At 70.9% G+C, this 47,744-nt stretch carries 35 protein-coding genes, 1 rRNA gene and 3 pseudogenes; 20 read left to right on the top strand and 19 right to left on the bottom strand.

Features of this window, described 5'->3' with window-relative positions:
• Positions 1 to 294 (bottom strand): annotated as a pseudogene (locus ACZ561_RS05675) (hypothetical protein); the annotation flags it as partial.
• Positions 295 to 772: 478 nt separating this feature from the next.
• On the opposite strand from ACZ561_RS05675, the gene ACZ561_RS05670 reads away from it, so the two are divergent.
• The gene (locus tag ACZ561_RS05670) at positions 773 to 1,027 is read left to right on the top strand and encodes a ribbon-helix-helix domain-containing protein (RefSeq protein ID WP_470990173.1); all 255 of its coding nucleotides are present in this window, start codon (positions 773 to 775) and stop codon (positions 1,025 to 1,027) included.
• On the top strand, positions 1,024 to 1,467 hold the full coding sequence (locus ACZ561_RS05665; protein WP_470990171.1) for a PIN domain-containing protein: 444 nt from the start codon (positions 1,024 to 1,026) through the stop codon (positions 1,465 to 1,467). Before ACZ561_RS05670 ends, ACZ561_RS05665 begins: the two co-directional genes overlap by 4 nt.
• 74 nt (positions 1,468 to 1,541) lie before the next feature.
• Here the strand turns inward: ACZ561_RS05665 and prfB are convergent, their stop codons facing one another.
• The 3 genes from prfB to ACZ561_RS05650 form a co-directional block, all read right to left on the bottom strand.
• A complete protein-coding gene (prfB, locus tag ACZ561_RS05660) occupies positions 1,542 to 2,648 on the bottom strand; it encodes a peptide chain release factor 2 (protein WP_470990169.1) in 1,107 nt (368 codons plus the stop codon).
• 73 nt (positions 2,649 to 2,721) lie between these two features.
• Entirely contained in the window at positions 2,722 to 3,999 is a 1,278-nt protein-coding gene (locus ACZ561_RS05655; protein WP_470990167.1) for a serine/threonine-protein kinase, read from the bottom strand.
• A 107-nt stretch (positions 4,000 to 4,106) separates the two neighbouring features.
• The gene (locus tag ACZ561_RS05650; protein WP_470990165.1) at positions 4,107 to 5,801 is read right to left on the bottom strand and encodes a serine/threonine-protein kinase; all 1,695 of its coding nucleotides are present in this window, start codon (positions 5,799 to 5,801) and stop codon (positions 4,107 to 4,109) included.
• 441 nt (positions 5,802 to 6,242) lie between these two features.
• Here ACZ561_RS05650 and ACZ561_RS05645 point away from each other — a divergent pair, with 441 nt between their 5' ends.
• The 4 genes from ACZ561_RS05645 (at position 6,243) to ACZ561_RS05630 (ending at position 13,718) form a co-directional block, all read left to right on the top strand.
• Complete coding sequence (locus ACZ561_RS05645) at positions 6,243 to 9,959, top strand: FHA domain-containing protein (RefSeq protein ID WP_470990163.1); 3,717 nt, start codon at positions 6,243 to 6,245, stop codon at positions 9,957 to 9,959.
• Positions 9,960 to 10,082: 123 nt separating this feature from the next.
• Positions 10,083 to 11,456, top strand: a complete 1,374-nt coding sequence (locus ACZ561_RS05640) for an ABC transporter substrate-binding protein (protein WP_470990161.1) — start codon at positions 10,083 to 10,085, stop codon at positions 11,454 to 11,456.
• A 4-nt stretch (positions 11,457 to 11,460) separates the two neighbouring features.
• A complete protein-coding gene (locus ACZ561_RS05635; RefSeq protein WP_470990159.1) occupies positions 11,461 to 12,762 on the top strand; it encodes a carbohydrate ABC transporter permease in 1,302 nt (433 codons plus the stop codon).
• A 152-nt stretch (positions 12,763 to 12,914) separates the two neighbouring features.
• Complete coding sequence (locus ACZ561_RS05630) at positions 12,915 to 13,718, top strand: carbohydrate ABC transporter permease (protein ID WP_470990156.1); 804 nt, start codon at positions 12,915 to 12,917, stop codon at positions 13,716 to 13,718.
• 125 nt (positions 13,719 to 13,843) lie between these two features.
• On the opposite strand, the gene ACZ561_RS05625 is transcribed toward ACZ561_RS05630, so the two are convergent.
• Positions 13,844 to 14,449, bottom strand: coding sequence for a TetR/AcrR family transcriptional regulator (locus ACZ561_RS05625; protein ID WP_376440445.1), 606 nt, complete (start codon positions 14,447 to 14,449; stop codon positions 13,844 to 13,846).
• A gap of 115 nt (positions 14,450 to 14,564) precedes the next feature.
• Here ACZ561_RS05625 and ACZ561_RS05620 point away from each other — a divergent pair, with 115 nt between their 5' ends.
• The 3 genes from ACZ561_RS05620 to ACZ561_RS05610 all read left to right on the top strand — a co-directional run bounded on the left by ACZ561_RS05620 (position 14,565) and on the right by ACZ561_RS05610 (position 17,720).
• Positions 14,565 to 15,503 carry an ABC transporter permease gene (locus ACZ561_RS05620; RefSeq protein ID WP_376440442.1) on the top strand — a complete coding sequence of 313 codons (939 nt, stop codon included), beginning with the start codon at positions 14,565 to 14,567 and terminating at the stop codon, positions 15,501 to 15,503.
• Between the two features lie 124 nt (positions 15,504 to 15,627).
• On the top strand, positions 15,628 to 16,353 hold the full coding sequence (locus tag ACZ561_RS05615; protein ID WP_470991287.1) for an ABC transporter ATP-binding protein: 726 nt from the start codon (positions 15,628 to 15,630) through the stop codon (positions 16,351 to 16,353).
• A gap of 44 nt (positions 16,354 to 16,397) precedes the next feature.
• A complete protein-coding gene (locus ACZ561_RS05610; RefSeq protein WP_470990153.1) occupies positions 16,398 to 17,720 on the top strand; it encodes a glycosyltransferase family 87 protein in 1,323 nt (440 codons plus the stop codon).
• A 52-nt stretch (positions 17,721 to 17,772) separates the two neighbouring features.
• On the opposite strand, the gene ACZ561_RS05605 is transcribed toward ACZ561_RS05610, so the two are convergent.
• Positions 17,773 to 22,731 carry an NAD-glutamate dehydrogenase gene (locus ACZ561_RS05605; protein WP_470990150.1) on the bottom strand — a complete coding sequence of 1,653 codons (4,959 nt, stop codon included), beginning with the start codon at positions 22,729 to 22,731 and terminating at the stop codon, positions 17,773 to 17,775.
• Positions 22,732 to 23,137: 406 nt separating this feature from the next.
• On the opposite strand from ACZ561_RS05605, the gene ACZ561_RS05600 reads away from it, so the two are divergent.
• Positions 23,138 to 23,695: a DJ-1/PfpI family protein gene (locus tag ACZ561_RS05600; protein WP_470991285.1), complete on the top strand. Its 558-nt coding sequence runs from the start codon at positions 23,138 to 23,140 to the stop codon at positions 23,693 to 23,695.
• A 343-nt stretch (positions 23,696 to 24,038) separates the two neighbouring features.
• Here ACZ561_RS05600 and ACZ561_RS05595 read toward each other — a convergent pair whose 3' ends face one another.
• Together ACZ561_RS05595 and ACZ561_RS05590 are read right to left on the bottom strand one after the other, a co-directional pair.
• Positions 24,039 to 24,698: an HAD family hydrolase gene (locus ACZ561_RS05595; protein WP_470990147.1), complete on the bottom strand. Its 660-nt coding sequence runs from the start codon at positions 24,696 to 24,698 to the stop codon at positions 24,039 to 24,041.
• Between the two features lie 85 nt (positions 24,699 to 24,783).
• Positions 24,784 to 25,290 (bottom strand): DUF6912 family protein, encoded by a 507-nt coding sequence (locus tag ACZ561_RS05590; protein ID WP_470990144.1) that lies wholly within the window; start codon positions 25,288 to 25,290, stop codon positions 24,784 to 24,786.
• A gap of 278 nt (positions 25,291 to 25,568) precedes the next feature.
• On the opposite strand from ACZ561_RS05590, the pseudogene ACZ561_RS05585 reads away from it, so the two are divergent.
• Positions 25,569 to 26,084: pseudogene (locus ACZ561_RS05585) on the top strand (Rv3235 family protein); the annotation flags it as partial.
• Positions 26,085 to 26,263: 179 nt separating this feature from the next.
• Here the strand turns inward: ACZ561_RS05585 and secA are convergent.
• A complete protein-coding gene (secA, locus tag ACZ561_RS05580) occupies positions 26,264 to 29,071 on the bottom strand; it encodes a preprotein translocase subunit SecA (protein WP_470990141.1) in 2,808 nt (935 codons plus the stop codon).
• Positions 29,072 to 29,310: 239 nt separating this feature from the next.
• On the opposite strand from secA, the gene ACZ561_RS05575 reads away from it, so the two are divergent.
• Entirely contained in the window at positions 29,311 to 29,895 is a 585-nt protein-coding gene (locus tag ACZ561_RS05575; RefSeq protein ID WP_376440423.1) for a GNAT family N-acetyltransferase, read from the top strand.
• Positions 29,896 to 29,925: 30 nt separating this feature from the next.
• The gene (locus tag ACZ561_RS05570; protein ID WP_470990138.1) at positions 29,926 to 31,089 is read left to right on the top strand and encodes a winged helix-turn-helix domain-containing protein; all 1,164 of its coding nucleotides are present in this window, start codon (positions 29,926 to 29,928) and stop codon (positions 31,087 to 31,089) included.
• 83 nt (positions 31,090 to 31,172) lie between these two features.
• On the opposite strand, the gene ACZ561_RS05565 is transcribed toward ACZ561_RS05570, so the two are convergent.
• The 6 genes from ACZ561_RS05565 to mtrA form a co-directional block, all read right to left on the bottom strand.
• Positions 31,173 to 31,928 (bottom strand): response regulator, encoded by a 756-nt coding sequence (locus tag ACZ561_RS05565; protein WP_376440418.1) that lies wholly within the window; start codon positions 31,926 to 31,928, stop codon positions 31,173 to 31,175.
• 218 nt (positions 31,929 to 32,146) lie between these two features.
• Positions 32,147 to 32,827 carry a ribosome hibernation-promoting factor, HPF/YfiA family gene (gene hpf, locus ACZ561_RS05560; protein WP_376440415.1) on the bottom strand — a complete coding sequence of 227 codons (681 nt, stop codon included), beginning with the start codon at positions 32,825 to 32,827 and terminating at the stop codon, positions 32,147 to 32,149.
• Between the two features lie 330 nt (positions 32,828 to 33,157).
• A complete protein-coding gene (locus tag ACZ561_RS05555) occupies positions 33,158 to 33,928 on the bottom strand; it encodes a ComF family protein (protein ID WP_470990135.1) in 771 nt (256 codons plus the stop codon).
• Positions 33,929 to 34,053: 125 nt separating this feature from the next.
• Positions 34,054 to 35,922: an LpqB family beta-propeller domain-containing protein gene (locus ACZ561_RS05550; protein ID WP_470990132.1), complete on the bottom strand. Its 1,869-nt coding sequence runs from the start codon at positions 35,920 to 35,922 to the stop codon at positions 34,054 to 34,056.
• Positions 35,912 to 37,933: an MtrAB system histidine kinase MtrB gene (gene mtrB, locus ACZ561_RS05545; RefSeq protein WP_470990129.1), complete on the bottom strand. Its 2,022-nt coding sequence runs from the start codon at positions 37,931 to 37,933 to the stop codon at positions 35,912 to 35,914. The genes ACZ561_RS05550 and mtrB overlap by 11 nt, the downstream gene beginning before the upstream one ends.
• Before the next feature lies 1 nt (position 37,934).
• Positions 37,935 to 38,612 carry a two-component system response regulator MtrA gene (gene mtrA / locus ACZ561_RS05540; RefSeq protein WP_009333493.1) on the bottom strand — a complete coding sequence of 226 codons (678 nt, stop codon included), beginning with the start codon at positions 38,610 to 38,612 and terminating at the stop codon, positions 37,935 to 37,937.
• 319 nt (positions 38,613 to 38,931) lie between these two features.
• On the opposite strand from mtrA, the pseudogene ACZ561_RS05535 reads away from it, so the two are divergent.
• A pseudogene (locus ACZ561_RS05535) lies at positions 38,932 to 39,188 on the top strand (trehalase-like domain-containing protein); the annotation flags it as partial.
• A 607-nt stretch (positions 39,189 to 39,795) separates the two neighbouring features.
• Positions 39,796 to 40,128 carry a hypothetical protein gene (locus tag ACZ561_RS05530; RefSeq protein WP_470990126.1) on the top strand — a complete coding sequence of 111 codons (333 nt, stop codon included), beginning with the start codon at positions 39,796 to 39,798 and terminating at the stop codon, positions 40,126 to 40,128.
• Here ACZ561_RS05530 and ACZ561_RS05525 read toward each other — a convergent pair.
• The 3 genes from ACZ561_RS05525 to ACZ561_RS05515 are packed head-to-tail and all read right to left on the bottom strand — an operon-like array spanning position 40,103 to position 41,504.
• The gene (locus tag ACZ561_RS05525) at positions 40,103 to 40,408 is read right to left on the bottom strand and encodes a hypothetical protein (protein ID WP_470990123.1); all 306 of its coding nucleotides are present in this window, start codon (positions 40,406 to 40,408) and stop codon (positions 40,103 to 40,105) included. The genes ACZ561_RS05530 and ACZ561_RS05525 overlap by 26 nt on opposite strands.
• A 46-nt stretch (positions 40,409 to 40,454) precedes the next feature.
• Positions 40,455 to 40,817, bottom strand: coding sequence for a hypothetical protein (locus ACZ561_RS05520; RefSeq protein WP_470990120.1), 363 nt, complete (start codon positions 40,815 to 40,817; stop codon positions 40,455 to 40,457).
• Positions 40,818 to 41,504 (bottom strand): hypothetical protein, encoded by a 687-nt coding sequence (locus tag ACZ561_RS05515; RefSeq protein WP_470990117.1) that lies wholly within the window; start codon positions 41,502 to 41,504, stop codon positions 40,818 to 40,820. It lies immediately after the preceding gene.
• 412 nt (positions 41,505 to 41,916) lie between these two features.
• Here ACZ561_RS05515 and ACZ561_RS05510 point away from each other — a divergent pair, with 412 nt between their 5' ends.
• Genes ACZ561_RS05510 through ACZ561_RS05490 form a run of 5 tightly spaced genes read left to right on the top strand, consistent with a single transcriptional unit; the run spans position 41,917 to position 47,345 of the window.
• Positions 41,917 to 43,143, top strand: a complete 1,227-nt coding sequence (locus tag ACZ561_RS05510; RefSeq protein WP_470990114.1) for a DUF7847 domain-containing protein — start codon at positions 41,917 to 41,919, stop codon at positions 43,141 to 43,143.
• A gap of 22 nt (positions 43,144 to 43,165) precedes the next feature.
• The gene (locus tag ACZ561_RS05505; RefSeq protein WP_470991283.1) at positions 43,166 to 43,837 is read left to right on the top strand and encodes a DUF4129 domain-containing protein; all 672 of its coding nucleotides are present in this window, start codon (positions 43,166 to 43,168) and stop codon (positions 43,835 to 43,837) included.
• Entirely contained in the window at positions 43,834 to 45,045 is a 1,212-nt protein-coding gene (locus tag ACZ561_RS05500; protein ID WP_470990111.1) for a DUF4350 domain-containing protein, read from the top strand. The genes ACZ561_RS05505 and ACZ561_RS05500 overlap by 4 nt, the downstream gene beginning before the upstream one ends.
• The gene (locus tag ACZ561_RS05495) at positions 45,042 to 46,022 is read left to right on the top strand and encodes an AAA family ATPase (protein ID WP_470990108.1); all 981 of its coding nucleotides are present in this window, start codon (positions 45,042 to 45,044) and stop codon (positions 46,020 to 46,022) included. The genes ACZ561_RS05500 and ACZ561_RS05495 overlap by 4 nt, the downstream gene beginning before the upstream one ends.
• A gap of 12 nt (positions 46,023 to 46,034) precedes the next feature.
• Positions 46,035 to 47,345, top strand: a complete 1,311-nt coding sequence (locus tag ACZ561_RS05490) for a DUF58 domain-containing protein (RefSeq protein WP_470990105.1) — start codon at positions 46,035 to 46,037, stop codon at positions 47,343 to 47,345.
• Between the two features lie 103 nt (positions 47,346 to 47,448).
• On the opposite strand, the gene rrf is transcribed toward ACZ561_RS05490, so the two are convergent.
• Positions 47,449 to 47,565, bottom strand: a 5S ribosomal RNA gene (gene rrf, locus ACZ561_RS05485).
• Positions 47,566 to 47,744 lie beyond the last annotated feature (179 nt).

Raw genomic sequence — 47,744 nt, 5'->3', positions numbered from 1 at the left:
GCCGGTCGTCGGGTTGCCACCGTCCTGACCGCCGGTCGTCGGGTTGCCACCGTCCTGGCCACCGGTCGTCGGGTTGCCACCGTCCTGGCCACCGTCGACTCCACCGAGAGGGTCGGTGCCGCCGTCGTCGCCGGTGGTGACATCGGCCTGGATCTCGACGGTGCCGTCGTTCACCTCGGCACCGAAGGACACGCCCACGGCCGAAGCGGCACCCGCCGCAGTGAGCGACGCACCGGCGGCGATCACCGCGCCGGCCGCTATGCGCGCTACGCGGATCCGCGTCTTCTTCGTCATCTGGCTGCTACCCCCAGTAGCTCATCTCGTCATTGGAGCAGCGCTCGGGGGCCTCGGGCAGCGGGAGTTGGTGTAGCACTCAACCGGCCCCCGTTCACACACGCCCCAGAGATACGCATGCCATCGGTCACCCTCCCGAGTTTCCGCATACGCGTCAAGGACGTTGCGCGTGCGATGCCCGAAAGATCACCAGTTGCCCGCCATGCAGGGATACAACTGTGACGTAAACGCTGAACTTCGGGCCCCGCCGCGCCAGTTCCCTTGTCGACAAATCGTCAGGAGGGTCAACTTTCCCCTTGCGCCCGCGAATCCTTCCACCGGCCGTCCTACGCCAAAACGCGGGGCCGCTCGCCACGATCCACCACGCCATCTCGCTCCAGCGAGCCGGTCGAACCCGTCCCGTCGCATCTGTGCGCTGGGAGACCGCCGACACGAAACATTGCATACACGAACCCGGCACATGGACTACCTTTGGTACATGTCCATGAAGCGAACCAACGTCTATGCCGACCCGGAAGACCTCGCCATCATCAAGGAAGCGGCCAAGCGTCGCGGCATAAGCGAGGCCGAGATCATCCGGCAGGGCATCCACCTCGCCGCCATGGCCAACCGCGTCTGGGACGAGCCCCTCTTCTCGCGGACATTCGAGGGCTCCGGTCGCACCCCGTCCGGGGAGGACGTCCGTGATGCGGTCGCGGACGCGGTTCGACGGGAGACGGGCAGCGCCGCGTGATCATCGTCGTGGCCGACACCTCTGGTCTGATCGCCGCCCTCGATTCCGCCCACCCCGAACATCACGCCGCGAACGAAGCGATCATGGCTGCGGGACTGCTCATCATGTCCCCACTTCTGCTGGCCGAGATCGACCACGTCGCCACCCGCGAACTCGGGCGTGAGGCGGCAGTCAGCGCCGTGGACGACCTCCGGCACTGGATGCGGCGTGGCCGGATCTCCGTCCCGGAGATCACCGAGACCCACCTGGGCGCTGCCCAGTCCGTACGGGCGCGCCACTCGGGGCTCGACCTCCACCTCGCCGACGCGGTCAACGTGGCGCTTGCCGCCGATTACGACACCGACGCGATCCTCACCCTGGACCGTCGCGACTTCCGCGCCGTGCGTCCTCTCGGACGTCACAAAGCGTTCCGGGTCCTCCCGGACGATCTTCCCCTGTGACAAGAACACCGGGCCCCTCGCACGTGTACGTACGAAGAACCCGGCGTCGTAGACCGTGAACGAACGGGAGTCCGTTACTTCTCCTGCTGCTTCCGCCAGCGGATGCCCGCCTCCAGGAAGCCGTCGATCTCGCCGTCCAGGACCGACTGGGGGTTTCCGACCTCGAAGTCCGTCCGGAGGTCCTTGACCATCTGGTACGGGTGGAGGACGTACGAGCGCATCTGGTTGCCCCAGGAGCTGCCGCCGTCGCCCTTCAGGGCGTCCATCTTGGCGCGCTCCTCCTGGCGCTGGCGCTCGAGGAGCTTGGCCTGGAGGACGTTCATGGCGCTCGCCTTGTTCTGGATCTGCGAGCGCTCGTTCTGGCAGGAGACCACGATGCCGGTCGGGATGTGCGTGATGCGCACCGCCGAGTCGGTCGTGTTGACGCCCTGGCCTCCCGGGCCCGACGCGCGGTAGACGTCCACGCGCAGCTCGGACTCGTCGATCTCCACGTGGTCGGACGACTCCACGACCGGGAGGATCTCGACGCCCGCGAACGAGGTCTGGCGGCGGCCCTGGTTGTCGAAGGGCGAGATGCGGACCAGACGGTGCGTGCCCTGCTCGACCGAGAGCGTGCCGTAGGCGTACGGCGCCTTGACCACGAAGGTGGTCGACTTGATGCCGGCCTCTTCCGCGTACGAGGTCTCGTAGATCTCCGTGCCGTAGCCGTGGCGCTCGGCCCAGCGCAGGTACATGCGCTGGAGCTGCTCGGCGAAGTCGGCGGCGTCGACACCGCCCGCCTCGGCGCGGATGTTGACCAGCGCCTCGCGCTCGTCGTACTCGCCGGAGAGCAGGGTGCGGACTTCCATCTCGTCCAGCGCCTTGCGGACGGAGACGAGCTCCGTCTCCGCCTCGACGCGGGTGTCCGGGTCGTCCATCTCCTCGGCGAGCTCGAAGAGCACCGCCAGGTCGTCGATCCGGCCGCGCAGGGCCTCGGCCTTGCGGACCTCGGCCTGGAGGTGCGAAAGCTTGCTGGTGATCTTCTGCGCCGCCTCCGGGTCGTCCCAGAGGGACGGGGCCGCGGCCTGCTCTTCGAGCACGGCGATGTCGGCCCTCAGCGTTTCGAGGTCCAGGACGGCCTCGATCGACCCCATGGTCGAGGAGAGGGACTTCAGCTCTTCGGATACATCGACGACTGCCACGCGTCCAGCGTAACGGCTCGTGGCAAGCGACCGGACCCGCCCGCCCGCGCCCTGACGCTGAGGGGAGGTCGCCCTACGGCTGCGTGGACGTCTTGGAGTCCTGCGGCGGTACGTCGGAGTCCTCGGCGGTCGCCAGGTAGCCGCCCGCCCCCACGGCGCCCAGGAGCACGACCGCCACGATCGAGAGCGTGATGCGGCGCTTGCGGACCGCCTCTGCCTTGTGGCGGGCCGAGCCGGGTCTCCTGGCCCCGGACGGGCGGGGGGCCCGAGCGGTGCCCAGGGGGCCGCCGGCCAGCTCGTCGGGTGCGGGGACGCGCATGGAGGTGTGGGTGTCCCGGTTGGAGTCGGGCGAGGCGCCGGGGACCAGTGGGACGGCGGCCCGGCGCGGCGCGCCGTCGCCCGAAGCCGAGCCGGAGCCGCGCCCGGAGCCGGCGCCCTGGCCGGAACGGGTCGCGTAGGACTCGTCCTCGTACCCCTCCGCCGGCTGTTCGGCGTCGTCCGGCTCGTCGACGTCGAGCGGCGGCAGCCCGGCGAGGAGCGGCAGGCACTCCCGGAGCCGGCTGGCCAGCTCCGAGGCGCGCAGCCGCGAGGCCGGGGCCTTGGCCAGGCACTGGACGATCAGCTGCCACAGCTCCTCGGGGATGCCCGGCAGCGGGACGACCGTCTCCGTGACGTGGCGGCGCAGCACGGCGCCCGGGTGGCCGCCGCCGAAGGGCGTGAAGCCGGCCAGGAGCTCGTACAGGACGGTCGCGAGGGCGTAGATGTCGACGGCCGCTCGCGGCGGCAGGCCCTCGACGATCTCGGGGGCCAGGTAGTCCGGAGTGCCGATGATCCGGGTCGCCTTGGTGCGGCCCGGGGTGTCGATGAGCTTGGCGACACCGAAGTCGGTGAGGAGCGCCGGGTGGGCCCCGCCGGGGCCGAGCGGGCCCTCCATGTCGAGCAGGATGTTCTCCGGCTTGACGTCGCGGTGGACGACTCCGGCGGCGTGCGCGGCGGCGAGCCCGTCCGCGACGTCGGCGATGATCGCGACGGCCGCCTCGGGGGCGAGCCTGCGCTCCCGGTCGAGGCGGGTGCGCAGGTCGGTGCCGCGGACCAGGTCCATGACGAGCGCGAGGTCGTTGCCGTCGACGACGAGGTCGCGGACGGCGACCACCCGGGGGTGGTCGAGACCGAGCAGGGCGGTGCGCTCCTGGACGAAGCGTCCGACGAGCTCCTGGTCCGAGGCCAGGTCCTCGCGCAGCAGCTTGATGGCGACGGGGCCCTCGGGGCCCTCGCCGAGCCACACCGTGCCGGCGCTGCCCCGACCGAGGATCTGGTGGGCCGTGTAGCGGCTGCCGATATTCCGTGCCAAGACTGCTCCCTCAGCGGCTGGCGGTCGCGACAAAGTTACGCGTCCACAGCCGCTGGTCGTCACTTCCGAGGGGAAATCACCCCTCGGAAGTCGATAAATCGGCAGTACTACTGCCCCGTACCGCCGGTAGTAGTACCACTCTCGGTGCCGCCGAGCTCGGAGACCCATGTGGAGACGGACGAGATCATGTCGCCGATGGCCTCCCAGTAGCCCTTGCCCTGGGCCACCCAGTCCTGGAGCGGGGTCAGCTCCCAGATGAGCCAGCCCGCGACGACGAAGAGCACGATCGTGAAGAGGCAGCCCTTCAGACAGCCCAGACCCGGGATCCGCATCGGGTTGGAGCTGCGCTGACGCGGCGGACGCGGCTCACGCGGGGCCGGAGGCTGGGACTGGGGCGGCGGCTGCGGGGGCGCGTACTGCTGCTGCTGGGGCTGCGGCGCGTACTGCTGCTGCGGCTGCGGGGCGTACTGCTGGCGCTGCGGGGGCCGCGGGGGCTGCTGCTGGTACGGCTGCGGCTGCTGCCCGTAAGGCTGCTGAGGCTGCTGCCCGTACGGCCGCTGGTCCTGCGGCTGGTGCTGCGGCGGCTGCGGCTGGCGCTGCGGACGGCGGCGCAGCGGGTCCTGGCTCGGGTCCAGGTACTGCACCTGCGTCTGCTCGTTGCGGTCGCGGGCCGCGCGCAGCTGGTTCTGCCAGGGGTGCGCGTCCTCGGGGCCGCCCTGCGGAGGCTGCGACGGTACGGGAGGCATGACCGAGGTCGGGTCGGCGCCGCCGCCCGGGCCACTGGTCGGCATGACGCTGGTCGCCGCGGCGGGGTCGAAACGGTCACCCGCTCCGCTGGGCAGCACCTGGGTCGGATCGGCGGCCCCGGGGGTCTCCGGGACCGGCGCCGGCGCCGGGTCGGGGGCGAGCAGCGCCCCGACGCCGTCGGCCGCCTCGATCTGGGCGGGGGTGGAGTGCACGCCGATGCCCGCGGCGACCGCGCGCAGTCCGCGGGCCAGGTTCTCGGCGCTGGGCCGGAAGTCCGGGTTCTTGCTGAGGCAGCGCTCTATGACCGTCCACAGCGGGCCGGGCACGGTCGAGGGACGGCGCGGCTCCTCGCTGAGGTGCCGGTGCAGGACCTCCAGAGCCGAGCCGCCGGCGAAAGGCGGCCGGCCGGTGACCAGCTCGTAGAGCAGGATGCCCGCGCCGTAGATGTCGACCGCGGAGGTCTGGGGGCGGCCTTCGGCGGACTCCGGCGCGACGTACGCGGGCGTGCCGACGAATTCGTGCGTACGGGTCAGGCCCGGGGAGTCCGCGAGGCGCGCGATGCCGAAGTCCGTGAGCATCGGGTGCATCTGGCCACCCTGCTCGGCGAGCAGGACGTTGGCGGGCTTGAGGTCCCGGTGGACGACGCCGTCGGCGTGGCTGGCGGCGAGCGCGTCGGCGATCTGCGCGGTGAGCAGAGCTGCGGCGACCGGGGTGAGCGGGCCGTTGTCCCGGATGTAGCGGTGCAGGTCCGGGCCCTCGACGAGGTCCATGACCAGGGCGAGGACATCACCCTCGACGACCAGGTCGCGGGTGCGCACGATGTTCGGGTGGGTGAGCCGGAGGAGCACGGACCGCTCGCGCAGGAAGCGCATCACGATGTCCGCGTCGTTGGCCAGCTCCTCCTTGAGGACCTTGATAGCCACGGTCTCGCCGGGCTGGCCCTGTACGGCCGCCTCGGCGCCCGCCGCCTCACGCTGGCGGGCTCGCCAGACGGTGCCCGTGGCGCCGCGTCCGAGCGGCTCCTCGAGCAGGTACTTGCTGCCGATTGGCCGCACGTCACGCGCTCCCTGCTGATCGTGGTCCTGGGGCCCCGGGGTCCCTGTCATCCGTTGTGACATCTGTTGTGACCCGTCCGGGTGTCCGACCCACTTTAGTGCCGCCGAACGAGTCGACGGTCGAACGCGAGGCGGCTGATTCCGGGTGCCGACTTGTCCGAAAAGAAGACGCGTTTGTCGCACCGGTGGTTGCCGGGGCCGTCGTAAGGCGTACCCAACCAGGCACTTTTACGTCCACAGCCGACCATTCAAGATCACTTGGAGGCGACCCGCGGGCGGGTTGTCAGTGGCAGGTGCGAGGATGCACACAGCACGTCGCATCGAGGGGTCGGGAGCCCCCGCGCCGTGCCGACCTGTACCGGACGACGCGTCCGTGCCGGGTGGGGGGAGACACAGGGCGTTCCCCTGCCGGGCATCACGCGGAAGGGACCGCTGACGGCGATGCAGATCCGGCTGACCGTCCTCGCGCCGCACGCCGGCCACGGCGCGGGGCGCGCGTGCGACGTGCTCGTCACGGCCCCGGCGGGGACGGCGCTGGCAGCCGTGGCCTCCGGTCTGGCCGCGGCCGTCTCCGGCCCGGACACCTCCACCTCGGGCACGACCGTGCTCTACGCGGGCGGCGAGCGGCTCGACACGCGGCGCTGTGCGCTCGGCGAGCCCCCGCTCGTCGACGGCGCGGTCCTCACACTCCAGGTCCCCGGCGAGGACGACCGCCTCGGCGAGGGCGCCCCGGCCCGGCTCCACGTGGTCGCGGGGCCGGACGCGGGCGGGGTGCATCTGCTGCACGGCGGCCCGATCAGGATCGGCCGCTCCCTGGACGCGGACGTCCCGCTCGACGACCCGGACGTCTCCCGGGTGCACTGCACGGTGACCGTCGGGGCCGACGGCCGGGTCACGGTCGCGGACCTCGGCTCCACGAACGGCACGACGCTGGACGGCACGACGGTCGGCGACCGCCCCGTCCGCCTGCTGCCCGGGGCCCTGCTGCGCCTCGGCGAGTCCGCCCTGCGGCTCGCGGGACCGGGCGGCTCCGGCACGGACTCCCTGCCGACGACCCCGGACGGCGAGGGGCACCTCCGAGTGGACCCGTACGGCGCGGGACGGGACGGGACGGGGGCGGAACCGGGCACGGACGGCGATGCCGCCCTCGGCGGATCCGGGCTGCCCGGCGCGGGCCAGGGGGGCGGCGCTCACGGGCACCCGCAGGCGCGTGACACCTGGTCGCACGCCTCCGTGTCCCAGGACGCGACCCATGGCGGCGCCCCGTCCTCCCCCACGCACGCGCGCGCCGAAGAGCCCCGGGACGACGAGGGCTCCGGCGAGGGGCACAGCAGGACCCGGCAGACCCCGCGCCCGGCGTCGCCGTCGCGTGGCAAGCGCGGTATCGGGGCCTGGGCCCGACGGCTCACCGGCCCCCGCGAGGACCTGCCGGTCCCCGGGGCCGAGGCCGGCACGAAGGACGGTGCCCCGTCCGGTGCTGACCGGGCCGGGGATCACCCGCAGGCCGCCGAGACCTGGCCCGACCCGGCCGCCGTGCTGCTCACCGCGCTCGGGCCCGGCCCGCGGCTCTGGGAGCGGGGCCCGGATCATCCGGAGTCCCTCGTCGTCCGACTCGGCACGACCGACCGGGCCGAGCTGTCCGGGGTGCCCGTCACCGTCGGGCTCCGCGAGGCCGGATCGCTCGGGCTCGCCGGGCCCGGCAAGCGGCTGGCCGGGCTCGCCCGCTCCGTGGTGGCCCAGCTGACCGCCCTGCACTCCCCCTCCGACCTCGAGATCGTGCTGATCAGCGCGGACCGGAACCGCCCCCTGGAGGAGCGGCGCCGCGCCTGGGGCTGGCTCGGCTGGCTCCCGCATCTGCGCCCGGCGCACGGCCAGGACTGCCGGCTCCTCCTCGCGTACGACCGCGATCAGGCTCATGCCCGTACCGCCGAACTCACCCGCAGGCTGGACGACGGACCTCTCGGGCCCGGCTGGCCGAGCGCCGACCGGGCGACCGTCGCCGAGGCCGCGGCCCGTTACGAAGGTCCGGCCACGGTCGTGATCGTGGACGGCGACCCCGGTTCGGCGGCGCTGCGCGAGACCACGGCCCGGCTCGCCGGCGCGGGGGCGGCGGCGGGGATCCATCTGCTCTGCCTGGCCGAGGCGCCGGCCGCCTCGCCAGTCTCCCCGGTCGCCGCGACCTACGAGACCGCCTGCGCGGCCTCGCTCGCCTTCCGCGAGTGCGGGGCCGTGGCGCTGCTGAGCGGCGATGTGGCGACGGCCCTGCGGCTGCTGCGTACGGCGGGAGGCCGGGCCGCGGGCCACGGGACCGTCGGCGTGGTGGACGCGGTCTCGGTCGCCTGGGCCGAACGCTTCGGGCGTGCGGTGGCACCCCTGCGCACCGACGCCCCCGCCGCACACGGGCGGACGGCGGCGGCCGCGCTGCCCCGGTCCGCCCGGCTGCTCGACGAGCTCGGTCTCGCCCGGGCCACGCCCGCCTCGCTCATGGCCCGCTGGGCCGCCGCCGGGGAGGGGACCGCCGTCCTGGGCGCCGGGCCGCGCGGGCCGGTGTCGGTGGACCTGACCGAGGAAGGCCCACACCTGCTGATCGAGGGGCCCGCGGGCAGCGGACGCACGGAGCTGCTGCGCTCCATCGCCGCCTCGCTGGCGGCCGGCGGACGGCCCGACCGGCTGGGCCTGCTGCTCGTCGACGGCGCGGGAGGCGAGCGCGGCGAGGGCCTGGCGGCGTGTACGGAGCTGCCGCACGTCACCGAGCATCTGGTCGCCTCGGACCCGGTCCGGATGCGGGAGTTCGCCCAGGCGCTGGGCGCCGAGCTGAAGCGCCGCGCGGAGATCCTCGGCGACGGTCACTTCTCCGACCGCCGGGCGACGGGGCGCCTGATCGGCCAGCGCTCCCCGAGTGCGGCGGAATCGGTGTCCCCGGCCGCCCGGGCCACGGCCCGCGTGGAGGACGCACCGAGCGGCCGCACACTCCGTACAGGAGAAGGCCCCGTAGGCGCCCGGCCCGGCCCGGGCGCGAACGACCTCACGTACCACCCGAGCGGTCGGACAGCCCGCACCGGCGACGGCACGCTCGGCGACCGGCCCAGCGGGCGGACGCCGCGCAGCGGTGACCACCCCGGCGTGCCCGAACCGCGCACCGGTGGCGACGATTTGGGTGACCGTCCGAGCGGCAGGCTGCCGCGCCGCGGCGACGGCGACATCTCCGACCGTCCCAGCGGACGGGTTTCTCGGCCCGGCGCCGAGGACCTGACGTACCGGCCCAGCGGCCGAACCGCCCACCCGGGCGCGGACGACCTCCAGGCCCGCCCCAGCGGACGCACCGCCCGCTCGGGCGCCGACGACCTCACGTACCACCCCGGCAACCGCACCACCCGGACCGGCGACGGCACACTCGGTGACCGGCCCAGCGGCCGTATCAGCCGCCCCGCCGACGCCGACCTCGTGGACCGGGGGTCGGCCCGCGTCCCGCGGCCCGGCGGGGAGCCGGACCCGTACGGCGGCGCGGATTCGCGTGTGCGGGCCGAAGCGGCCGGGAGCACCGCCCATCGGGCCGAAGCGGCCGGAAGCACCGGCCCCCGGCCCGAGGCCGCCGGCGCGGTCGGCCACACGGTCGGCACCATCCACCTCCCCCGCCTCGTCGTCCTCGTCGACGACTTCGACGCGCTCGTCGCGCCCGCGCTCGGGTCGCCCGGGCGGCCTGCCGCCGGGTCCGTCGTGCGGGCCCTCGAGGCCGTGGCGCGGTCCGGGGAGCGGCTCGGCGTGCATCTGGTCGTGACCTCGGCACGGCCGGACCGTACGGCGGACACCGAACTGGCCCACGGCGCCCGGCTGCGAGTCGTGCTCGACCCGGCCCCCGTCGCCACCGGCCCCGACGAGCCCGCGCCCGGCCGGGGGCGGCTCGGGCACCCGGGCGGCCGAGTGACCCCGTTCCAGTCCGGGCGGGTCACCGGCCGCATCCCCCGCACGGCGACCCTCCGGCCGACCGTCGTCCCGCTGGAGTGGGAGCGGATGGGCGACCCGCCCACCCGCCGACCGGTCCGTGAGCTGGGCAACGGCCCCACCGATCTGGCGCTTCTCGCGAGCGCGCTCGACCGCGCCGCCCGCTCGGTCGACGCCTCGCCCGTACCGCCCCTCACGCCCGCGACGCGCACCTGACAAGACGTCACGAGCCCATCACGATCCCCCGGTTGACACGCAAGGCGGTATTGCGGGCCCCGAGCCCCCGGCGTAGACCTGAGCGCACGGGACGAGCACGCGCACAGGAGAGACGGGGCATTCATGCGCACAACTCTTCGTACACGCAGGGCCGCAAGGACCGTCGCCACGGTCACCGCACTCACCCTCGGGCTCGCCCTCGCCGGCTGCGGCGACGGTGACAGCGGCGGTGGCGGCAAGAAGGACCCCGGCCAACCGGCCCCCTCCGGCAGCTCCGTGACCCTGCCCTCCCTCAAGGGCGAGAAGATCGAGGTCGCGGCCGTCTGGACCGGCCCCGAGCAGGAGAACTTCACCAAGGTCCTGAAGGAGTTCGAGAAGCGCACCGGCGCCACCGTCACCTTCGTGCCCGCGCAGGACCCGATCGTGAACTTCCTCGGCACGAAGATCGCCGGCGGTTCCCCGCCCGACGTGGCGATGCTCCCGCAGGTCGGCGCGATCCAGCAGGCCGCCGCCCAGAAGTGGCTCAAGCCGGTCGGCCCCGAGACCGAGGCGCAGCTCGTCAAGAACTACTCGCAGGGCTGGCGGGATCTCGGCGCCGTCGACGGCACGCAGTACGGCGTGTACTTCAAGGCCGCCAACAAGTCCCTGATCTGGTACAACAACGCCGCCTTCGAGAACGCGGGCGCCACCGAGCCCAAGACCTGGAAGGAGTTCCTGGCCACCGCCGAGACCATCTCGGCCTCCGGCGTCACCCCGGTCTCCGTCGGCGGCGCGGACGGCTGGACCCTGACCGACTGGTTCGAGAACATCTACCTCTCCCAGGCGGGCCCGACCAAGTACGACCAGCTGGCCAAGCACGAGATCAAGTGGACGGACCCGTCCGTCAAGCAGGCGCTCACGACCCTCGCCGAGCTGTTCGGCAAGCCGAATCTGATCGCCGGCGGCGCGGACGGCGCGCTGCAGACGGAGTTCCCCGTCTCGGTCACCCAGACCTTCACGGGCGGCGATCAGCCCAAGGGCGCGATGGTCTTCGAGGGCGACTTCGCCGCCGTCAACATCGCGCAGACCAGCGCGAAGATCGGTACGGACGCCAAGGTCTTCCCGTTCCCCGCGGTGGGCGCGACCTCCCCGGTGGTCACCGGCGGCGACGCGGCGGTGGCCCTGAAGGACACGAAGGGCGCCCAGGCGCTGCTGACCTTCCTCGCCTCCCCTGACGCGGCCGCGATCTGGGCGGGCGCCGGCGGCTTCCTCTCCCCCAACAAGAACCTGAACCTGTCTGCGTACCCCAACGACGTCCAGCGCGAGATCGCCAAGGCGATGCTGGAGGCCGGCGACGACTTCCGCTTCGACATGTCGGACCAGATGCCGCAGTCCTTCGGCGGCACGCCCGGCAAGGGCGAGTGGAAGGCGCTCCAGGACTTCCTGAAGAACCCGAAGGACATCGCGGGGACCCAGGCGAGGCTGGAGGCCGACGCGGCGAAGGCGTACAAGGGCTGACGCCATGGCGTCCGCCTCCAAGGTCACCGGCACGCGCGGGTCCGTCGCGGTGGGGTTCCTCCTCCCCGCTCTGGTCCTGCTCGGTGCGCTCGTGGTCTACCCGATCGGGTACTCCGTCTACCGCTCCTTCTTCGACTCGTCCGGGGACTCCTTCGCCGGACTCGACAACTACGTCGAGCTCTTCACCGACGACACGATCCTCACCGCCGTCAAGAACAACGCGATCTGGGTGGTCCTCGCCCCGACCGTCGCCACCGCGCTCGGCCTGATCTTCGCGGTGCTGACCGAACGGATCCGGTGGGGCACGGCGTTCAAGCTGATCGTCTTCATGCCGATGGCGATCTCGATGCTGGCCGCCGGGATCATCTTCCGGCTCGTCTACGAGCAGGATCCGGACCGCGGGGTCGCGAACGCCGTCTGGGTCGGCGTCCACGACACGTTCGCCGAGTCGTCCGTCTTCCCGCGGGCGCGCCCGCTGCCCGTCCATCCGCTCGAGGCGGCGGGTGGCGGCGCGTACATCACCAAGAGCCCGGTCCGTACGGGTGAGATCGCGCGGCTTCCGCTGATCGGAGTCGCGCCGGCCCAGATGCCGAAGGACGCCCGTCCGGCGCTCGAACCGACCCCGCGGGACGGCCGGATCACCGGCACCGCCTGGCTGGACTTCACCCGGGGTGGCGGCGGGAAGCCGAACGTCGTCGACGCGAAGGAGCTCGGTCTGAAGGGGCTGCGCGTGGAGGCGGTGAAGGACGGGAAGGTCGTCGCGTCCACGACGGTCGCCGCCGACGGCACGTTCGGCCTCCCGGCCGCCGCCGACGGATCCCTGCTGCGGCTGCCCGCGAGCAACTTCCGCGAGCAGTACAACGGGGTGGAGTGGCTGGGCCCCTCGCTCGTCACACCCGCCGTCATCGGCAGCTATGTGTGGATGTGGGCCGGGTTCGCGATGGTCCTGATCGCGGCCGGTCTGGCGAGCGTGCCCCGTGAGCTCCTGGAAGCGGCCCGGGTCGACGGTGCGAACGAATGGCAGGTGTTCCGCCGGATCACCGTCCCGCTCCTCGCTCCGGTCCTGGCCGTCGTTCTGGTCACGCTGATGATCAACGTGCTGAAGGTCTTCGACCTTGTCTTCATCATCGCGCCGGGTTCGGCCCAGGACGACGCGAACGTGCTGGCGCTCCAGCTGTACCGGTCGTCCTTCGGTACGGACGCGGATCTCGGGGTCGGCTCGGCCATCGCCGTCCTGCTGCTGCTTCTGGTGATCCCGGTGATGGCGTTCAACATCCGCCGGATGCGAAGGGAGGCCCGCCGATGAGCAGTCCCGCCGCACGGAAGAGTCCGGCCGCACAGAAGGTTCCGGCTGCGCGGAAGGGTACGGCCGCGGGGAAGGGTACGGCCGCGGGGGGAGGTCCCACTGCCCGGAGGAGTCCGGCCGCGCGGCTCGCCGCGCGTGCCGCCGGCGGGGGAATGCGGATCTTCCTCGTCCTCGTCGGCCTGTTCTGGCTGATGCCGGCGGTCGGGCTGCTGCTGTCCTCGCTCCGCTCGCCCTCCGACATCAGCGAGAGCGGCTGGTGGCAGGTCTTCGCCTCCCCCGCCCAGCTGACGGTGGAGAACTACTCCGCGCTCCTGGCCAACGACACGATCACGGGTTCGCTCGTGTCCACGGTCCTGATCACCGTCCCGGCGACCGTCCTGGTCGTCGTCATCGGTTCGCTCGCCGGTTACGCCTTCGCCTGGCTGGACTTCCCCGGCCGCGACTGGTGGTTCCTGGTGGTCGTGGGGCTTCTGGTGGTCCCGGTGCAGGTGGCGCTCGTCCCCGTGTCGAAGCTCTTCGGCACGATCGGCATCTTCGAGACGACGCTCGGGGTCGTCCTCTTCCACACGGCCTTCGGACTGCCCTTCGCGATCTTCCTGCTGCGGAACTTCTTCGCCGAGATCCCCAGGGAGCTGTTGGAGGCGGCGCGCCTCGACGGGGCCGGCGAGATCCGGCTCTTCACCCGGGTCGTCATGCCGCTGGGCGGCCCGGCGATCGCCTCGCTCGGCATCTTCCAGTTCCTGTGGGTCTGGAACGACATGCTGGTCGCGCTGATCTTCGCGGACTCCGAGTCCCCGCCGATCACCGTGGCGCTGCAGCAGCAGGTCCGGCAGTTCGGGAACAACATCGACGTACTGGCGCCGGGCGCGTTCGTGTCGATGGTGATTCCGCTGGCCGTGTTCTTCGCGTTCCAGCGGCAGTTCGTCTCGGGCGTGATGGCGGGCGCGGTGAAGTAGTCCCGGACCGGACGTCGGTGAAGCAGTCCATGACCGGGCTTTACGGGTACGAGGGCCGGCCCCCGCCCTCGTACCCGTAACGCCCTGCACCCTCCGCCTTCACGTCGGGCGCGCACCGTCCGCGCTCATGCCTTGAGCGCCGCCACCGCCGAGCGGGCGAGGTCGTCCAGGTACCCCTTCGGCAGTTCGCCTCGGACCACCACGAGCCGCCAGTAGAGCGGCCCCACGACCACGTCGAGGGCGCGGTCCGGGTCCGCCCCCTCGGGCAGTTCGCCGCGCCCCACTGCCTCGCGCACGATCTGCGCGACGACCCCTTGCTGGCTGTCGAGCAGGGCCGCTTTGATCGCCTGGGCGATCTCCGGCTGCCGGGCGGCCTCCACCAGAAGGTCCGGGATGACCTGCGAGGCCACGGGGTGGCGCAGGGCGTGCGAGGCGACTTCGAGGAGCGCGCGCACGTCACCGATGAGCGAGCCGGTCGACGGCGCCGGAAGCCCCTGCGTGGCGAAGGCGCCGACGAGGTCCAGGACGAGGGAGAGCTTCGACTTCCAGCGGCGGTAGACGGCGGTCTTGCCGACGCCCGCGCGCCGTGCGATGCCCTCGATGGACATGCGGGCGAATCCGACGGCGGCCAGCTCCTCGAAGACGGCCATGCGAATGGCCTCCGTGACGTCCTCACGGAGCACGGCGGCTCCCGCGGGGGCGCGGCGAGGGGTTCCGGAGGGAGTCGTCATGAACGGGATCCTAACCAACGGCGAACGACCACGTCACGACGATACGGTTGCGTTGCGACGCCATGGCGGCCTACTCTCCCCGTAGCGACGATACGGACCCGTTCCATCGCCAGCGATGCCCTGCACCCGCGTCGAAAGCGAGCTCGTGACCACCGGGACGCTCACGAAACCCAGCCCCCACGCCCCACAGGACCTGCGCGCGCTGGCCCTGCGCCACGGCCTGTCCGTCAGCGGAGCCCGCCCCACCCTTCCCGCGTACGTCCGGCAGCTCTGGTCGCGGCGCGATTTCATCGGGGCGTTCGCGACCGCCCGGCTCACCGCGCAGTACAGCCAGGCGAAGCTCGGCCAGGTCTGGCAGGTGGTGACCCCGCTGCTCAACGCGGCGGTGTACTACCTGATCTTCGGCGTCCTGATGAACGTCCAGCAGGGCATCCCGGACTACGTCCCGTTCCTGATCACGGGCATCTTCGTCTGGACCTTCACCTCGCAGTCGATCATGACCGGCACCCGGGCGATCAGCGGGAACCTCGGCCTCGTCCGCGCCCTGCACTTCCCCCGCGCGAGCCTCCCGCTCGCCCTCGCGCTCCAGCAGCTGCAGCAGCTGCTCCTCTCGCTCGGCGTGCTGGTCGCGATCCTGTTCTGCTTCGGCGAGTTCCCCCGCTGGAGCTGGCTCCTGGCCGTCCCCGCCCTGCTCCTCCAGGCGCTCTTCAACTCCGGGGTCGCGCTCGTCATGGCCCGACTGGCCGCCCGTACCCCTGACATCGCCCAGCTGATGCCGTTCCTGCTGCGGACATGGATGTACGTCTCCGGCGCCATGTGGTCCATCCAGCACCTGGCGGCGAGCGGCCGCCTCCCGGACGCGGCGATCGCGGTCCTCCAGGGCAATCCGGCGGCGGTCTACATCGACCTGATGCGCTTCGCGCTCATCGAGAGCTTCACCGCCGACCAGCTGCCACCGCACGTATGGGCGCTCGCCGCCGGCTGGGCACTGGTGGCCTTCGCCGGTGGATTCATCTACTTCTGGAAGGCAGAGGAGACCTACGGCCGTGGCTGAGCAGACCCTGACGCAGACCCCGACACCAACCCCCGCCCCGACACCGACCCCCGTCCCGGCCCCGACCCCCGAAGCCGCCCCGGCCCCGGAGCGCACCCCCACCGTCGTCGCCGACGGCGTCCACATCACCTACACCGTCAACGGCGCCCGTACCGGCAAGGGAAGCGCGACCGCCGCCCTCAGCCGGATCTTCTCCAGGCGCGCCACTCCGGGCGCCCGCAAGGTGCACGCGGTCAAGGGCGTCAGCTTCGTCGCGTACCGGGGCGAGGCAATTGGCCTGATCGGTTCGAACGGATCGGGCAAATCCACCCTCCTCAAGGCCGTGGCCGGTCTGCTGCCCGTCAACGAGGGCAGGATCTACACCCGCGGCCAGCCCTCCCTCCTCGGCGTCAACGCGGCCCTCATGAACGATCTGACCGGCGAGCGCAACGTGACCCTCGGCGGACTCGCGATGGGCATGACCCGCGCGGAGGTCGACGCCCGCTACGACGACATCGTGGACTTCTCCGGGATCAACGAGAAGGGCGACTTCATCTCGCTGCCCATGCGGACGTACTCCTCCGGCATGGGCGCCCGCCTCCGCTTCTCCATCGCGGCGGCGAAGAGCCATGACGTGCTGCTCATCGACGAGGCGCTCTCCACCGGCGACGCGAGGTTCCGCCGCCGCAGCCAGCAGCGCATCGACGAGCTGCGCGCCGAGGCGGGCACCGTCTTCCTCGTCTCCCACTCCAATTCCACGATCACCGAGACGTGCGACCGCGCGCTGTGGCTGGAGGCGGGCACCCTGCGGATGGACGGACCGGCCGAGGAGGTCGTGGCGGCGTACGAGGCGTTCACCAAGAAGGGCTGATAAAACACGGGCAAACCACCCAAACCCCAATAGAGTTCGGTTCGATGACGACGGACCGTAACCTCACTCCCGAGCCGGACCCCGAACGGGGCGACACACACACCTGTGCCGCCGCGCCGCCCGGCCTCACCGGCTCGCCCTTCGACTCGGACACCTTCACCTCGGCCACGTTCGTCAACGTCGGCCGGGGCTCCGTCCTCGCCCTCGCCGTCGTCTGGGTCGTCACCCGCGCCGGCATGGCGCTGCTCCTGCTGCGCGACACCCTGGGCGTGGGCGGTGTCGGCCGCGAGGTGCACGTCCTCTACCAGCACTGGTACCGGGAGTTCGCCCACGGCACCTTCCCGGTGAACGACATCACCTGGCAGTACCCGCCCGGCGCGGGTCTGGTGATCATGTCCCCCGGGGTGCTGCCCTGGCTCACGTACTTCCAGGCCTTCGTCGCCCTCACCCTCCTCGCCGACGCCGCGATCACCCTCGCCCTCGCCCGGGCCGACAGCGCCCGGGTCACGCACGGCTCCTGGATCTGGGTCGGCGGCCTCCCGCTGCTCCTGCACATCCCGCTGGCCCGGTACGACGTCCAGGTCACCGCCCTCGCCGTCCTCGCCCTGCTCGCGCTGAAGTCCCGACGGACCGTCGCGCACCGGTTCGGCGGAGCGCTCGCCGCGCTCGGCACGCTGGTGAAGGTGTGGCCGGTTCTCACTCTGATCGGAACGCCCCGGGGCCGTACCACCCGCGACGCCTGGACCGCCGCCGCCACCACCGCCGTGGCCCTCCTCGCCACCCTGGCCCTCCTCTTCTCGAACTCGCTCGGCTTCCTGCGCCCGCAAGGCAACCGTGGCGTCCAGATCGAGTCGCTGGGCGGCAGCGCGCTCGCGCTGGCCAGGGTGACGGGCGTGTGGCCGGGCACCGTCCGGTACCGCTACGGCGCCTTCGAGTACGTCGGCCCGTACGTCTCCAGCGTGGGCCGGCTCGCGCTGCTGCTGACGGTCCTCGCCTTCGTCTGGCTGGTGCTCTGGCGGCTCTGCGCCCGCGGCTGGACCGAGGCGACCCCGCTCGACGCGGCGCTCGCCGCCGTACTGCTCTTCACCGTCACCAGCCGGGTGATCAGCCCGCAGTACATGATCTGGCTGCTCGGTCTGAGCGCCGTCTGTCTGACCTCGCGGCGGACCGTGATGCGACCGGTGGCGCTGCTGCTCCTGCCGGCGGCCGCGCTCAGCTCCCTCGCGTACCCGGTGCTGTACGAGGACGTGCTGGCCGGCTCCTGGCCGGGCGTGGCCGTCCTGGGGGTCCGCAACGGGCTGCTGCTCGCGGCGGCCGTGCTGGCCGCGCGGCGCCTGTGGACCTCGACCGTCGACGTCCCCGTATGACGAGGGGCCCCGCCGGTACGGATACCGGCGGGGCCCCTTTCACACGTACCGACTAGCTGTGCGCGCGCAGCAGCTGGCGCATGGTCCGCATCGCCACCGACAGGTTCGCCAGGTCGAAGGTCTCCGAGCCCTGGATCTCCTCCAGCGTCGTGCGCGCCCGGCCGAGGATCGCCGCGTTCTTCTGCTCCCAGGCCTTGAACCGCTCCTCCGGCGTCGAGGTGCCGTTGCCCGCCGAGAGCACGTCCGCGGTGAGGGCGGCGTGCGCGGCGAACAGGTCCTCGCGGATGGAGGCGCGAGCCATCGACTGCCACCGGTCGGCGCGCGGCAGTTCGATGATCCGGTCCATGAGCTGGGTGATCCGCAGCCGGTCGGCCAGGTCGTAGTAGACCTCGGCGACCGCCATCGGGTCCTTGGCGGTGCGGTCCGCGATCGCGACGATGTCGAGCGTCGGGAAGGCGGAGGAGAAGCCGGCGACCCGCAGGGCGAGCTCCTCCGGCACGCCGACCTCGGTCAGCTCCTCCAGGATCGACTGGTACCACTCCAGGTCCGCACCGCGCAGCAGCTGCGGCAGCTCGGCCCAGACCTGCTCCACGCGCTCACCGAAGAAGTCGATCGTCTCGACGAGCTGGAGCGGCTGCGGCCGGTTGCCGAGCAGCCAGCGCGTACCGCGCTCGACCAGACGACGGGAGTGCAGCCGCATCCGTGTCTGGACGTCGGCCGGGACCCGGTTGTCGAGCGCCTCGACGGCGTCCCAGACCTCGCCGAGCCGGAAGATGGCGCGGGCGGCGGTCTGCGCGCGGACGATCTCCTCGATCGACGCGCCGGTCTCCTCGCGGAGGCGGTGCAGGAAGGTCGAGCCACCGGTGTTGACGGTGTCGTTGACCAGGACCGTGGTGACGATCTCCCGGCGCAGCGGATGGGTGTCGACCGCGTCGGCGAACTTCTCGCGCAGCTGCGTCGGGAAGTACGCGTGGAGCAGACCGCGCAGGTACGGGTCGTCCGGCAGCTCGGTGCCGATCAGCTCGTCGGCCACCGTGATCTTGGTGTACGCGAGGAGGACGGCGAGCTCCGGCTGGCTCAGGCCCTTGGCGTTGTTGAGCAGCTCGCGGACCTGCCGGTCCTGCGGCAGGAACTCCAGCGAGCGGTCGAGCGCTCCGTCCCGGCCCAGGCGGCGCATGAACCGCTGGTGGGCGTGGAGGAGGGACGGCGACTGCGCCACCGCGTTGGCCAGGGCGACGTTCTGCGCGTAGTTGTTGCGCAGGACGAGCGAGCCGACCTCGTCGGTCATCTCGGCGAGGATCTTGTTGCGCTGCTTCACGGTCATGTCGCCTTCGGTGACGAGCCCGTTGAGCAGGATCTTGATGTTGACCTCGTGGTCGGAGGTGTCCACGCCGGCGCTGTTGTCGATGGCGTCGGTGTTGACCTTGCCGCCCTCGCCGTCGGGGCCGCCCTTGCGGGCGAACTCGATACGGCCGAGCTGGGTCAGACCGAGGTTGCCGCCCTCGCCGACGACCTTGACCCGCAGGGCCTCGCCGTTGACGCGGATGGCGTCGTTCGCCTTGTCGCCGACGTCCGCGTTCGACTCGGCGGACGACTTGACGTACGTACCGATGCCGCCGTTCCACAGCAGGTCGACGGGCGAGTGGAGGATCGTCTGCATCAGCTCGGCCGGGGTCATCTTGGTGACACCGGCCTCGATGCCGAGGGCCGCCCGCATCTGCGCGTTGACCGGGATCGACTTGGCGGTACGGGGGTGGATGCCACCGCCCGCGGAGAGGAGCTCGGTGTTGTAGTCGGCCCAGGAGCTGCGGGGCAGCTCGAAGAGACGGCGCCGCTCGGCGTACGAGACGGCCGCGTCCGGGGTCGGGTCGATGAAGATGTGGCGGTGGTCGAAGGCCGCGACCAGGCGGATGTGCTCGGAGAGCAGCATTCCGTTGCCGAATACGTCGCCGGACATGTCGCCGACGCCGACGACGGTGAAGTCCTCGGTCTGGGTGTCGTGACCGAGCTCCCGGAAGTGCCGCTTCACGGACTCCCAGGCGCCGCGGGCGGTGATGCCCATGCCCTTGTGGTCGTAGCCGGCCGAGCCGCCCGAGGCGAACGCGTCGCCGAGCCAGAAGCCGTACGAGACGGCGACCTCGTTGGCGATGTCGGAGAAGGTCGCGGTGCCCTTGTCGGCGGCGACGACGAGGTACGTGTCGTCCTCGTCGTGGCGGACCACGTCGACCGGGGGCACGACCTCGCCGGCGACCAGGTTGTCGGTGATGTCGAGGAGCGCCGAGATGAAGGTCTTGTAGCTCGCGACACCCTCGGCCAGCCACGCGTCGCGGTCCACGGACGGGTCCGGGAGCTGCTTGGCGACGAAGCCGCCCTTGGCGCCGACGGGCACGATGACGGTGTTCTTCACCATCTGCGCCTTGACCAGGCCGAGGATCTCGGTCCGGAAGTCCTCACGCCGGTCGGACCAGCGCAGACCGCCTCGGGCGACCTTGCCGAAGCGCAGGTGGACGCCCTCGACGCGCGGCGAATACACCCAGATCTCGAACGCCGGGCGGGGCGCGGGGAGGTCGGGGATGGCCTGCGGGTCGAACTTCATCGACACGTAGGAGTGCGGGACGCCGTCCGTCGAGTTCTGGAAGAAGTTCGTCCGCAGGGTCGCCTTGATGACGGTGAGGAAGGAGCGCAGGATGCGGTCCTCGTCCAGGCTCGCGACCTGGTCGAGGGCGGCGTCCAGCTCCTCGAGCAGCGCGTCGATCAGCTCGATGCCGGCACGCTGGCGCTCCGGGGACATCCGGGCCTCGAAGAGCGAGACGAGCAGCCGGGTGGTGTGGACGTTGTTGCGGAGGGTGTCCTCCATGTAGTCCTGGCTGAACGTCGAACCGGCCTGGCGCAGGTACTTCGCGTAGGCGCGCAGCACCATCGCCTGGCGCCAGTTCAGCCCGGCGCTCAGGACCAGCGAGTTGAAGCCGTCGTTCTCGGCCTGGCCGGTCCAGGTGGCGGCGAACGCCTCCTGGAACCGCTCACGGGCGTCGTCGCTGAAGGAGGCGCCGTTGGCGGTCGGGGTGGGCATCCGCAGACCGAAGTCGTAGACCCAGGCGTGCGTACGGTCGGCGCAGCGCAGCTCGTACGGACGCTCGTCGATGACCTCGACACCAAGCCGGTTGAGCACCGGGAGAACGGCGGAGAGGGAGATCTGGTCGCCGGCCTTGTAGATCTTGAAGCGGCGCTCGCCGGGACGGGCACCGACCGGCTCGTACAGCGAGAGCGCGAACTCCTTGCCGGTGAGGGTCAGCTGCTCCAGGTGGACCAGGTCGGCCACGGCGGAGCGCGGCGAGTGGTCGGCCTTGTAGCCCTCCGGGAAGGCGTTGCCGTAACGGCGCAGCAGCTCGGCGGCGCGCTCCTCGCCGCACTCGGCGTTGAGGGCCTCGGCGAAGCCGTCGGCCCAGGAGCGGGCGGCCTCGACGAGACGCGCCTCGATGCGGTCCTTGTCGGCGTCGGAGAGCTGGGGCAGCTCGGTGCCGGGCTCCACACGGACGACGAAGTGGAGCCGGGAGAGGATCGACTCGGTGTTCCACGCGGTGAAGTCGACGTTGGTGCCGTCGAGCTCCTCCATGAGGATGCCGGTCAGGCGCTCACGGACCGTGGTGTTGAAGCGGTCGCGCGGCAGGTAGACGAGGGCGGAGTAGTAGCGCCCGTACTCGTCCTGGCGCAGGTAGAGCCGCAGCCGGCGGCGTTCCTGCAGGTAGAGGACGGAGGTGACGATGGAGCGCAGCTCGTCGACCGGGGTCTGGAAGAGCTCGTCGCGCGGGTACGTCTCCAGGATCTGGAGCAGGTCGCGGCCGTCGTGGCTGTTGGGCGAGAAGCCCGCGCCCTCCAGGACCTCCTGGACCTTGCGCTTGATGACCGGGACGCGCCGGACGGACTCGGTGTACGCGGCGGAGGAGAACAGGCCCAGGAAGCGGCGCTCCCCGATGACGTTGCCCTCGGCGTCGAACTTCTTGACGCCCACGTAGTCGAGGTACGAGGGCCGGTGCACCGTGGAGCGGCTGTTGGCCTTGGTCAGGATCAGCAGCTTGTGCTCGCGTGCCTTGGCGCGGGCGTCGGCCGGCAGCCGGCTGAAGGACGGCGAGACGGGGTGGGAGTGGTGGTCGTCCTCGCCGGTGTGGTGCGGGTCGGAGCGCAGGATGCCGAGGCCGGTGCCGGGGACGGCAGCCAGCGCGTCTCCGTTGACCAGCTCGTACTCGCGGTAGCCGAGGAAGGTGAAGTGGTCGTCCGAGAGCCAGCGCAGCAGCTCGCGGGCCTCTTCGACCTCGGTGGGGCGCAGATCGTCGGCGGTGGGCTCGTCGGGCAGGTTCTCGGCGATGCGCAGCGCGGTGTCGCGCATCTTCTCCCAGTCCTCGACGGTCTCGCGGACGTCGGACAGGACACGCAGCAGGTCGGTGGTGATCTGCTTGAGGTCGGCGCGGTCGGTCTCGCGGTCGATCTCGACGTGGATCCAGGACTCGGTGAGCACGTCGTGGGTCTGCTCGCCCTCGGGCCCGGCGGCGAGGACCTCGATGAGCTTGCCGGTCAGGTCGCGGCGGACGCGGACCTGCGGGTGGATCACGACGTGGATGCCGCGGCCCTGGCGGGAGAGCTCGTTGGTGACCGAGTCGACGAGGAAGGGCATGTCGTCGGTGACGACCTCGACGACGGAGTGGCTGCAGGTCCAGCCGTTCTCCTCGACCGTCGGGGTGTGGACGCGGACGTTCGCGGTGCCCTGGGGGCGGTTCTCCGCGAGTCGGTAGTGCGAGAGAGCGGCGCCGAAGACGTCCACCGGGTCTCGGTCGGTGAGGTCCTCGGGCGCGGTGTGCAGGTAGTAGCGCTGGAGGTAGTCGAGCAGGGTGTCCCTGTCCGGGCGCTTCCCCTTCTCGGGCCCCGTCGGAAGTTGCCCCCCGACCGGACCGGTCTCAGCTACCCGTGCAGCCCGTGCGAGCAGCTCGGCCTTGGCTTCGTCCAGCTTGGTCTGCATGTCCTCTGGCTCCTGTCGCGCGCCGTTGCGTGACGTAGGTGGAAGAAATGACACAACGCCACGACGCGGGGTTACCGGTCGAGGTCGACGCTATGTCGTGATGAGAGATGCCCGAGCCGATATCGGCCAATGTCGGCGGGAGGCCCGGACGGAAGGGATCAGCGAACGCCATGTCGGCCCGGCCGCGGTAGCGGACCGGGCGAGAGCCGGGGGCTTCGCTGCCCCCTCGGCGTATCGCGCTGATCACGGGAAAAGCCTATCGCTCTCCACCCCGGAGTCGTCATGGTCCGTATGTGTACAAAAGAGGGGGTGGAAGTTTGACGTTATGGACAGCGACACATGTCCTCTTGGCAAAGCGGGGCGCCGCGGGCAACGTGGACGCGGGGTACCCACCGATCTGGGAGTCATCATGGCGAAGATCTTGATCGTGACCGGGGACGCGGCGGAATCGCTGGAGGTCATGTACCCGTACCAGCGCCTGCTCGAAGAGGGGTACGAGGTCCACATGGCCGCTCCGGCGCGCAAGCAGCTGCGGTTCGTGGTGCACGACTTCGAGCCGGGCTACGACACATACACCGAGAAGCCGGGCTACAGCTGGCCCGCCGACCTGGCGTTCTCGGAGGTGGATCCGGGCGACTACATCGCGGTCGTGATCCCGGGCGGCCGGGCTCCGGAGTACCTCCGCAACGACCCGGAGCTCCGCAAGATCCTCAAGTCGTTCTTCGACGCGGACAAGCCGGTGGCCCAGATCTGCCACGGCCCGCTCCTGACGGCGGCGATCGGCGGTCTGGAGGGCCGCAGGGTCACGGCGTACCCGGCCCTGGAACTCGACATGCAGGCAGCGGGCGCCAGCTTCCAGGACACGGAGGCGGTGGTGGACGGCACCCTGGTCTCCTCGAGGGCCTGGCCGGACCACCCGACGTGGATGCGGGAATTCTTGAAACTGCTGCGGGCGACGGGCTGAGGGCCCTTGCGCGCGTCTTCGGACGCCCGCCAGGGGCGTGCGGGCGCGACTGAGACCCGTGGGGGCGTGCGGGCGCGACCTGAGACCCGTGGGGGCATGCGGGCGCGGCCGCGACCCGTGGGGCGTCTGCCGACGCCCGCAGGGTGTGCGGGCTCGGCTCGCGGCCGCCGCCGACGGCGCTCGAACGCCATTGGGCGACCCGCACCTCCGTGTTCTCCGTTGCACGGGTGGTGCGGGTGGGAACGAGTGGTGCGGGTGGGAACGGGGGGAACCCCAGCCCGGCCGAAGGCCGGGCGCACCTCACCGGGCCGCTCCCCCACCGTCCACCGGGCGGCCTCGGGTCCTAGACCAGGTCCTCCGCCACGGCGACCGCCTCCGCGAGCGAGTCGACGACGGGCACCCCGACCGCCTCCAGTGACACCCGGCTGTGCGATCCACCGGTGTACAGGACGGCCCGCGCCCCCACATACGCCGCCGCCCGCGCGTCGTCCGCGGCATCGCCGATCACCACGATCCGCTCCGCAGGCACGCCTCCCAGCGCCTGAAGATGCCGGACCATGTGCCCCGACTTCCCCTCGGTGGACGCCCCCACCCGCCCGTCCACCCGCACGAAGCGCTCCTCGATCCCGTGCCTCCGGACCAGCGGTACCAGCTCGGCGTGGGGCGCCAGCGAGAGCAGCGACTGCGTGAAACCGGACTCCTGCCGCGCGGCCAGCAGCTCCGCCGCCCCGGCCGTCAGACCACAGTTCTCGGCTCGCTGCCAGTAGTGCCGATGGAACGCGCCGTCCATGAGCTCCCACTCCGTGTCCGTGGGCAGCCGCCCCATCAGCCGTTCGTAGAACTTCGGCACCGGCACCATGTACAGGTCCCGGTAGCGCGCGAGCGTGATCGGCTCGAGGCCCAGCTCGGCGAAGGCCGCGTTCGTCGCCCCGATGACCGCGTCGATGTCGTCGAGCAGCGTGCCGTTCCAGTCCCAGACCAGGTGCTTTCCGTGCTTCCCCATGCGAAGACGGTACCGGCACCCACCGACACGGCGACGTCGTTCGGCCCGGAGACCGGTCGGCCCGGGGATCGGCGGCGGACGTCCGTCAGCCCAGCAGCCCCGGAATCTCCTGCACCCCGAACCACAGCAGCTCGTGGTCCTCCGCCCCGTCCACCGTGAACTGCGCGTCGTCGTCACCCTGGTCCGCCGCCCCCAGCGCGTCCGCCGCCGCCGAGACGTCCGTCTCGGCGTCGTCCGCGTCGGCGTGCACGGCCGCCGCCTTGGCCAGCGGTACGGCTCCGGCGATACGGACCTCGCCCAGCGAGGAGGCGTCCAGGCCGCGGTCGGGGTCGACCACCGCCTCCTTGTCCGGCACGTCGACCGCGACGACGATCCGGCGGCGCGCCGCCGAGGGGTTGCCGGCCAGCAGCCGCAGGGACGCGGACGCGGCCCGGTTGAGAGCCGCGTACTCGAGCTCCTCGATGTCGTCCGAGACGTACCACTCGCGCAGGGCGGGGGTCACGGCGTACGCGGTCAGCGGACCGGGGCCCAGCTCGCCCGCCTTGTGCGCCTGTGCGAGACCGGGAAGGGTCAGGGGGACGTACACGCGCATTGGCTGGCCGCTTTCGTAGTCGGAAACGCCCTCAGGATACGTGCGGAGTCCCCCTTCGGGGTCCCCAGGCCGCCGTCTCGCGGGTCCACCCGAGGCATCCCCCACCCTTGTGCCGGCAGACCGGGAAGACTGTCCCGTCACTCTGATAGGTGAAGCGCGCGAACGGCCACGCGGGCGGCCACGGAGCCTTGCGAGGGCGCCGAGCACCCCCGTACAAGATCCCCAACAGAAGTTACCGCCCGGTAGACCGCCGAGGCCGTACGGAACGGGGACCGCCCATGGACGCCATCACCACGACGCCCACCACCACGCCGCCGCCCGCGTCCGAGCCCGCCGCCCCTCCCGTCGCAACCACGCGTCCGCGCACCCCTCGCCCCCGCACCGCTCCCCGCGGCCCCGCCGGCACCGGCCCCCGCGGCTCCGCCGGGCCCCGCCCCGGATCCCTCCCGGGAGCCCCCTCACGTGTCCGTACGCCACCTCGCGCACTCCCGCCGCACGCTCTCTTCGCCGAGCGCCTCCTCGCCGTCCTCAGCGGCGAGCGGCCCGTCCACTGGATGCTCGGCATGACCGTCGGGGAGGCGTACGAACAGCTCGTCCAGCTCGCCCCGGACACCCCCTTCAGGTCCCTCGGCGCCCGCCCCGTGCTCCGTACCTGCCGCTTCCACCCGCCCAGGACGGATGCCGTCGAGGTCTGCGCGACCGTCGCCACCGGCGAACGGATCCGGGCCATGGCCTTCCGCCTGGAACGCGGCGCCGACCGCCGCTGGCGCTGCGCCGCCGTCGAGCTGGACGGCCTCCACGCGCGCGTGGAGGCCGTGCCGCCCTTGCCCACCGAGCCCCGCGTACCGGTCCGGCCCCGAGTGCTCACCGAGCCCCGCGTAACGGTCCAGCCCCGCGTACCCGCCCAGTCCCGGACATGACGAAGGGGCCGACCACCTCACCAGGTGCCCGGCCCCTCCCACCCCATCAGGGGTTACTTCTTGCGGCGACGCCCGCCGCTGCTCTTCTGCGCCTTGCGACGCTCCGCCCGCGTCAGACCGTCGCCGCCTGCCCCGGCGTCCTCGCTCACGAAGTCGCCCTCGACGACGCTGCCGTCACCGTCCACCTTCGGCGCGGTGAAGTGCAGCCGGTCCGGCCGCTGCGGGGCCTCGAGGCCCTTGGCGCGGATCTCCGGACGCGCGGGCGCCGGCACGGCGTCCTCCTTGGTGAGGGAGGGAGCCGCGTCCTTCACCGGGACCTCCTCGACCTGCTGCTCGACCTGGACCTCCAGGTTGAACAGGTAGCCGACGGACTCCTCCTTGATGCCCTCCATCATGGCGGTGAACATGTCGAAGCCCTCGCGCTGGTACTCGACCAGCGGGTCCTTCTGCGCCATGGCGCGCAGGCCGATGCCCTCCTGGAGGTAGTCCATCTCGTAGAGGTGCTCGCGCCACTTGCGGTCGAGCACGGAGAGGACCACGCGGCGCTCCAGCTCACGCATGATGTCCGAGCCGAGCGACTTCTCACGGGCGTCGTACTGGTCGTGGATGTCGTCCTTGACGGACTCGGCGATGAACTCGGCGGTGATGCCCGCACGGTCGCCGGCCGCCTCCTCCAGCTCGTCCACGGTCGCCTTCACCGGGTAGAGCTGCTTGAACGCGGTCCACAGCCGGTCGAGGTCCCACTCCTCCGCGAAGCCCTCGGCGGTCTCCTGGCGGATGTAGTCGTCGATCGTGTCGTCCATGAAGTGCCGGATCTGCTCGTGCAGGTCCTCGCCCTCCAGGACACGGCGGCGCTCGCCGTAGATGACCTCACGCTGCCGGTTGAGGACCTCGTCGTACTTCAGGACGTTCTTACGCGTCTCGAAGTTCTGGGTCTCGACCTGGGACTGCGCGGAGGCGATGGCGCGGGTGACCATCTTGTTCTCGATCGGCACGTCGTCCGGCACGTTGGCCATGGCCATGACGCGCTCGACCATCTGGGCCTTGAACAGGCGCATCAGGTCGTCGCCGAGGGAGAGGTAGAAGCGGGACTCGCCCGGGTCGCCCTGGCGGCCGGAACGACCGCGCAGCTGGTTGTCGATCCGGCGGGACTCGTGGCGCTCGGTGCCCAGCACGTACAGCCCGCCGAGCTCCTTGACCTCCTCGAACTCCGCCTTCACGGCCGCCTCGGCACGCTCCAGGGCGGCCGGGAGGGCCGCGGCCCACTCCTCGACGTGCTCGACCGGGTCCAGGCCCGCCTGGCGCAGCTCGGCCTCGGCCAGGTCGTCCGGGTTGCCGCCGAGCTTGATGTCGGTGCCTCGGCCGGCCATGTTCGTGGCGACGGTGACGGCGCCCTTGCGGCCGGCCTGGGCGACGATCGTCGCCTCACGGTCGTGCTGCTTGGCGTTGAGCACCTCGTGCTGGATGCCGCGCTTGGAGAGCTGCTGGGAGAGGTACTCGGACTTCTCGACCGACGTCGTACCGACGAGGATCGGCTGGCCCTTCTCGTGCTTCTCCGCGATGTCGTCGACGACGGCGGCGAACTTGGCGACCTCGGTCCGGTAGATCAGGTCCGACTGGTCCTTACGGACCATGGGCTTGTTCGTCGGGATCGGGACGACGCCCAGCTTGTAGATCTGGTGGAACTCGGCCGCCTCGGTCATGGCCGTACCGGTCATGCCGGAGAGCTTGTCGTAGAGGCGGAAGAAGTTCTGCAGGGTGATCGTGGCGAGGGTCTGGTTCTCGTCCTTGATGTCCACCCCTTCCTTCGCCTCGATCGCCTGGTGCATGCCCTCGTTGTAGCGGCGGCCGGCGAGGATACGGCCGGTGTGCTCGTCGACGATCATGACTTCGCCGTCGATGACGACGTAGTCCTTGTCCTTCTTGAAGAGTTCCTTGGCCTTGATGGCGTTGTTCAGGTACCCGACGAGCGGGGTGTTCACCGACTCGTAGAGGTTGTCGATGCCCAGCCAGTCCTCGACCTTGGCGACGCCGGACTCGTGGATGCCGACGGTGCGCTTCTTCTCGTCGACCTCGTAGTCACCGGTCTCCTCGATGCCCTTGAGCGGGACGCCGGCCTCACCCTTGGTGAGGCGGGTGACCAGCTTGGCGAAGTCGCCGTACCACTTGGTGGCCTGATCCGCCGGGCCGGAGATGATCAGCGGCGTACGGGCCTCGTCGACGAGGATGGAGTCGACCTCGTCGACACAGGCGAAGTTGTGGCCGCGCTGGACGAGCTCGTCCTTGGACCACGCCATGTTGTCGCGCAGGTAGTCGAAGCCGAACTCGTTGTTCGTGCCGTACGTGATGTCGCAGGCGTACTGCTCGCGACGCTGGGCCGGCGTCATGTTGGCGAGGATGCAGCCGACCTCGAGGCCCAGGAACTTGTGGACGCGGCCCATCATCTCGGAGTCGCGCTCGGCCAGGTAGTCGTTCACCGTGATCAGGTGGACGCCCTTGCCGGACAGCGCGTTCAGGTACGCCGGGAGCGTGCCGACGAGGGTCTTGCCCTCACCGGTCTTCATCTCGGCCACGTAGCCGAGGTGCAGGGCGGCGCCGCCCATCAGCTGGACGTCGTAGTGGCGCTGGCCGAGGACGCGCTTGGCGGCCTCGCGGACGGTCGCGAAGGCCTCGGGGAGCAGGTCGTCGAGGCTCTCACCGTCGGCGTACCGCTGCTTGTACTCCTCGGTGAGCCCCCGCAACTCGGCGTCGGAGAGGTTGACGAAGTCCTCTTCGATGGAGTTGACCTGGTCCGCGATGCGGTGCAGTTTGCGCAGGATCTTGCCTTCGCCTGCACGCATGAGCTTGTTGAAGACGGACACTGAGGCTGGTCTCCTTGCCGGTCGGGCCTGGCACTGGGTCTTGTGATGGACTCGGGCGCGGGCACGGCAGGTGGTCCCCACCGCAACGGCCATCGTAAGCGAGACCGCCGCCGCGCCGGGAGGCCCGAAGGACCGGAGCGTCACCGCTGCCCGGAATGAGAACGCTCGAGACGCGCGGAAGGTGCCGCAGGGTCCGAAAAGTGTTCGCTTCGCGGCGGTCCGCTCACCAGAATTCCGTCATGGAGCCGAAGACACTGATCACGGAACGTCTGACCCTCGGCAGGTTCACACCGGAGGACGCCGACGAGGTCCACGCGATCTGCCAGGACCCCGAGATCCAGCGCTGGACGACCGTCCCCTCGCCCTACGGGCGTCAGGACGCCGAGTTCTTCCTGAACCGTGTCGTGCCCGACGGCTGGCGCGACGACACCGAGTACAGCTTCGCCGTACGGCCCCGGGAGGGCGGCCCGATCCTCGCCGCCGTCGCGCTGCACCACCCGCGCTCGGGCACTTGGGAGGTCGGCTTCTGGACCGCCAAGGAGCACCGCGGCCGCGGTTATATGACGGAAGCCGTCCTCGCGCTGGCCGGCTGGGCCTTCACGGAGCTCCGCTGCACGCGCCTGGAGTGGCGCGCCGAGGTCGGGAACGCGGGCTCGCGGGCGACCGCCGAGAAGGCCGGTTTCGCGGTCGAGGGCGTACTGCGTGCCGCGCTGCCGAACAAGGGAGTGCTGCGGGACTCCTGGGTCGGCGCGCTGCTGCCGTCCGACCTCGGCCTGCCGGGCGCCCTGCCGTATCCGGCGGCGACTTCCCAGACCCTGGGATGACTGTCAGTGCCAGCCCCTAGGCTGCGGATCATGACGACTGCGCCGCCGCCTGTTGCCGAACTGTCCGCGGACGAGGCCCGCCGGATCGCCCTGCGCGCCCAGGGATTCCTGGGCGCGCCAGACCGCCGCGCGGGGGTGCGGGGCGTGCTGCGCCATCTGGGGCAGGTGCAGCTCGACACGATCTCCGTCCTGGCCCGCTCGCACGAGCTGATCCCGTACGCACGGCTGGGCGCGGTGGGCCGTACGACGGTCGAGGACGCGTACTGGACCGAGGGGCACGCCTTCGAGTACTGGTCGCATGCGGCCTGCATCCTGCCGGTCGAGGAGTGGCCGCTCTTCGCCTTCCGCCGCCGTGCCTACCGCTCCCGTCCGCAGTGGCACCACGATCTGCCCGACGGCGCGTACGACGCCGTGATCAAGCAACTGCGTACGGAGGGCCCGCAGACCGCGACGGAGCTCGGCGGCGCGAAGAACAAGGGCGAGTGGTGGGACTGGTCCGAGTCGAAGATCGCCGTGGAGCGGGCGCTGATGTACGGCGAGGTGGTGTGCACCGAGCGGCGCGGCTGGAAGCGGGTCTACGACCTGGCCGAGCGGGCGATTCCGGACGCCCTGCTCCAGGTCGACCTGGACGACTCCGAGTGCCTGCGGAGGCTGGTGCGGCAGGCGGGCGAGGCGCTGGGCGTGGGCACGCGCGCGGACATCGCCGACTACCACCGGATCAAGGGCGAGGCGTTCGACGCCGTGGTGGAGGCCTCCGGGCTCGTGCCGGTGACGGTGGCGGGCTGGGCCAAGCCGGCCTGGGCCGATCCTGCGGCGCTGGCGACGGAGCCGCGCGGTCGGCACCGCACGACGCTGCTGTCGCCGTTCGACTCCCTGATCTGGGAGCGGCCGCGCACGGAGCGGATCTTCGGCTTCACCCACCGCCTGGAGGCGTACGTGCCGAAGCAGAAGCGCGTGCACGGCTACTTCGCCATGCCGCTGCTGGCGGGCGGGAAACTGCTGGGCCGCGTCGACCCGGCGCGCGAGGGCAGGACGCTGGTCGCCCGGCAGGTGTCGCTCGACTCCGCCAAGGCGGTCGGTCCGATGGCGCAGGCGCTGCGTGAGGCGGCCGGATGGGTGGGGTGCGACTCGGTGCGAATCGAGCGGGCGGACCGACCGGAGCTGATCGCCCCGCTTACGGCTGCCCTCGGCTGACGACCGCCGTCACCTGATCCAGGGACCCCCGGGACCTGTGGACGCCCCGGGCAGCCCCGGCTGCCCGGGGCTGCTCTCCGGCCTCAGCGGATCTCGAGGATCTTCTCCCGCATCGCGTAGACCACGGCTTCCATCCTGGAATGCAGCTGGAGCTTCTCCAGGATGTTGCGCACGTGGTTCTTCACCGTGTTCTCGGAGATGAACAACTCCTTGGCGATGTCCCGGTTGTTCATCCCGGTCGCGACGAGCTTGAGGACTTCCAGCTCGCGGTCGGTCAGCCGGGGCGCCGGCACCAGCCGGCGCTCGTCCGTGCGCTGGATCATCGACTTGAACTCGGTGAGGAGCTTGGACGCCATCGACGGGCTGATCTGCGACTGGCCGTCGGCCACCGCTCGAATCGCGGTGGCGACCTCGTCGGTGGAAATCTCCTTCAGGAGATAGCCGGTCGCGCCCGCCTTGATCGCGTCGTAGAGATCGGCCTCCTCGTCGCTGATCGTCAGCATGATGATCTTCGCGCTGGGGGCCACCTCCTTGATGGAGGTGCAGGCCTCGATGCCGCCGCGCTTGGGCATCCGGACATCCATCAGCACGATGTCGGGCAGCAGGTCGGCGGCTTTGTCGACGGCCTCCGCCCCGTCGCCCGCCTCGCCGACGACCTGGATGTCCTCCTCCTGGGCGAGGACGATCTCCAGGCCGCGACGGAACAGGGCATGGTCGTCCACCACGAGGACTCGGATCGGCTCCTTGCGGGACTCCCCGCTGTCCGAATCCGATCCCTCGGGGGTGGCCGCGCCATCAGGCTCTCGCCCGCTGTGCACCGGCCCGAAGCTGTCCGCCATCGTTCCTCCCCCTGAAGGCCGTGGCCTGAATTCGTGTTCGGTCCTCCAACCGCTGCTCTCAAAGCAGAGGTTGGCGTGCACGCCATGATTTCATGCCCGGACGACAGTGCGGTGATCCCGTGGCCACCATGGGGTCGCACGGGGGTGCCCCTGGGGGCGCAAGGGGCGCTCCAGGGGCACCGTGACGGACAGAGCAGAGGTGGCGCTGGGGCTGCGGGTCAGCCGCCGAGGGCACCACCGGCGCCGCCACCCTCGGCGAGCGGGTCGCTCTCCAGATGGATGACGCCGTAGTCGTATGCATGCCGCCGGTAGACGACACTCGGCTGCTTGGTGTCGGAGTCGACGAACAGATAGAAGTCGTGACCGACGAGCTCCATCTCGTAGAGCGCCTGGTCGAGGGTCATCGGGGCGGCCCGGTGTGTCTTCTCGCGGACCACCAGCGGGCCTTCGCCCTGCACTTCGATCGAGCCCATCATCGTGGTGGGCACCCCGGCGGACTCCTGACCCACCAGCTCGCCGCTTCCGTTGAGCTGTGCGACGCCCGGCACCACATCGGCGACCTCGGCTGCCGACAGCCTGCCGTTGCCACGGCGGGTGTACCGCTTGTCGTGCTGCTTGCGCAGTCGCGCGTCCAGCTTGTCGCTGGCGAGGTCCAGCGCTGCGTACGGGTCGCCTGCCGCCGCTTCCGCCCGGATCACCGGGCCTCGGGAGTGGAGGGTGATCTCTACACGGTCGGACCTGTCGGCCTGCCGCGGGTTGTGCTCCTTGGACACCTCGACGTCGAGGCTGATCACCTTGCCGTCGAGCTTCTGGATTCTCTCCAGCTTCAGCTTCTCGGCCACGTGCTTGCGGAACCGCTCGGGCACCTCGGTCTTGCGGCCCTTGACGACGATGTCCACGCAGAACTCCGTTCCCGGATCGCTCAGAACGGCTCCTCGGCCGTCGAGCATCTCCCTTTGCACCAGACTCCGGTGAATGCCGGAGCCTCGGACTTGGCGACTTTCACCTCCTCCTCCCCAGCCGGCAAGATCCCCACCCCACCGACCCGAGGTTAATTCGCCCTGAACTCCTGTCCTGTAGGCGCACCCGTGCATTCGCTGAGGCGTAGCATTCGCCATTCCTCACAACCGAACATAGCTCGTTCGGACGGGTGTCGGCACCCGCTACCGCCACATACCTCCGTTCGGGTGTTCTCACCTCTCACCACCTGCAACGATGCAAGTTCTCCGTCAGTTCCGGTTTATTTCGAACGACGACGGAGAACATGCGACTACCGCCGCCGCGGCCCGTGCGAATCCCCTTTCCGGCGTGCCGTTTTCCGCCGTGCCTTCACTCCGTGCCCGAATGAACGGCAGGTGTACGGCACTCAGTGCCCGCGCCGCCTCCGTCAACGAGGCGCCCGTGGTCATCAGATCGTCGACCAGCACCACCCGCCCGCCCTCCAGGAGCCGCGCGCCACCTGCCACGACCTCCAGCGCCCCGGCCAGATTGGCGAACCGTCCGCGGGCACCGAGCCCGGACTGGTCCGCCACGGCGCGGCGCTGTCGCAGCACCGGAATCACCCGAGCGGCCCGCCCCCGACTGCGCAACCGGCCCGCCGCAGCGAGCGCGATACGCCGAGTCGGATCGTGGCCACGCGCCCGCACCGAGCTCCGTGACGAGGGCACCGGTACCAGGAGAAGGGGATGGGTCCCCGAGGCGTCACAGCGCCCGGCAGCAGCCTCCACGGCGTCCGCGAGCGCCGACCCGAGGGGTCCGGCGAGGGAGAGCGCGCCGCGCTCCTTGTGGGCGAGAAGCACCGACCGTACGGCGTCGGCATACGGCGCCGAGGCATGGACGACCGGCAGCCCGGCCGGCTCGGGAACGGGCCGCACCCGGCGCGGGCCGGGGCCTGCCAGCTCCTCCCGGCACCGCGGGCACAACTCCGTTCGGGGCCTGCCGCAGCCTCCGCAGGCGACCGGCAGCACCAGTCCGGCGATCTCGCGCCACCACCCCCGCATGGCTCCACTGTCCTCCTGCCCGACCCGGGCGGCCACCCCTGTGGACAACGGGGCGACGGAGGCGGGCAGGGGCCGGGGAGACTCCCGTCGGCCGAGCACGTGATCGGGGAGGGGCCCTTCGGCAACTAGCCCGGATAGACCGGCGCGGAGCCCGCGACCTTGACCATCCGCTGCCAGTTCGCGCCCGGCATGAGACGCACGATGCCGTCGTTACCCGAGTCGGCGACCACCGGAGCGCGCTCGTCGTTCGGCGCGGCGACGGCCGTCACCCCGTTCAGGCCCGGCAGCACGGAGGCCGTCGAGGTCGCGCCGTCCGTCTGGATGTAGCGGATCTGCTGGACTCCGCCCGCCTCCTTGCCGACCACGACAAGCCTGCTGGGACCGGCCCAGGACACGGCGGTGACGTTCTCCATCCGCGGCGCGACGGGCTGCAGATCCACGACCGACACGGTCTGCTGCGTCCCGCTCCCCTCCCGCTCCACCCGGCCGATCTTCAGGGTGGTGCGGCCTTCCTTCTCCTTGAGCAGCAGAGCGATCCGCACGCCGTCCGCGGAGACCCGCAGCGACTCGACCCGGGCTCCGTCCGCGAGCCAGGGTGCCCGGACCTCGACGGGCTCCCCGTCACCACCCGGAACCATCCACAGGCGCGGCTTCACCGGGTCGCGGTCCGCCACCCACAGGTCACCCCGACCGTCCCAGCTCGGCGCGGACAACCGGTCCTCGGGCCGGACCGCACCGCTCGACACCAGGGCGGGAGGCAGCTCGTCGTCGGAGAGGATCGACGCCACGCGCAGCTCCCGCCCGTCCTTGCCGACCCCGGCCGCCCGGCTCTCCTCACGGTCCACCGCGACCGACCGCAGCGGCATCGCGCCCTTGCCGAAGGGCCCGAGCGTCGCGTCCGCCTCCGCGTCCTCCTGGCCGCCGACCGGCAGCGTCTTCACCATGCCGTGCTCATCGACGAAGAACGGGTTCTCCGCCCTGCCCGAGTCGTGCACCGGGGCGAACTCCTCCGCCTGCGCCTTCGACAGCACACACAGCCGCCCGCCGTCGGATCCCCGCTGCAGCTCCACCTGCTCGACCCGTACGGACGTCAGATCGCCGAGCGTGAACAGCAACTGAGCCGCCATCCGCCGACACACTTCCCCGCCCACCCGGTCGGCCTTGGCGTTGAGCGGCACCTTCAGCGTGGACTGGTCGTCCGTCGTCAGCGAGGTGACGCCCTCCTTCAGCTCCGTACCGGAGGGAAAGCGCGAATCCACCGCCGGCTTCAGCCAGTTCGTCGGGCCCTCGAGCAGCGCCTTGACGGTCTGGGTCACCGGATCCATCCGGGTCACCGGGTCCTGCCGCTGCCGGATGTACACCGGGTCGGCGACGACCCACTCCTGCCCCGAGGCGAAGTAGTACTTGTTGACGGAGCGGTAGTTGCGCTGGAAGTCGGCCTCGCTGAGCACAAGACCCGGCGGCAGGTGGTCGATGCGCCACTCCTTGCCCTTGCCGTCCGCGGAGGGCTGCTGCACCACGTGGATGAAGTCCTTGTACTCGGCAGGGCTCATCGGCTGGTACGCGTGCCGCGCGTCCACCGTGGCGATCTGCCGGCCGCGGATCGGATACGACCGCCCCTGGCTCTCCGGGTCCGCGATCCGGTCGGCCTGCTCACGGTCCGGCGCCGTGGTGAGCACGGTGATGCTCTGCCCAGGCTTCCAGGTCCGCGCGGCCTCCTTCGTCAGATACTTCCGGGCCGTGGCGAAACCGGGATCGTCGCTGGTCATGGCCTCAAGGAAGCCGTCGACGATCTCGTCGGGCTCCGCGTTCTCCCTCGGCTGCACGGCGTACACCCGGACCTGCGAGTCGCCCGGATTGGACGCCTTCACACTCCGTACGTCCCCGCTGTCGGGCATCGTCGCGCAGCCGGTCGCCAGCATGCCGCCGCAGGCGAACAGCACGCCTGCCCGCACGGCACCGGACGACCGCTGCCCTCGAGAGTCAGCGCTCACCTGTTCGGTCCTCCCCCTCGGCGTTCGCCGACGCCATCGCCTCACCGCTGTCGGCCTCGGACGCCGTCCGTGCGACCACCCTCGCACCATTGCCCGGCAGAGCCGTCGGATCCACCGTGGCCCGCGGCACCGTCGGCAGCCGCGGTGGCACCGGCAGCGCCGGACGGTCTCTCGCGGGCTGTACCGGCAGGTTCACCCGGCGCGCCCCGCTCTCCTGCCCCCGCCCGGCGGCCGCCTCGGCCGCCGCCTGCTCACGATTGCGCCGCGAGTCCTCAGGCTCCAGCGGGATCGGGGATCCGCGCAGGGGCTCGTCCGCCGTCCTCGGCAGGGTGAGCCGGAACTGCGAGCCGCCACCGGGCTCGCCCCACGCCTGGAGCCAGCCGCCGTGCAGCCGCGCGTCCTCCACCGCGATCGACAGGCCCAGGCCCGTACCACCGGTGGTACGCGCGCGTGCCGGGTCCGCTCGCCAGAACCGGTTGAAGACGCGGGTCGCCTCGCCCGGCTTCAGACCCACGCCGTAGTCCCGTACGGCCACGGCGACGGCGCCGCCCGCGGCGGCCAGCCGGACGATCACGTCCCGGCCCTCGCCGTGCTCGACGGCGTTGACGACCAGATTGCGCAGCACCCGCTCGACCCGGCGGGCGTCCGCCTCGGCCACGACCGGCTGCTCGTCGCCGACGACCACGATCCGGCCGCCCTTGCGCTCGGCGAGCGGCTCCGCGCCGCCGATGACCCGCCGGACGACCTGGCGCAGGTCTATCGGCTCGGCCTCCAGCGCCGCCGCTCCCGCGTCGAAACGGCTGATCTCCAGCAGATCGGCGAGCAGCGACTCGAAACGGTCGAGCTGGTCGCCGAGGAGCTCGGCGGAGCGCGCGGTGACGGGGTCGAAGTCGACCCGCGCCTCGTGGATGACGTCCGCCGCCATCCGTACCGTCGTCAGCGGGGTACGCAGCTCGTGCGACACGTCCGAGACGAACCGCCGCTGCATCCGCGAGAGCTCCTCCAGCTGCTGGATCTTCAGCTGAAGGCTCTGCGCCATCTTGTTGAAGGCCTCACCGAGCCGGGCGATGTCGTCCTCGCCGGTGACCTTCATCCGCTCCTGGAGACGGCCGGCGGAGAGCCGCTCGGCGATCCCCGCGGCCATCCGCACCGGCGTGACGACCTGGCGCACCACCAGCCAGGCGATGGCGCCGAGCAGCACGACCACGAACAGCCCGGCGGTCGCCAGCGTGCCCTTCACCAGGGCGAGGGAGTCCTCCTCGTGCGTCAGCGGGAAGAGGTAGTACAGCTCGTACTGGGTGCCCTCGGCGTCGTTGAGCCGCTTGCCGATGACGAGCCCGGCCTCGGAGTCCTTGCCGTTGGTGTAGTGGATCCGGGTGTACGTCTGGAAGGTTCCCGCGCCCTTGCCCACGGAGAGCCGCAGTTCGTCGGGGATGCTCGTGGCCGGGTCGACCTCGCCGGAGGCACGGGCGCCCCGGCTCGCGGGCCCGTCCGAGTCCTCGAGCGACAGCGCGACCACGTTGAACGCGCTCTGGCCACCACTGGCGAGCTGCTCGACCAGCGTGGAGCGCCAGGTCAGCGAGGCACCGGCCCGGCCGCCGTCCTGCCCACCGGGCACGTACGGCGTCGTCGCGGCCTTGTCCTGGGCGGCCGAGAAACCACCGGCGGCCTGACTCTGGGCGGCCTGCTCCTTGGCGTCGCGCAGTCCGTTGCGGACCTGGCCTATGACGACCAGGCCGAGCAGCAGTACCACACCGAGTGACATCAGCAGGGTGCCCGCGACGACCCGCAGCTGGATATTGCGCCGCCACAGCCGCACTGCGGGCAGCAACGGACGGCGTACCCAGCGTGCGAAGAGCCGGAGAACCGGTCCACCCGGTGCGCCGTCCTGGAGCAGGCGTCCGCCATGGAACAGACGGCCGAATCGCGAGCCCCCCCGCCTCGGTCCGGCAGTCCGCCCCGACCGGACTCCCGGTTCCCCGGGCTTCGGAGCAGTACTGCCTATGCTCATGTCAGCTCGGCCCCGCCTTGTAACCGACACCCCGAACGGTGACCACGATCTCCGGGCGCTCCGGGTCCTTCTCGACCTTCGAGCGCAACCGCTGGACATGCACGTTCACCAGCCGAGTGTCGGCCGCGTGCCGGTAGCCCCAGACCTGCTCGAGCAGGACCTCACGGGTGAACACCTGCCACGGCTTACGGGCCAGCGCGACGAGCAGATCGAACTCGAGCGGCGTCAGGGCGATGGACTGCCCGTCCCGCTTCACCGAGTGACCGGCCACGTCGATGACCAGATCGCCGATGGCGAGCTGCTCGGGCGCGGGCTCCTCCGACCTCCGCAGCCGCGCCCGGATACGGGCGACGAGCTCCTTCGGCTTGAACGGCTTGACGATGTAGTCGTCGGCCCCGGACTCGAGACCCACCACCACGTCGACGGTGTCGCTCTTGGCCGTGAGCATGACGATGGGCACACCGGACTCGGCCCTGATGAGCCGGCACACCTCGATGCCGTCCCTGCCGGGCAGCATGAGGTCCAGCAACACCAGGTCCGGCTTGGCCTCCCGAAATGCGGCAAGCGCCTTGTCGCCGTCCGCTACGAACGACGGCTCGAACCCTTCACCCCGCAGCACGATGCCGAGCATCTCGGCCAGTGCGGTGTCGTCGTCGACGACAAGAACGCGTCCCTTCATATCGACATCATCCCATTTCCGTATCAGTCTCTAGGCGGCTGGTGAGATACCTCACTGACCAGCGGTGACGTCCGTGATTGCGCGCCGTTAGCCGCCGGTGTCTGTGGGTGTTGATGTCAGACATGGATGTCACGCCCGTGGCCCCCGATGTGGTCGCCCAAAACCGTACCTTGCGCGGTGGACTCCAGCCCATGCCCCAGGACGAGAAGAAGTGAGCAGCTCACTCTCTGCGGCCTCCCCCGCTCCAAGATGCGGTGAACCGGGGACGGCGGTGAGCATGGAAGGCGGCCCACCCTGGCCTCTCCCGGCGGGAGAGGCCATGAACGACTACCCTCCGATCGCGGATCATGGACTGGTGGGCGACCTGCAGACTGCGGCGCTGGTGGCCTCCGACGGGACGGTGGACCGGTGGTGCACGCCGCGGTCGACTCGCCCAGCCTGTTCGCGTCGCTGCTCGACAGCGATCGGGGTGGCCACTGCCGTCTCGCCGCTGATCTCGGGGAACGGACCACGGTGCGCCGGCTGTACCTGCCCGACACGCCCGTTCTCATCACCCGCTTCATGGCCCCGCAAGGTCGGAGAAGTCATCGGCGCCGAGTCGCACCATCACCGACCCCCTACCGCCCGATCCCGACCGCCACCTCGACGTCCGAGGCGCCGTCCTGTCCGCCGGCGGGCTGGTCCTGGTCGTCATGGGCATCCTCGCCGCCGACAACAACCTGGACCTGATGCTCGGCCTGCCGGCGCCGGTCTCCTCGTACTGGCGTGGTTCGTGCACTGGATCCGCAGCGAAGAGCGCGCCGGAAGAGAACCGCTGCTGTCCACCAGCCTCTTCCGAGACCGCACATCCAACCTCGGACTGGTCACCCAGAACGCCGAGTGGCTGCTGCTCGTGGGCACCTCGTTCACCGTCGCCGCCTACTTCCAGGTCGTACGTGGCTACGACGCCATCGAGACAGGCGTCGTCTTCACCGCGGCCACCCTCAGAGTGCCGCCTCCTCACTCGCCGCGGAACCCTCGCCAAACGCGTCCCGCAGCGCACCCTGATCATCACCGGGTTCGCCCTCGCCATCGTCGGCATCGCCGTCCTGCTCGCCCTGGTCGCCGGCACACCGAACCCATGGGCTCGCCCCCGGCCTGCTGCTGAAACGGCCTGGGGCTCGGCGTCATGCTCACCCTGTCCGTGAACGAAGTCCGATCCGCCTTCCCCGAAGATCAGCAAGGCGAGATCTCCGGCCTGTCGCGGAGCGTCTCCAACCTCGGCTCCACCTTCGGCACCGCCATCGTCGGCACCATCCTGGTCGCCAACCTCACCCAGAACGCCTACGCCGTCGCCATGGCCACCCTCGCGTTCGGCGCCCTCGCCGGTCTCATCACGGCGACACGCCTCCCCCGTACGGCCACCGATGGGCAGACCCGGCCAACCCCCCGCCTCCGCCACCTGCTGCCCGCTAGCCGCAGAGGGACTGCCCGCCCACAGGCCGACCGAGTCAGTCGTGATCGATCCACTCGCTGAGTCTGATCCTCACCTGGTGGTTGTGTTCGGCGTGCCAGACGACCTCGCCACTGATCTGGCTTCCCAGCGCCGGAAGGCTCGCGCCGTGTGGCATGGAGCCGATGTCCGCCAGGCCGATCGCATGGGGCACATCGTCGATGTGCAGGAATACCCCGAAGGGCCTGCAATCGACGACCTGACCAGTGACGCGGGTCCCTACGGGCAGTGCTGACACGGTTGCCGACCACGCTCGGCGGATCTGCTCGGGGGTTGGATCGTTGGGCCGGACATGGTCGTTCATGAGCCGATCCTGTCAGCGGAATGACGCGCGGAAAATGAGGGCGGTATCAGGCGGGGTCGGTTGCAGAGGGTGCGGTACGACGCTGCTGCACTGCTTGCTTCGCTGCCGCGTTTCGGGCATGAGCCTCGCGGCGGAGACGACGCTCATAGTCCGCGATCTGGCCGGCGACGGGCATGCCGGTCTTCATGCGGATCAGCCGTTCGTTCTCACGGTCCACCAGGAAGGGACCGTTGCCTCCGAACCGAGGTCGCCGCCCGCTCCCCTCATCGCCGACCGCGCCCCAGTAGAAAATCCATCCGAAAGGGAGCTCGTGCACACGCAGAATCCCCAGCTCGTACCCGTCGCCGGGGCCGTTCCGCATCTGCGCGATCTCAGCGAGCACCCATCGGCGGGCATCTTCCTTCGTCAACTAGGCCGCCTCCCAGGTGAAGCGTCCCTCGATGCGATCAGCACTGAGGTAGGCGTATCCGGCGCCATAGCCGAAGTTGAGGAAGTAAGGCGGCCCGGTGTCGCTGCCATCCGCCAAGGAGAAGAAGAAGCGCCATGGCGCCTCAACCCCCGCCCAGTTCCGGTAGTCGGCCTTCCCCCCGATGTAGTTGTCGACATCGAAGCACCCGTCCTGCTCCAGGTAGCGCTTCTGTTCGTCGGGAACCGGTCGCGTCTCGATCCGGAACTCGACAGGCACCATCTCGTAGTCCTCGTCGAACGCGAACAGCGACCGCCCCTGCGTCCCGGCCGGTCCGATGGTGGCGAACCCGGGGATCCGGCCGTCGGGCTGGACCAACAACACTGCTTCCCCGTCCTCCGGGTCCATGCCGCCGGTCTCGTAGTCCTCGTACGACAGGAACCGATACGCCATGCGAAGCTCTTCGCCACGCTCCGCGGGCACCGGGAACTGCCCGATGAAGTCGAGCGGCTCACCTGTTCTGGGGTTCAGGGGCCAACAGGGCTCCCCCAGCCACACCGGTTCGCCGCCGAGTTTGGCGACGAGCTCAGTGATGGGCTCGTCGACCGGACACATGCCCATCTCCACGCGGGGGAGGTACCCCGCGTCGTACGGGCCTTCGGCCCCCTCGACAGGGCGCGGCAGCAGCATGCCCGGACCATAGCGGTCACCTCTGACAAGGGCGAACGGGTGCAAGGAGGCAGCAATCCGGGACTGATGTCAGTGTTGGATGTCACTACCCCCTCGACGGCGGAAACCCGCTGGTGAGGGGTCTTCTTCATGCGGCGCCACGCATCCCCTCCACAACCCCGGTCCGATCCGGAGCACTCGTCCCTGCTCTGCCCGCCACCGCTGCGGTTTGTGCGTACTGATCAGGCATCCGCCCGGTCTGCCCCCTGGAACGCCCACCATGGAGGAGAGAATGGAGAGACCAGCCCCCGCCCACCGGCGGGCCCCTCGTGGCACGATGGCTCACGGCCCGCCGCCCGGACAGGCGGTCGGCCATTGAGACCGTGCCGGCTCGCCGAGCCGACCCCGCGACCATTCCTCGAGGTGGACGACCGTGAACGACACTCCGGGCTGGACCTCGCCCGGATCTGCTCCCTCCGACGGCCAGGACGGTACCGGGGTTCCCCGGCCCGCAACGCCCGGTGACGCGAACGGCTCCGCCCCCCAGTGGTCCAAGGACCAGCCGCCCGCCGGACAGTGGTCCCCGCCGACGACACCCGTCCCCGGCCAGGCCCCCGCACCTCAGCCTGGCCAGGGCTGGGGCGGTCCGCCGCAGCCCGGGAACTGGGGCAAGCCGCCGGCCGCCAAGCCCGGAGTGATCCCCCTGCGCCCCCTGGGCATGGGCGAGATCCTCGACGGCGCCGTGTCGACGATGCGCACCTACTGGCGCACGGTCCTGACCATCACGGTCACCGTCGCCGTGATCTCGCAGGTCGCCGACATCCTCGTCCAGCGGTTCCTGGTCCCGACACCGCCCGAGATCGATCCGAACGCCTCCCCCGACGAGGCCATGGCACAGCTCGGCGACTCCCTGCAGACGTCGCTGATCGGTTCGATCCCCGCGATCCTCATCCTCCTGATGGCCACCCTGGTGAGCGCCGCGCTTCTCACCGTGGTCATCAGTCGCGCGGTCCTCGGCCGCCCGGTCACGATCAGCGCCGCCTGGCAGGAGGCCCGCCCGCGCCTGCTCCGGCTGCTCGGCCTGACCCTCCTGCTGCCTGTCATGAGCGCGGCCATCGTGTTCGTCGCCATGCTGCCCGGGATCCTCCTCGGCGAGGTGACCGACGGCGCGCTCATCGTCCTCGGCGCCATCGCCGGAGTGGTCGTCGTCATCTGGCTGATGATCCGCTTCAGCCTGGCCTCGCCGGCCCTGATGCTGGAGCGCCAGGGCGTCCTCCAGTCGATGAAACGCTCCGCCAAACTCGTGCAGGGCGCCTGGTGGCGCATCTTCGGCATCACACTGCTGACCCAACTGCTGCTCTTCATCGTGGGGATGATCATCACCATCCCCTTCGCCATCCTCGCGATCGCCGTCGACGGCGAAGGCTTCAGCGGCCTGATCTCGGGCGACTCCCCCGAGTTCGGCTGGCCGTTCCTGATCATCACCGGCATCGGCGGTGTCATCACCAGCGCGATCACCTACCCGATCTCCGCCGGCGTCACCGTTCTCCTCTACGTGGACCAGCGCATCCGCCGCGAGGCCCTGGACCTCGAACTCGCCCGGGCCGCCGGCCTCCCCGGCTACGGCCCCGCACCCGGCGAACACGCCACCGGGAGCTGACGGGGTGCACATCACGGGGGGCATGATCACGGCGCGGCTGCCGACACGGGACGCCGACGACGTACCGCTGGACATACCCCGCGTCCCCGCCCGGGAGGCGGCGGAGCGGGAACTGTCCAAGCCGATGTACCACGAGAACGACCCCAGCCTGCTCGAACGCGGCCTCGACCGCTTCTGGGAATGGGTCGACGACCTCTTCAGCTCGGCTTCCGGGGCAACCCCCGGTGGCCTGCTGGGTCTTCTCGTGATCGTCGTGGTCGTGCTCGCCCTCGTCGCCGCCCTCTGGTGGCGGCTCGGCACCCCACAGCGCACCCCCACGACCGGGGACTCACTGTTCGATGACGGTCCCCGCACCGCCGACCAGCACCGGACCGCCGCAGCCCGACACGCCTCGGCCGGCCGCTGGAACCAGGCGGTCCAGGAGCGGATGCGGGCGATCGTCCGCTCCTTGGAGGAACGCACCCTCCTCGACCCGCGCCCAGGCCGCACCGCGGACGAGGCCGCCGCCGAGGCGGGCCGCGCCCTCCCCTCCCACACGGACGAACTCCGCGCCGCCGCCCGATCCTTCGACGACGTCACATACGGCGGCCGCACAGCCGACGAGCCCGCGTACCGCCGCATCGAGGAACTGGACGTGTCCCTGGAGCGGACCAAGCCCTCCCTCGACACCGCAGCCACGGGGGCACCCGAATGAGCCGGCCGCGCACCAGCGCCACCTCGGCCTCCCTCTCCCCCCGCCAGATCTGGGCCCGGACCCGCGGGGCACTCCTCGTGCTCGCCCTGATCCTGATCGGCGGCATCGTCCTGGCGACCATGCAGTCCTCCGACCACCACGGCCACCTCGACCCCCGCTCCGCCGACCCCAACGGCAGCCGAGCCGTCGCCGAGATCCTCAAGGCCCAGGGCGTCACCGTCCAGGTGGCCACCACCCTCGACGAGGCCACCACCGCCACCGGATCCGACAGCACTCTCCTGGTCACCGTTCCGGACCTGCTGACCGAGCATCAGCAGTCCAAGCTGCACGAGGCCATGACGGAGTCTCACGGCCGCACGGTCCTCATCGGTGCGAGTCACCCGTCCGTCGGCACTCTGGCCCCCGGCGTCACCGTCGCCACCAGCACATCGGTGACGGCCCGTGAACCCCAGTGCTCCCTGCCCGCCGCCGTCCGCGCCGGCAGCGTCGACATCGGCGGCGAGCGCTACACCACCGGGATCGACACGGCCGACACCTGCTACCTCAGCAACGGGATGCCCACCCTGGTCAGGATCCCGACCTCCGGTGGCGGCGACACCGTGCTCCTCGGCTCCGCCGGCTTCCTCTCCAACGAGCGACTCGACAAGCAGGGCAATGCCTCTCTCACCCTGCAACTCCTCGGCTCCCGCACTCATCTCGTCTGGTACCTCCCCTCTCTCTCGGACGCTTCCGCCACCGAGGGCGACCCCGAAGGCGAGTCCCCCGACAGCGCCGCCGAAAGCTTCCTTTCGCTCATCCCCTCGGGCTGGCTGTGGGGCACCCTCCAACTCGCCTTCGCCGCCGCCCTCGCCGCCGTCTGGCGAGCCCGACGCCTCGGCCCACTCGTGACCGAACGTCTCCCGGTCGCCATCCGGGCCTCCGAGGCCACCGAGGGCCGCGCCCGCCTCTACCGCAAGGGCAACGCACGCGACCGAGCGGCCGTCGTACTACGCACCGCGACCCGCGCCCGGATCGCCCCACTCCTCGGCGTCGCCACCCAGGACGCCCACTCCCCCGAGACCCTGCTCCCCGCGATCTCCGCCCGACTCCCGGAGAACGCCGCAGACCCGCGGGGCCTTCTCTTCGGCCCGGCTCCCGCCGACGACGCCGCTCTCATCCGCCTGGCAGACCAACTCGACGCCCTCGAAAGAGAGGTACGCACCTCATGAGCGCCCCGACCCCCGAGACCGCTACGAACTCGGACGCCCGCGCCTCCCTGGAGGCCCTGCGCGCCGAGATCGCGAAGGCGGTGGTCGGCCAGGACCCCGCCGTCACCGGACTCGTCGTCGCCCTGCTCTGCCGGGGCCATGTCCTCCTCGAAGGAGTCCCCGGCGTCGCCAAGACGCTGCTCGTCCGTGCGCTCGCGGCCACACTCGAACTGGACACCAAGCGGGTGCAGTTCACCCCCGACCTGATGCCGAGCGACGTCACCGGTTCCCTGGTCTACGACGCCCGTACCGCGGAGTTCTCCTTCCAGCCCGGTCCTGTCTTCACCAACCTGCTGCTCGCCGACGAGATCAACCGCACGCCTCCGAAGACGCAGTCCTCCCTCCTGGAGGCGATGGAGGAACGCCAGGTCACCGTCGACGGCACGCCCCGCCCGCTGCCCGACCCGTTCCTGGTCGCCGCGACCCAGAACCCCGTCGAGTACGAGGGCACTTACCCCCTTCCCGAGGCGCAGCTCGACCGCTTCCTCCTGAAGCTGACCGTCCCGCTACCCTCCCGCGAGGACGAGATCAACGTCCTGACCCGGCACGCGAACGGCTTCAACCCCCGCGACCTCCAGGCCGCCGGTGTCCGTCCGGTCGCCGGCCCCGCCGAACTCGAGGCCGCCCGAGCCGCCGTCGCCAAGACCTCGGTCTCCCCCGAAATCGCCGGCTATGTCGTCGATATCTGTCGTGCCACGCGTGAATCCCCCTCGCTCACCCTCGGTGTCTCCCCCCGAGGTGCCACCGCCCTGCTCTCCACCGCCCGCGCCTGGGCCTGGCTCACCGGCCGGGACTATGTCACCCCGGACGACGTGAAGGCCTTGGCCCTGCCCACCCTGCGTCACCGCATCCAGCTGCGGCCCGAGGCCGAGATGGAGGGCGTCACCCCCGACTCCGTCATCAACTCGATCCTCGCCCACGTCCCCGTACCCCGCTGAGAACGGCGCCCCATGGCCCTCACCGGACGAACCGCACTGCTCGCCGCCCTCGGATCGCTCCCCGTGGGCATCCTCGCCCCCAGTTGGACGGGGATGCTCGCGGTGAACGCGCCCCTCTCACTCGCAATTCTGTGCGACTACGCGATGGCCGCGCCAGTGCGAACGCTGCAGTTCACCCGAAGCGGTGACACAACAGTTCGACTGGGTGACGGCGCAGAAGTACAGCTCACCGTCACCAACACCTCACGACGCCGCCTTCGCGCCCAACTCCGCGACGCCTGGCCGCCGAGCAGCTGGCTCCCGGGCACCGACCAGGCCGCGTCCCGCCAGAAGCTCACCGTGCCTGCCGGCGAACGCCGCCGGATCACCACGGCCCTGCGCCCCACTCGCCGCGGCGACCGCCACGCGGAGCGGGTCACCATCCGCTCCTACGGCCCCCTCGGCCTGGCCGCCCGGCAGGGCAACCACACCGTCCCCTGGACGGTCCGCGTGCTGCCCCCGTTCACCAGCCGCAAGCACTTGCCTTCGCGTCTTGCCCGCCTCCGCGAACTCGACGGCCGCACCAGCGTCCTCACCCGCGGCGAAGGCACCGAATTCGACAGTCTTCGCGAGTACGTCCCCGGTGACGACACCCGTTCCATCGACTGGCGAGCCACGGCCCGCCAAAACACCGTCGCCGTACGCACCTGGCGCCCCGAGCGCGACCGCCACATCCTGATCGTGCTCGACACCGGCCGCACCTCCGCCGGCCGCGTCGGAGACGTCCCGCGCCTCGACGCCGCGATGGACGCCGCTCTGCTCCTCACCGCCCTCGCCTCCCGCGCCGGCGACCGCGTCGACCTCCTGGCCTACGACCGCCGTCTGCGCGCCCAGGTCCAGGGCCGCTCGGCCGCCGATGTCCTGCCGGCCGTGGTCAACGCCCTGGCCCCGCTCGAGCCCGAGCTCGTGGAGACGGACGCCCGCTCCCTGGCCGCCACCGCGCTGGCCCGAGCCCCGCGCCGCTCGCTCCTCGTCCTGCTCACCAGCCTCGACGCGGCCCCGATCGAGGAGGGCCTTCTCCCGGTCCTCCCTCAGCTGACTCAGCGCCACACGGTCCTGATCGCCTCTGTCGCCGATCCGCACACGGCCGCCATGGCGACGAGCCGCGGCACGATCGACGGCGTCTACGAGGCCGCAGCCGCCACTCAGGCCCAGGCCCAGCGCCACCGCACGGCGGACCAACTCCGTCGCCACGGCGTCACGGTCGTGGACGCCACCCCTGACAATCTCGCACCAGCACTGGCAGACGCCTACCTCGCACTGAAGGCAGCCGGCCGCCTCTGAATACGACTGTGGGCTCCCCGAGGGGAGCCCACAGTCGTATTCAACTGGCCCTGAACGCAGAAAAGCCCCGCACCATAAGGTGCGGGGCTTTCCCACAATGATTGTTCGGCGGCGTCCTACTCTCCCACAGGGTCCCCCCTGCAGTACCATCGGCGCTGAAAGGCTTAGCTTCCGGGTTCGGAATGTAACCGGGCGTTTCCCTAACGCTATGACCACCGAAACACTATGAAGTTGAACCGCCGCGCCCCGACCAAGTGGGGGGCGTGTTCGTTACTTCAGAACTAACACAGTGGACGCGAGCAACTGAGGACAAGCCCTCGGCCTATTAGTACCGGTCAGCTCCACCCATTACTGGGCTTCCACATCCGGCCTATCAACCCAGTCGTCTACTGGGAGCCT

The organism is Streptomyces sp. NPDC039609, from assembly GCF_055596705.1.
This window is presented reverse-complemented; position numbering and strand designations above follow the sequence as displayed.

Excerpts from the sequence above, each read along its gene's own strand:
- ACZ561_RS05670 (WP_470990173.1), top strand. The coding sequence starts at position 773 with ATGTCCATGAAGCGAACCAACGTCTATGCCGACCCGGAAGACCTCGCC.
- ACZ561_RS05645 (WP_470990163.1), top strand. The coding sequence starts at position 6,243 with ATGCAGATCCGGCTGACCGTCCTCGCGCCGCACGCCGGCCACGGCGCG.
- ACZ561_RS05640 (WP_470990161.1), top strand. The coding sequence starts at position 10,083 with ATGCGCACAACTCTTCGTACACGCAGGGCCGCAAGGACCGTCGCCACG.
- ACZ561_RS05635 (WP_470990159.1), top strand. The coding sequence starts at position 11,461 with ATGGCGTCCGCCTCCAAGGTCACCGGCACGCGCGGGTCCGTCGCGGTG.
- ACZ561_RS05630 (WP_470990156.1), top strand. The coding sequence starts at position 12,915 with ATGCGGATCTTCCTCGTCCTCGTCGGCCTGTTCTGGCTGATGCCGGCG.
- ACZ561_RS05625 (WP_376440445.1), bottom strand. The coding sequence starts at position 14,449 with ATGACGACTCCCTCCGGAACCCCTCGCCGCGCCCCCGCGGGAGCCGCC.
- ACZ561_RS05620 (WP_376440442.1), top strand. The coding sequence starts at position 14,565 with ATGCCCTGCACCCGCGTCGAAAGCGAGCTCGTGACCACCGGGACGCTC.
- ACZ561_RS05610 (WP_470990153.1), top strand. The coding sequence starts at position 16,398 with ATGACGACGGACCGTAACCTCACTCCCGAGCCGGACCCCGAACGGGGC.
- ACZ561_RS05605 (WP_470990150.1), bottom strand. The coding sequence starts at position 22,731 with ATGCAGACCAAGCTGGACGAAGCCAAGGCCGAGCTGCTCGCACGGGCT.
- ACZ561_RS05595 (WP_470990147.1), bottom strand. The coding sequence starts at position 24,698 with ATGGGGAAGCACGGAAAGCACCTGGTCTGGGACTGGAACGGCACGCTG.
- ACZ561_RS05590 (WP_470990144.1), bottom strand. The coding sequence starts at position 25,290 with ATGCGCGTGTACGTCCCCCTGACCCTTCCCGGTCTCGCACAGGCGCAC.
- ACZ561_RS05575 (WP_376440423.1), top strand. The coding sequence starts at position 29,311 with ATGGAGCCGAAGACACTGATCACGGAACGTCTGACCCTCGGCAGGTTC.
- ACZ561_RS05570 (WP_470990138.1), top strand. The coding sequence starts at position 29,926 with ATGACGACTGCGCCGCCGCCTGTTGCCGAACTGTCCGCGGACGAGGCC.
- ACZ561_RS05565 (WP_376440418.1), bottom strand. The coding sequence starts at position 31,928 with ATGGCGGACAGCTTCGGGCCGGTGCACAGCGGGCGAGAGCCTGATGGC.
- ACZ561_RS05555 (WP_470990135.1), bottom strand. The coding sequence starts at position 33,928 with ATGCGGGGGTGGTGGCGCGAGATCGCCGGACTGGTGCTGCCGGTCGCC.
- mtrB (WP_470990129.1), bottom strand. The coding sequence starts at position 37,933 with ATGAGCATAGGCAGTACTGCTCCGAAGCCCGGGGAACCGGGAGTCCGG.
- mtrA (WP_009333493.1), bottom strand. The coding sequence starts at position 38,612 with ATGAAGGGACGCGTTCTTGTCGTCGACGACGACACCGCACTGGCCGAG.
- ACZ561_RS05525 (WP_470990123.1), bottom strand. The coding sequence starts at position 40,408 with ATGAACGACCATGTCCGGCCCAACGATCCAACCCCCGAGCAGATCCGC.
- ACZ561_RS05515 (WP_470990117.1), bottom strand. The coding sequence starts at position 41,504 with ATGCTGCTGCCGCGCCCTGTCGAGGGGGCCGAAGGCCCGTACGACGCG.
- ACZ561_RS05505 (WP_470991283.1), top strand. The coding sequence starts at position 43,166 with ATGATCACGGCGCGGCTGCCGACACGGGACGCCGACGACGTACCGCTG.
- ACZ561_RS05500 (WP_470990111.1), top strand. The coding sequence starts at position 43,834 with ATGAGCCGGCCGCGCACCAGCGCCACCTCGGCCTCCCTCTCCCCCCGC.
- ACZ561_RS05495 (WP_470990108.1), top strand. The coding sequence starts at position 45,042 with ATGAGCGCCCCGACCCCCGAGACCGCTACGAACTCGGACGCCCGCGCC.
- ACZ561_RS05490 (WP_470990105.1), top strand. The coding sequence starts at position 46,035 with ATGGCCCTCACCGGACGAACCGCACTGCTCGCCGCCCTCGGATCGCTC.